The organism is Solibacillus merdavium (assembly GCF_014836935.1).
In the GTDB taxonomy this organism is placed as follows: domain Bacteria; phylum Bacillota; class Bacilli; order Bacillales_A; family Planococcaceae; genus Solibacillus; species Solibacillus ferritrahens.
Genome location: NZ_JACSPW010000009.1, coordinates 57,672 through 115,342 on the forward strand (window position 1 = coordinate 57,672; position 57,671 = coordinate 115,342).

Annotated in this window: 58 protein-coding genes, 1 pseudogene, 1 riboswitch and 1 other annotated feature (2 of these 61 cut by a window edge); of the genes and pseudogenes, 11 read left to right on the plus strand and 48 right to left on the minus strand. The window is 37.2% G+C overall.

What is annotated here, in order from left to right:
- From H9632_RS10835 to H9632_RS10870, 8 genes are all read right to left on the minus strand, one after another.
- A protein-coding gene (locus tag H9632_RS10835) for an NYN domain-containing protein (RefSeq protein ID WP_191701134.1) crosses the window boundary here: on the minus strand, window positions 1-240 show its beginning. The gene continues 273 nt to the left of window position 1, outside the view; only the first 240 of its 513 coding nucleotides appear in the window; the start codon lies at window positions 238-240; the stop codon falls past the left edge of the window.
- 4 nt (window positions 241-244) lie between these two features.
- On the minus strand, window positions 245-973 hold the full coding sequence (rlmB, locus tag H9632_RS10840; protein WP_191704195.1) for a 23S rRNA (guanosine(2251)-2'-O)-methyltransferase RlmB: 729 nt from the start codon (window positions 971-973) through the stop codon (window positions 245-247).
- A gap of 137 nt (window positions 974-1,110) precedes the next feature.
- Window positions 1,111-1,524, minus strand: coding sequence for a Mini-ribonuclease 3 (locus tag H9632_RS10845; RefSeq protein ID WP_191704103.1), 414 nt, complete (start codon window positions 1,522-1,524; stop codon window positions 1,111-1,113).
- Complete coding sequence (cysS, locus tag H9632_RS10850) at window positions 1,525-2,928, minus strand: cysteine--tRNA ligase (RefSeq protein ID WP_191704104.1); 1,404 nt, start codon at window positions 2,926-2,928, stop codon at window positions 1,525-1,527. It abuts the gene before it with no gap.
- A gap of 92 nt (window positions 2,929-3,020) precedes the next feature.
- Window positions 3,021-3,248, minus strand: a binding site (T-box leader).
- 72 nt (window positions 3,249-3,320) lie between these two features.
- Window positions 3,321-4,781 (minus strand): glutamate--tRNA ligase, encoded by a 1,461-nt coding sequence (gltX, locus tag H9632_RS10855; RefSeq protein WP_191704105.1) that lies wholly within the window; start codon window positions 4,779-4,781, stop codon window positions 3,321-3,323.
- 198 nt (window positions 4,782-4,979) lie between these two features.
- Window positions 4,980-5,456, minus strand: a complete 477-nt coding sequence (gene ispF, locus H9632_RS10860) for a 2-C-methyl-D-erythritol 2,4-cyclodiphosphate synthase (protein WP_191704106.1) — start codon at window positions 5,454-5,456, stop codon at window positions 4,980-4,982.
- A gap of 101 nt (window positions 5,457-5,557) precedes the next feature.
- Window positions 5,558-6,259, minus strand: a complete 702-nt coding sequence (gene ispD / locus H9632_RS10865) for a 2-C-methyl-D-erythritol 4-phosphate cytidylyltransferase (RefSeq protein WP_191704107.1) — start codon at window positions 6,257-6,259, stop codon at window positions 5,558-5,560.
- A gap of 13 nt (window positions 6,260-6,272) precedes the next feature.
- Window positions 6,273-7,352 (minus strand): PIN/TRAM domain-containing protein, encoded by a 1,080-nt coding sequence (locus tag H9632_RS10870; protein WP_191704108.1) that lies wholly within the window; start codon window positions 7,350-7,352, stop codon window positions 6,273-6,275.
- A 276-nt stretch (window positions 7,353-7,628) separates the two neighbouring features.
- Between H9632_RS10870 and H9632_RS10875 the strand changes: the two genes are divergently transcribed.
- Window positions 7,629-8,276: an acetate uptake transporter gene (locus H9632_RS10875; protein WP_191704109.1), complete on the plus strand. Its 648-nt coding sequence runs from the start codon at window positions 7,629-7,631 to the stop codon at window positions 8,274-8,276.
- A gap of 140 nt (window positions 8,277-8,416) precedes the next feature.
- Here H9632_RS10875 and radA read toward each other — a convergent pair whose 3' ends face one another.
- From radA to H9632_RS10910, 7 genes are all read right to left on the minus strand, one after another.
- Complete coding sequence (gene radA, locus H9632_RS10880) at window positions 8,417-9,790, minus strand: DNA repair protein RadA (protein ID WP_191704110.1); 1,374 nt, start codon at window positions 9,788-9,790, stop codon at window positions 8,417-8,419.
- A gap of 213 nt (window positions 9,791-10,003) precedes the next feature.
- Entirely contained in the window at window positions 10,004-12,448 is a 2,445-nt protein-coding gene (locus H9632_RS10885; RefSeq protein WP_191704111.1) for an ATP-dependent Clp protease ATP-binding subunit, read from the minus strand.
- The gene (locus H9632_RS10890) at window positions 12,445-13,542 is read right to left on the minus strand and encodes a protein arginine kinase (RefSeq protein WP_191704112.1); all 1,098 of its coding nucleotides are present in this window, start codon (window positions 13,540-13,542) and stop codon (window positions 12,445-12,447) included. Before H9632_RS10890 ends, H9632_RS10885 begins: the two co-directional genes overlap by 4 nt.
- The gene (locus tag H9632_RS10895) at window positions 13,539-14,081 is read right to left on the minus strand and encodes a UvrB/UvrC motif-containing protein (protein WP_191704113.1); all 543 of its coding nucleotides are present in this window, start codon (window positions 14,079-14,081) and stop codon (window positions 13,539-13,541) included. Before H9632_RS10895 ends, H9632_RS10890 begins: the two co-directional genes overlap by 4 nt.
- Before the next feature lie 12 nt (window positions 14,082-14,093).
- Window positions 14,094-14,558, minus strand: coding sequence for a CtsR family transcriptional regulator (locus tag H9632_RS10900; protein WP_191704114.1), 465 nt, complete (start codon window positions 14,556-14,558; stop codon window positions 14,094-14,096).
- Between the two features lie 177 nt (window positions 14,559-14,735).
- Window positions 14,736-15,041 (minus strand): DUF4870 domain-containing protein, encoded by a 306-nt coding sequence (locus H9632_RS10905; RefSeq protein WP_191704115.1) that lies wholly within the window; start codon window positions 15,039-15,041, stop codon window positions 14,736-14,738.
- A gap of 122 nt (window positions 15,042-15,163) precedes the next feature.
- The gene (locus H9632_RS10910; RefSeq protein WP_191704116.1) at window positions 15,164-15,376 is read right to left on the minus strand and encodes an acyltransferase; all 213 of its coding nucleotides are present in this window, start codon (window positions 15,374-15,376) and stop codon (window positions 15,164-15,166) included.
- 291 nt (window positions 15,377-15,667) lie between these two features.
- On the opposite strand from H9632_RS10910, the pseudogene H9632_RS19000 reads away from it, so the two are divergent.
- Together H9632_RS19000 and H9632_RS19005 are read left to right on the plus strand one after the other, a co-directional pair.
- Window positions 15,668-16,093, plus strand: a pseudogene (locus tag H9632_RS19000) (protoglobin domain-containing protein); the annotation flags it as partial.
- A 240-nt stretch (window positions 16,094-16,333) separates the two neighbouring features.
- Window positions 16,334-16,858, plus strand: coding sequence for a methyl-accepting chemotaxis protein (locus H9632_RS19005; RefSeq protein ID WP_263618328.1), 525 nt, complete (start codon window positions 16,334-16,336; stop codon window positions 16,856-16,858).
- Between the two features lie 90 nt (window positions 16,859-16,948).
- On the opposite strand, the gene H9632_RS10920 is transcribed toward H9632_RS19005, so the two are convergent.
- The 5 genes from H9632_RS10920 to adh form a co-directional block, all read right to left on the minus strand.
- Window positions 16,949-17,437 carry an acyl-CoA thioesterase gene (locus H9632_RS10920; RefSeq protein ID WP_191704117.1) on the minus strand — a complete coding sequence of 163 codons (489 nt, stop codon included), beginning with the start codon at window positions 17,435-17,437 and terminating at the stop codon, window positions 16,949-16,951.
- 66 nt (window positions 17,438-17,503) lie between these two features.
- On the minus strand, window positions 17,504-18,931 hold the full coding sequence (locus H9632_RS10925) for an aldehyde dehydrogenase family protein (protein ID WP_191704118.1): 1,428 nt from the start codon (window positions 18,929-18,931) through the stop codon (window positions 17,504-17,506).
- 32 nt (window positions 18,932-18,963) lie between these two features.
- On the minus strand, window positions 18,964-19,938 hold the full coding sequence (locus H9632_RS10930) for a DUF4003 family protein (RefSeq protein WP_191704119.1): 975 nt from the start codon (window positions 19,936-19,938) through the stop codon (window positions 18,964-18,966).
- A 125-nt stretch (window positions 19,939-20,063) separates the two neighbouring features.
- The gene (locus tag H9632_RS10935; RefSeq protein ID WP_191704120.1) at window positions 20,064-20,420 is read right to left on the minus strand and encodes a DUF779 domain-containing protein; all 357 of its coding nucleotides are present in this window, start codon (window positions 20,418-20,420) and stop codon (window positions 20,064-20,066) included.
- A 16-nt stretch (window positions 20,421-20,436) separates the two neighbouring features.
- Window positions 20,437-21,963, minus strand: a complete 1,527-nt coding sequence (gene adh / locus H9632_RS10940; protein ID WP_191704121.1) for an aldehyde dehydrogenase — start codon at window positions 21,961-21,963, stop codon at window positions 20,437-20,439.
- Window positions 21,964-22,188: 225 nt separating this feature from the next.
- On the opposite strand from adh, the gene H9632_RS10945 reads away from it, so the two are divergent.
- The 3 genes from H9632_RS10945 to H9632_RS19010 all read left to right on the plus strand — a co-directional run bounded on the left by H9632_RS10945 (window position 22,189) and on the right by H9632_RS19010 (window position 24,360).
- Window positions 22,189-23,394, plus strand: coding sequence for a polysaccharide deacetylase family protein (locus H9632_RS10945; RefSeq protein ID WP_191704122.1), 1,206 nt, complete (start codon window positions 22,189-22,191; stop codon window positions 23,392-23,394).
- 84 nt (window positions 23,395-23,478) lie between these two features.
- Entirely contained in the window at window positions 23,479-24,180 is a 702-nt protein-coding gene (gene rluF / locus H9632_RS10950; RefSeq protein WP_191704123.1) for a 23S rRNA pseudouridine(2604) synthase RluF, read from the plus strand.
- Between the two features lie 57 nt (window positions 24,181-24,237).
- A complete protein-coding gene (locus tag H9632_RS19010; protein ID WP_263618327.1) occupies window positions 24,238-24,360 on the plus strand; it encodes a DUF6904 family protein in 123 nt (40 codons plus the stop codon).
- Window positions 24,361-24,424: 64 nt separating this feature from the next.
- Here the strand turns inward: H9632_RS19010 and H9632_RS10955 are convergent, their stop codons facing one another.
- From H9632_RS10955 to H9632_RS10990, 8 genes are all read right to left on the minus strand, one after another.
- Window positions 24,425-25,132 carry an ABC transporter ATP-binding protein gene (locus H9632_RS10955; protein ID WP_191704124.1) on the minus strand — a complete coding sequence of 236 codons (708 nt, stop codon included), beginning with the start codon at window positions 25,130-25,132 and terminating at the stop codon, window positions 24,425-24,427.
- Window position 25,133: 1 nt separating this feature from the next.
- On the minus strand, window positions 25,134-25,910 hold the full coding sequence (locus tag H9632_RS10960) for an ABC transporter ATP-binding protein (protein WP_191704125.1): 777 nt from the start codon (window positions 25,908-25,910) through the stop codon (window positions 25,134-25,136).
- The gene (locus H9632_RS10965; RefSeq protein ID WP_191704126.1) at window positions 25,907-26,845 is read right to left on the minus strand and encodes a branched-chain amino acid ABC transporter permease; all 939 of its coding nucleotides are present in this window, start codon (window positions 26,843-26,845) and stop codon (window positions 25,907-25,909) included. The genes H9632_RS10960 and H9632_RS10965 overlap by 4 nt, the downstream gene beginning before the upstream one ends.
- A gap of 9 nt (window positions 26,846-26,854) precedes the next feature.
- Entirely contained in the window at window positions 26,855-27,730 is an 876-nt protein-coding gene (locus tag H9632_RS10970) for a branched-chain amino acid ABC transporter permease (RefSeq protein ID WP_191704127.1), read from the minus strand.
- An 81-nt stretch (window positions 27,731-27,811) separates the two neighbouring features.
- Window positions 27,812-29,032: an ABC transporter substrate-binding protein gene (locus H9632_RS10975; RefSeq protein ID WP_191704128.1), complete on the minus strand. Its 1,221-nt coding sequence runs from the start codon at window positions 29,030-29,032 to the stop codon at window positions 27,812-27,814.
- A 240-nt stretch (window positions 29,033-29,272) separates the two neighbouring features.
- Window positions 29,273-29,875, minus strand: a complete 603-nt coding sequence (locus H9632_RS10980) for a class I SAM-dependent methyltransferase (protein WP_191704129.1) — start codon at window positions 29,873-29,875, stop codon at window positions 29,273-29,275.
- A 63-nt stretch (window positions 29,876-29,938) separates the two neighbouring features.
- Window positions 29,939-30,418: a methylated-DNA--[protein]-cysteine S-methyltransferase gene (locus H9632_RS10985; protein ID WP_191704130.1), complete on the minus strand. Its 480-nt coding sequence runs from the start codon at window positions 30,416-30,418 to the stop codon at window positions 29,939-29,941.
- A gap of 101 nt (window positions 30,419-30,519) precedes the next feature.
- Window positions 30,520-32,025, minus strand: coding sequence for a malate:quinone oxidoreductase (locus tag H9632_RS10990; protein ID WP_318247695.1), 1,506 nt, complete (start codon window positions 32,023-32,025; stop codon window positions 30,520-30,522).
- 484 nt (window positions 32,026-32,509) lie between these two features.
- Between H9632_RS10990 and H9632_RS10995 the strand changes: the two genes are divergently transcribed.
- A complete protein-coding gene (locus H9632_RS10995; protein WP_191704132.1) occupies window positions 32,510-33,358 on the plus strand; it encodes a DegV family protein in 849 nt (282 codons plus the stop codon).
- Window positions 33,359-33,407: 49 nt separating this feature from the next.
- On the opposite strand, the gene H9632_RS11000 is transcribed toward H9632_RS10995, so the two are convergent.
- Window positions 33,408-33,653 carry a hypothetical protein gene (locus H9632_RS11000; RefSeq protein WP_191704133.1) on the minus strand — a complete coding sequence of 82 codons (246 nt, stop codon included), beginning with the start codon at window positions 33,651-33,653 and terminating at the stop codon, window positions 33,408-33,410.
- A gap of 101 nt (window positions 33,654-33,754) precedes the next feature.
- On the opposite strand from H9632_RS11000, the gene H9632_RS11005 reads away from it, so the two are divergent.
- A complete protein-coding gene (locus tag H9632_RS11005; RefSeq protein ID WP_191704134.1) occupies window positions 33,755-34,498 on the plus strand; it encodes a DUF2268 domain-containing protein in 744 nt (247 codons plus the stop codon).
- A gap of 29 nt (window positions 34,499-34,527) precedes the next feature.
- On the opposite strand, the gene H9632_RS11010 is transcribed toward H9632_RS11005, so the two are convergent.
- The 8 genes from H9632_RS11010 to H9632_RS11045 all read right to left on the minus strand — a co-directional run bounded on the left by H9632_RS11010 (window position 34,528) and on the right by H9632_RS11045 (window position 41,739).
- On the minus strand, window positions 34,528-35,169 hold the full coding sequence (locus tag H9632_RS11010) for a peptidylprolyl isomerase (RefSeq protein ID WP_191704135.1): 642 nt from the start codon (window positions 35,167-35,169) through the stop codon (window positions 34,528-34,530).
- Window positions 35,170-35,315: 146 nt separating this feature from the next.
- Window positions 35,316-36,455 (minus strand): zinc-dependent alcohol dehydrogenase, encoded by a 1,140-nt coding sequence (locus H9632_RS11015; RefSeq protein WP_191704136.1) that lies wholly within the window; start codon window positions 36,453-36,455, stop codon window positions 35,316-35,318.
- 158 nt (window positions 36,456-36,613) lie between these two features.
- Window positions 36,614-37,129 (minus strand): isoprenylcysteine carboxyl methyltransferase family protein, encoded by a 516-nt coding sequence (locus H9632_RS11020; protein ID WP_404829022.1) that lies wholly within the window; start codon window positions 37,127-37,129, stop codon window positions 36,614-36,616.
- Window position 37,130: 1 nt separating this feature from the next.
- Complete coding sequence (locus H9632_RS11025; protein WP_191704196.1) at window positions 37,131-38,213, minus strand: type III polyketide synthase; 1,083 nt, start codon at window positions 38,211-38,213, stop codon at window positions 37,131-37,133.
- 188 nt (window positions 38,214-38,401) lie between these two features.
- Complete coding sequence (locus tag H9632_RS11030) at window positions 38,402-38,737, minus strand: CotD family spore coat protein (protein ID WP_225223793.1); 336 nt, start codon at window positions 38,735-38,737, stop codon at window positions 38,402-38,404.
- Window positions 38,738-38,901: 164 nt separating this feature from the next.
- Window positions 38,902-39,645 (minus strand): HAD family hydrolase, encoded by a 744-nt coding sequence (locus H9632_RS11035; RefSeq protein ID WP_191704138.1) that lies wholly within the window; start codon window positions 39,643-39,645, stop codon window positions 38,902-38,904.
- A complete protein-coding gene (locus tag H9632_RS11040; RefSeq protein WP_191704139.1) occupies window positions 39,611-40,822 on the minus strand; it encodes a glycosyltransferase in 1,212 nt (403 codons plus the stop codon). The genes H9632_RS11035 and H9632_RS11040 overlap by 35 nt, the downstream gene beginning before the upstream one ends.
- A 494-nt stretch (window positions 40,823-41,316) precedes the next feature.
- A complete protein-coding gene (locus H9632_RS11045) occupies window positions 41,317-41,739 on the minus strand; it encodes an organic hydroperoxide resistance protein (RefSeq protein ID WP_191704140.1) in 423 nt (140 codons plus the stop codon).
- 234 nt (window positions 41,740-41,973) lie between these two features.
- Here H9632_RS11045 and H9632_RS11050 point away from each other — a divergent pair, with 234 nt between their 5' ends.
- A complete protein-coding gene (locus H9632_RS11050; protein WP_191704141.1) occupies window positions 41,974-42,558 on the plus strand; it encodes a hypothetical protein in 585 nt (194 codons plus the stop codon).
- 131 nt (window positions 42,559-42,689) lie between these two features.
- Here H9632_RS11050 and queE read toward each other — a convergent pair whose 3' ends face one another.
- A complete protein-coding gene (queE, locus tag H9632_RS11055) occupies window positions 42,690-43,418 on the minus strand; it encodes a 7-carboxy-7-deazaguanine synthase QueE (RefSeq protein ID WP_191704142.1) in 729 nt (242 codons plus the stop codon).
- Window positions 43,411-43,884 carry a 6-carboxytetrahydropterin synthase QueD gene (queD, locus tag H9632_RS11060; protein WP_191704143.1) on the minus strand — a complete coding sequence of 158 codons (474 nt, stop codon included), beginning with the start codon at window positions 43,882-43,884 and terminating at the stop codon, window positions 43,411-43,413. The genes queE and queD overlap by 8 nt, the downstream gene beginning before the upstream one ends.
- Before the next feature lie 125 nt (window positions 43,885-44,009).
- Window positions 44,010-44,056, minus strand: a riboswitch (PreQ1 riboswitch).
- Between the two features lie 570 nt (window positions 44,057-44,626).
- Between queD and H9632_RS11065 the strand changes: the two genes are divergently transcribed.
- A complete protein-coding gene (locus H9632_RS11065; RefSeq protein WP_191704144.1) occupies window positions 44,627-48,409 on the plus strand; it encodes a S8 family serine peptidase in 3,783 nt (1,260 codons plus the stop codon).
- Between the two features lie 73 nt (window positions 48,410-48,482).
- Here the strand turns inward: H9632_RS11065 and H9632_RS11070 are convergent, their stop codons facing one another.
- From H9632_RS11070 to H9632_RS11085, 4 genes are all read right to left on the minus strand, one after another.
- Complete coding sequence (locus H9632_RS11070; protein WP_191704145.1) at window positions 48,483-49,751, minus strand: OFA family MFS transporter; 1,269 nt, start codon at window positions 49,749-49,751, stop codon at window positions 48,483-48,485.
- A 328-nt stretch (window positions 49,752-50,079) separates the two neighbouring features.
- Entirely contained in the window at window positions 50,080-50,823 is a 744-nt protein-coding gene (locus tag H9632_RS11075; protein ID WP_191704146.1) for a DUF4230 domain-containing protein, read from the minus strand.
- 730 nt (window positions 50,824-51,553) lie between these two features.
- Entirely contained in the window at window positions 51,554-53,224 is a 1,671-nt protein-coding gene (locus H9632_RS11080; protein WP_191704147.1) for a sodium:solute symporter family protein, read from the minus strand.
- Between the two features lie 17 nt (window positions 53,225-53,241).
- A complete protein-coding gene (locus tag H9632_RS11085) occupies window positions 53,242-53,544 on the minus strand; it encodes a DUF4212 domain-containing protein (RefSeq protein ID WP_191704148.1) in 303 nt (100 codons plus the stop codon).
- 686 nt (window positions 53,545-54,230) lie between these two features.
- Here H9632_RS11085 and H9632_RS11090 point away from each other — a divergent pair.
- Window positions 54,231-54,374: a hypothetical protein gene (locus tag H9632_RS11090; protein ID WP_191704149.1), complete on the plus strand. Its 144-nt coding sequence runs from the start codon at window positions 54,231-54,233 to the stop codon at window positions 54,372-54,374.
- Window positions 54,375-54,672: 298 nt separating this feature from the next.
- On the opposite strand, the gene H9632_RS11095 is transcribed toward H9632_RS11090, so the two are convergent.
- From H9632_RS11095 to H9632_RS11115, 5 genes are all read right to left on the minus strand, one after another.
- The gene (locus H9632_RS11095; protein WP_191704150.1) at window positions 54,673-55,404 is read right to left on the minus strand and encodes an ABC transporter permease; all 732 of its coding nucleotides are present in this window, start codon (window positions 55,402-55,404) and stop codon (window positions 54,673-54,675) included.
- The gene (locus tag H9632_RS11100; protein ID WP_191704151.1) at window positions 55,404-56,135 is read right to left on the minus strand and encodes an ABC transporter ATP-binding protein; all 732 of its coding nucleotides are present in this window, start codon (window positions 56,133-56,135) and stop codon (window positions 55,404-55,406) included. Before H9632_RS11100 ends, H9632_RS11095 begins: the two co-directional genes overlap by 1 nt.
- 4 nt (window positions 56,136-56,139) lie before the next feature.
- Window positions 56,140-56,568, minus strand: coding sequence for a helix-turn-helix transcriptional regulator (locus H9632_RS11105; RefSeq protein ID WP_191704152.1), 429 nt, complete (start codon window positions 56,566-56,568; stop codon window positions 56,140-56,142).
- 470 nt (window positions 56,569-57,038) lie between these two features.
- Entirely contained in the window at window positions 57,039-57,518 is a 480-nt protein-coding gene (rlmH, locus tag H9632_RS11110; protein ID WP_191704153.1) for a 23S rRNA (pseudouridine(1915)-N(3))-methyltransferase RlmH, read from the minus strand.
- 90 nt (window positions 57,519-57,608) lie between these two features.
- Window positions 57,609-57,671, minus strand: the end of a protein-coding gene (locus tag H9632_RS11115) for a CxxH/CxxC protein (RefSeq protein WP_191704154.1). The gene runs 102 nt beyond the window's last position; the window shows 63 of its 165 coding nt (coding positions 103-165); its start codon lies off the right edge, out of view; it ends in the stop codon at window positions 57,609-57,611.

Here is a 57,671-nt window from a genome sequence, read left to right on the forward strand (position 1 = left end):
TGTTTCGTTTTTACGCGTGTAGATTACTTCCACAGCATGCTGAATATAAAGCTGCTCTGTGCCTGGTACAAGATGTGCGTCAAACACAACAATCACACGCCAACCTGTATGTGCTTTATATTCAGCCATTCTTTCAATTAAGCGATCGCGCGCATCTTCAAAATGAGGTTCACGCAATGGACGCAACTCACTCCATGCGCCTATCATGTTATAGCCGTCTACTAGCAAGATGTTTTGCATAACCTCATCCGTTAGCTTCTTGTCGTTTACGGTACACTTCATACATAAGCAGTGCTGCTGCTACGGAAGCGTTCAATGATGTAACATGACCAACCATTGGTAAGTGATATAAGAAATCACATTTATCTTTTAAAAGACGGCTCATCCCTTTACCTTCACTACCAATAATTAATGCAAGCGGTAATGTTGCATCCATTTTACGATAATCGGCCGAACCTTTAGCATCTGTTCCCGCAATCCAAACGCCACGCTCTTTTAACTCGTCCACAGTCTGAGCCAAATTTGTTACACGCACAACAGGCACATGCTCGATAGCGCCTGTTGAAGCTTTTGCAACAACCGCTGTTAAACCGACGGCACGACGCTTCGGTATAATGATACCATGTGCACCGATTGCATCTGCTGTTCTCATAATCGACCCTAAGTTATGAGGATCCTCTAGCTCATCTAAAATAAGGAAAAATGGATCTTCATTTTTAACTTTCGCTACTTCAAATAAATCATCGAGTTCTGCATAGTCATATGCTGCAACAGATGCAACAATCCCCTGATGATTTTCTGCCAGTTTATCTACTTTTTGCTTTGGTACAAATTGAACCAACACACCCTGCTCTTTCGCTAAGTCCATTAATTCCTGTACCCCGGTTTTCTTAACACCTTCAGCAATCCATAATTTATTGATTTCACGACCCGCACGAAGCGCTTCCAATACTGGGTTTTTCCCGGCAATCATTTCTCCGATTACTTCCTCTTGAGCAGTCTGCGGGTTTTCCTGTTGTTTTTTATCGTGAGCTTTAAAGGTATCCGCTTTTTTGTCGCGACTTTTTCCATCTCGCGGCTTACGACCTTGTTGTCTTTTTTCTGCCATAGTTACTCTCCTTTTGATTGTTCTACAATTTCTATTGCGTAATCTATAATTTCATTTGCTCGGGCATGCTCTTTGCTTAAAAACAAATAGCCTAAAACGGCTTCAAAGCCTGAACTATTTCGATATGTGCGCACATCTGTATTTTTGGGAACAGAACCTGATTTTGCATTGCGTCCTCTACGGAAAACTGCTTGTTCTTCTTCGGTCAAATAATTTTCATCAATCATACGATGTACGATGTTTGACTGAGACTTGGCAGAAACATATTTTGTCGCTTCTTTATGCAATGTATTTGGCTTTGCGCGACCAGATAAAATTAAATATTCACGAATTCTTTGTTCAAGCACGGCGTCCCCCATATAGGCGAGCGCCAGTGCATTTAGCTGTATGACATCATGTGGTGTTAAGTTTTGCATCTATTGTCCTCGTTTCCAGCGTGTTCCTTGACGAGTATCTTCCAGCACAATATCCATACTTAACAATTGGTCACGAATTTCATCTGATCGTGCAAAATCTCTGTTTTTACGAGCTTGGTTACGTTCTTCAATTAATGCTTCTATCTCTTCGTCCAATAAACCAGCTTCAATTTTTACTTTAATTCCCAATACTTCCCCAATTGCATCAAACATACTTAATATCGCTTGCAACACTTCTTTATCTGTATTGGTTTCTTTTAAATAAACATTGGCAATATGCGATAGTTCAAACAATGCCGAAATCGCATTTGCTGTGTTGAAGTCATCATTCATCGCATTTTCAAAATCAAGTTTCACTTGATTAATTTTCTCAAGCCATTGTTCGCTGTCGTCGCCTAAGCTTGCCGATAATGCCAAACGGTGCTCAACATTTGCATAAGAGGTACGAATACGATCCAATCCGTTTTTCGCCGCTTCCACTAAATCTTGCGCAAAGTTGATTGGGTGACGATAATGCACCGACAACATAAAGAAACGTAGTACTTGCGGATCGATTTGCTGACGGATATCATGCACCAATATAAAGTTGCCGAGGGATTTTGACATCTTTTCATTATCAATATTAATATAGCCGTTATGCATCCAATAACGTGCAAATGTTTTATCGTTATGTGCTTCTGACTGCGCAATTTCATTTTCATGGTGAGGGAATGTTAAATCCTGACCACCTGCGTGAATATCGATTGTATCACCTAAATGCTCACGCGCCATAACAGAACATTCAATATGCCAACCTGGGCGCCCTTCTCCCCACGGTGAATTCCACTTTATTTCCCCTATTTTTGCTGCTTTCCATAAAGCAAAATCTAGCGGGTCTTCTTTCTTTTCGCCTGCTTCAATACGAGCCCCTACCTTTAAATCATCGATTGATTGATGGCTTAACTTTCCATAGCCATCGAATTTACGCGTACGATAATAAACATCGCCTTGAGATTCATATGCATAACCCTTCTCGATTAGCACTTTAATAAATTCAATAATATCGTCCATATGCTCTGTTACACGTGGATGGGCATCCGCTTTTTGGCAACCCAATGCAGTAATGTCTTCAAAATAAGCAGCAATGAAACGGTCTGTTAAAGCCGACGTCTCTTCTCCTAGCTCGTTGGCAGCTTTAATAATTTTGTCATCAACATCGGTAAAATTCGATACGAATTTTACTTCATAGCCTGCATACTGGAAATAGCGTCGTACCGTATCATATACGATGACTGGACGTGAATTTCCAATATGAATGTAATTGTATACAGTAGGGCCGCATACATACATTTTCACTTTGCCATCCTCTAATGGAATAAAAGGCTCTTTTTGTCTCGTTAATGTATTGAAGATTTGAATACTCATTTTGCCGCTCCTTTTTATATATGTTCTTTTTTTAATTAACTGCTCACTTTTTATTTCTACAAAAAAAGCGTCTCCATCACCTAGTTGAAGGTGACAGAGACGCTATACGCGCGGTTCCACTCTGGTTGAAAAAATATAAATACAATACTTTTTCCGCTTGAAAGTCCTATAACGGGGACAAATCGATTTAACCTACTACAATTTCAGTTAAATACTCAAAGGTGCATTTCAGCTTTGCCTTGACCTAGATCACTTTCAGCCGGTGATGATCCTCTCTAATAAGGTATGCGCCGCGTACTTCTCCTTCTCAACGCGCTAACAATATATACAATTTAAATTCATTTTACATTTATTTTCTGAAAAATCAATCATTAAAACTATTCTTAGAATAATTACTCAGCAAACTTCTCGACACGAGCAATTGTTTTTTCTTTGCCGATTAAAGCAATAGAATTTGGCAATTCTGGACCATGTGTTTGACCAGTCGTCACAACACGGATTGGCATAAACAGATTTTTGCCTTTTACACCTGTTTCTTTTTGCACAGCTTTAATCGCCGCTTTAATCGAATCTGCATCAAAGGATTCTAAAGCTTCTAATTGAGTTTTAAATGAAGCCATAACAGCTGGCACTGTCTCACCTGCTAATACCTCATTTGCTTCTTCATCATATGCAATTTCTTCTGTGAAAAATAGGCTCGATAATTCTACAATTTCTGCCCCGAAGCTCATTTGCTCATGGTAAAGCGCGATTAAATCAGAAGCCCATACAAATTGCTCTTCTGATAGCTCTTCTGGAAGTAAGCCTGCTTTTTGTAAGTGTGGTAATGCTAGAGCAACCACCTCTTCACCAGACATTTTTTTAATATATTGATTGTTCATCCAAGTAAGCTTTGTTTTATCAAACATAGATGGTGATTTTGATAAACGTTTTTCATCAAAAAGCTTAACAAGTTCATCGTGAGAGAAGATTTCCTCTTCTCCTTCTGGAGACCAGCCTAGTAATGCAAAGAAGTTAAACATTGCTTCCGGTAAAAAACCAAGTTCTTTATATTGAGTAACAAATTGAATAATCGATTCATCGCGTTTTGATAATTTTTTGCGTTCCTCATTTACAATTAATGTCATATGGCCATATTGTGGGTATTCCCAACCGAAGGCATCAAAGATCATCATTTGTTTTGGCGTATTCGATAAATGCTCTTCCCCTCGGAATACATGCGAAATTTCCATAAAATGATCATCTAATACGACAGCATAGTTGTATGTTGGAATTCCATTTGCCTTCACAAGAACCCAGTCACCGATATCCTTTGATTCAAATGATACTTCACCGCGCACTAAATCAACGAAGTTATATGTTACATCTGCTGGTACACGCATACGAATTGTATATTGTTCGCCCGCTGCTTCTTTTGCTGCAACTTCATCTGATGTTAAGTGACGGCATTTTCCGCCATACATTGGAGCAGCAATACCCTTCGCTTTTTGAGCGTCACGCTCTGCTTCCAGCTCTTCTGATGTACAGAAACATTTATATGCTTGACCAGATTCTAACATCTTTTCTGCATGTTCTTTATAAATATCCAGGCGCTCCATTTGGCGATATGGCGCATAAGGACCACCAATATCTACTGACTCATCTGGTGTAATACCCAACCAACGCAGGTTATCAAGTTGAGAAGCTTCTCCACCTTCTACATTACGCTCGATATCTGTATCTTCAATACGTACTACAAAAGTTCCGTTATGATGTTTTGCATATAAATAGTTAAATAAAGCTGTACGTGCGCCACCGATATGTAAAAATCCTGTTGGCGATGGTGCATAACGAACTCGTACTGTTTTCGTCATAATATTGCCTCCTAATTTTAGCGTTAAAACGCTCGACCATTTTCAATATAAAAAGTATACATTTTTTTATATGTGTAAGAAAGGACATTATATTGCACTATACTTTCACAATAAGTGTCTTTTTAAACCTTGTCCATTCTACCACTGTCAGATAGTAAGTTAAAGTAGCATGTGTCAATTTTGACACCCGTTGCTGCCTTAAGCTTTCACTAAAAGAATTGTTGCCATTGCCGCAATACCTTCTTCACGACCAACAAACCCCAATTTCTCAGTTGTTGTTGCTTTTACATTTACTTGTGAAGGCTCTGCGTTTAATAATTGTGCGATACGGTTTTGCATTTGCGAAATATATGGAGCCATTTTTGGACGTTGGGCCATAATCGTGCAATCTACATTGCCTAATTTATAGCCATGTTTTTCAACTATTTCCCAGATGTATTCAAGTAACTTCGCTGAATCTGCATCTTTCCACTCAGGATCTGTATCAGGGAAGTGACGACCAATATCCCCTTCACCAATTGCCCCCAATGCTGCATCAGTCACCGTATGCAAAAGTACATCAGCATCTGAATGGCCTACCAAACCACGCTCATGCGGAATTGTAATCCCACCTAAAATTAATGGACGTCCCTCTGCAAATTCATGAACGTCAAATCCTTGTCCAATTCGAAACATAACAATGCTAGCTTACAAAGTAAACTAGCTTTCACCTTCTTTCTGCTAATCTCATTACACATAGTATAATCAACTTCTACAAAAAAAGCCTTGAAAACCTTTTACTTTTCAAGGCTCTTTCTCAAGTTTCGTTTTTCTAAAATAGCTTCCCCGAAAATCAAATCTTCCTGGGTTGTCATTTTAACATTTTCGTAGCTACATTCTACGATGTGAATATCATGGCCTAGCCGTTCTACCAGCATCGCCTCATCCGTACCTAAGAAACCGACCTTTTCAGCTACATCTTCCGCTTCAACCAACAAATCATAACGAAATGCTTGCGGTGTTTGCACCATCCATAGAGACTCACGGTCAACGGTTTCTTTAATGAGTCCATTCTGCACGATTTTCATCGTATCTTTTGCACGAACGCCTGCAATGGCTGCCCCTTTTTCGTAAGCAACCTCCGCAAGTTCTGTAATCTTCGGAATCGTAATAAAAGGTCTTGCTGCATCATGAACAAGAACAACCTCAACTGCCTTCATTTCTTTAATACATGAGTGTACGGAATGCTGTCGTTCTTCCCCTCCTGTAGGCAGCCCTTTTACTTTTGTAATATTATAATTTTCGATGAGCGTCTGTATAAATGATCGTTCCTCATCCTTTACTGCTAGCCAAATACCTGTACAGTTTGCATCCTGTTCAAAAACAAGTAAGGTATGCACTAAAATGGGCTTATCTGCTAAGTTCAAAAATAATTTATTTTGCCCAGCACCCATACGTTTTCCACTACCTGCTGCTGGCAAAACGACTTCATACCGCAAAATACTTCACTTCCTAATCCTCTTTTGGCTTTGCGAAAATCATGCGCCCGGCTGATGTTTGTAGTACGCTTGTTACCGTTACTCTAATCGCTTGACCGATATAACTTCGCCCGCCTTCTACAACAATCATCGTTCCATCATCTAAATATGCTACCCCTTGATTGTGTTCTTTTCCATCTTTAATCACAACAACTTGCATATCTTCACCAGGAATGACGACGGGCTTTACCGCATTTGCCAAATCATTAATATTCAACACTTGTACGCGATGCAATTCGCAAACTTTATTTAAGTTAAAATCATTCGTTAAAATTTGTGCGCTCATGTTTTTGGCTAAACGGACCAATTTTAAATCCACTTCTGCCACATCTTCGAAATCGACTTCAGTAATAAGGACTTTGGATGCCCGTTCATCTTGAAGGCGCTTTAGAATATCCAAACCTCTGCGACCACGCGTCCGTTTTAATGTATCAGAAGAATCTGCAATATGTTGAAGCTCTGTTAGCACAAACTGAGGCACTACTAAAATTCCTTCAACAAACCCCGTCTCGGATATGTCTGCAATACGTCCATCAATAATAACGCTCGTATCAAGCAATTTATATTGCTCCTGTTCTTGCGCTTCCTTTTCTGATGCCTCATTAATTCGTTTCTTTGTAGATTTCCCTGTAAAAATCTGCATGAGCTCGTCACGCTTACTAAATCCTAATCTGAAGCCTAAATATCCTAGGACAATCGATAAAATTGCAGGTACTACCGCGGTAATTACAGGTATATTCATTTGATTAATGGCTACACCAACTAACGTTGCAACACATAGCCCTACAATTAAGCCAAGCGTCCCAAACAATAAATCTGCTGCAGGTAATTTAAATAATACTTCTTCTAACCAAGTAATCAATTTTACAAAGTAATCGGATAACGCAAACGATAGGACAAATAATAAAGCAGCACCTATCGCAACACTAAAGTACGGATTATTAAGCCACGGATTGGATGATAAATTCATAAATTCATATAATGGCGGTAAGAAAATGAGACCTAATGCTCCACCGATAAATAAAAATGCTACTTGAATAATTCTTTTCAACATTACTTTCACCTCCAACAATAATTATACATATAATGCCCTGTTCATGCGAAGGACAACCATCAATATTGAAACAAAATAGAAATATTAGTCAAGGTCTATATTTAAGTAAGGACAATGTCCCCACTTCCACGTAAAATTCCACCCTTTATATTTGTTGAATTTACATCATATCTTTTCGATTATTACAGAGTTCATTCAAAATTATACTCATACATAGAATTTAGATATTATTTTAATATAATAGAAAAATGACAACATAGAATAGGAGAATACGTTTTGGATACAACAAAAGAAGTGAAAATTTCAACCGCTGACCCATCTGCAATCGGGTTATTCGGTTTAGCAATTGTAACATTTGTCGCTTCAACTCAAAAGTTGGGATGGACAGAAGGTTTAGGATTAGTCATTCCCTGGGCAATTTTCTTAGGTGGAATTGCACAATTTTATGCGTCAGTATTAGATTCAAAGCATAATAATACATTTGGTACGACAGCATTTGGAGCATACGGTCTATTTTGGATGGGTGTAGGTATGAGCTGGTTCGTTCAAGCCGGTGTGTTTGGTGAAGTATTGCAAGCATCTGTAGATACACGTCAGCTTGGCGTTGTGTATCTAGGGTATTTAATCTTTACCCTATTTATGACGATTGGTGCAGCTGAAACAAATAAAGTTTTATTTTCTATCTTCGTAATGATTGATTTCCTATTTATCGGCTTAGCATTAAGCTCATTTGGGATAATGGAACATGGGATGCACTTATTAGCCGCTTACTCTGAATTAATTATTGCGCTTTTATCATTCTACGGTGCAGGTGCAAATGTTCTAAACAAACATTTCGGTTTCAACTTCCTGCCTATTGGAAAACCATTTGGCATTTTCAAAAAAGAAGCATTTGAAAAGAAAGATAAAACTGTAAAAGCATAAGTTAAAGAATTGAACAAAATAAAGCGTCGCAATTTGGTTCCTACCATTTGCGACGCTTTTTTATCTACATTGTTCCCCGCTTTACAGTGAGGATAACTTATACTCTTTGACGGATGCTCATCAAGGCACAAGAGGTGTACCTATAAATTTTGAAAAGATTCTCGTAGTGCATCACTAATTGTTTCAACACCGACTACTTGAATATCTGCAGGGAACTCCCATCCTCCGATATTTGAAGCCGGTATGAATGCGCGTTTAAACCCTAGCTTTGCCGCTTCCTGCACACGCTGCTCAATTCTAGAAACACGACGAACTTCACCCGTTAACCCCACTTCACCAATAAAGCAATCAGTCGGACGTACCGTTTGATCTTTAAAACTCGAAACAATACTCGTTAATACAGCTAAATCAATTGCTGGCTCATCGAGTTTTACACCACCGGCAACTTTAATATAGGCATCCTGTGCCTGAAGCATCATACCCATACGTTTTTCCAAAACTGCCATTAAAAGCTGCACACGGTTTTGATCAACCCCCGTAGCCATCCGCTTTGGATAATTAAAACTTGTTGGGGTAATAAGAGACTGTATTTCCACCAAAATTGGTCGTGTCCCCTCCATTGAAGCCACTATCGTTGAGCCTGGTGCACCTTGTGAACGCTCCTGTAAAAACAGCTCTGACGGATTTAATACTTCTTTCAATCCTCCATGGAGCATTTCAAAAATCGCAATTTCATTTGTAGATCCAAAACGGTTTTTCTGACTACGTAAAATCCGGTGGTTATGATGACGTTCCCCTTCAAAATAAAGTACCGTATCAACCATATGTTCTAAAATACGCGGACCGGCAATTTGCCCTTCCTTTGTAACGTGGCCAACTAAAAAGATTGCGATATTTTTTGTTTTCGCAATACGCATTAATTCTGCTGTACATTCACGTACTTGAGAAACACTTCCCGGTGCACTCGTTACTTCTGGATGATGTACTGTTTGAATCGAATCGACAATGACAAATTTAGGTTGGACTTCATCAATTGTTTGATTTAGAAATTCGAGATTCGTTTCCGAGTAAATATAAAGCTCCGGCGTATGTACACCTAAACGTTCAGCTCTTAGTTTCGTTTGACGGACAGATTCCTCGCCCGAAATATATAACACACGTTTCCCTTGATTGGAAAGAAGCGCAGATACTTGTAGTAATAATGTAGATTTCCCGATACCTGGATCACCGCCTATCAGCACAAGTGAACCTGGGACAATACCGCCTCCAAGAACGCGGTTGAACTCACTCATTTCTGTAGCGATACGCGTTTCTTCCTGTACTTCCACATGAATAATAGGTGTTGCTTTTGTAGCGGTTGTAGAATGTTGGAACGCACCACGTGGCCCTTTTGTGATGACTTCAACTTCTTCATTCATCGTATTCCATTCACCACAGCCAGGACAGCGCCCCATCCATTTTGCCGCTTCATACCCACAGCTGCTGCACATAAATTTAGACTTCTTTTTTGCCATTTCACTAGCTCCTTCGAATGTTTGTTCCTATAATTGTACACGAAACAAAATCGAATACCCAATAAACAGCTGAAAAATTCTTTTTTAGCTGTTTATTCATATAAGAAATTGTAATGCCCGTTTTAGCATGAGCCCATATAGAAAGTTTTTTAATAAAAGTTTTTGATATTAAAAAAGACGAAGCAGTAATGATTCCTGCTTCGTCAACTTTAGTTAATTCGTTGATACTTTTTCTTGCGTACGGACGATGAACTCATCACTTACATAATCAAGCACAACTGTTTGCGACTTATCTAATGTACCTTTTAACAGTTCTTCAGATAAACGGTCTTCCACATGTTTTTGCAATGCACGACGTAATGGGCGTGCACCGTATTGTGGGTCATAACCTTCTTCAGCGATCTTTTCGAGTGCAGCATCTGTAAGATGTAACTCAATTTCTTGCTCCTGAAGACGTTTTGTTAAAGAGTTTGCCATTAATGATACGATTTCTTTTAAATGATCCTTCTCTAATGAGTGGAACACAATCATTTCGTCAATACGGTTTAAGAATTCTGGACGGAATGCTTTTTTCAGTTCTTCCAACATTGTACCCTTCATGTCTTTATCTTTTGATTCATTTAGTGCTGCGCCAAATCCAACATGCTTACGGTATTTCAATGCATCTGCACCAACGTTCGATGTCATAATAACTACCGTATTACGGAAATCTACAACACGACCTTTTGAATCAGTTAAACGACCATCTTCCAACACTTGCAATAAGATGTTGAATACATCTGGGTGCGCCTTTTCAATTTCGTCGAGCAAGACTACCGAATATGGCTTACGACGAACTTTTTCTGTTAATTGTCCACCATCATCAAATCCTACGTATCCTGGAGGAGAACCGACTAAACGAGAAGTCGAATGTTTTTCCATGTACTCGGACATATCAACACGGATCATTGCATCTTCATCACCGAACATTACTTCGGCTAATGCTCGCGCAAGTTCCGTTTTACCAACCCCTGTAGGACCAAGGAAAATGAATGAACCAATTGGACGCTTTGGATCTTTTAAGCCTGCACGAGCACGACGGATAGCTCGTGAAATTGCCTCAACCGCTTCACCTTGACCAACGACACGCTTGTGTAATTCTTCTTCAAGATTCAACAGCTTCGCTGATTCTGCTTGTGCGATTTTAGAAACAGGAATTCCAGTCCACATCGCAACTACTTGGGCAATATCATCTACATATACTGTAGACTCTTCTTTACCTTGCTTTTCTTTCCATTCCTTTTTCATTTGCTCAAGCTCTTGTTTTAGCTTTTGCTCCGAATCACGTAACGCTGCTGCCTTTTCAAATTCCTGACCTGAAACAGCCGCATTCTTTTCGGATTTTATACCCTCTAGCTTATCTTCTAATTCTTTTAAATTCGGTGGAACTGTATATGAACGTAAACGAACTTTCGAACCGGCCTCATCAATTAAGTCAATTGCTTTATCCGGTAAGAATCGGTCTGAAATGTAACGATCCGATAATTTTGCTGCCGCTTCTACTGCTTCGTCTGAAATTTTCACACGGTGATGTGCTTCATAACGGTCACGTAAGCCTTTAATAATTTGGATTGTTTCATCAACAGATGGCTCATCGACTTGGATAGGTTGGAAACGACGCTCCAATGCTGCATCTTTTTCAATATATTTACGATATTCATCAAGTGTTGTTGCACCGATACATTGTAATTCTCCGCGGGCTAAAGATGGTTTTAAAATGTTGGATGCATCAATTGCACCTTCTGCACCACCTGCACCGATTAATGTGTGAAGCTCGTCGATGAACAGAATGATATTGCCGGCTTGGCGAATCTCATCCATTACTTTTTTCAGACGGTCCTCGAATTCACCGCGGTATTTTGTACCTGCTACAACAGTACCCATATCAAGTGTCATAACACGTTTGTCACGAAGCGTTTCAGGTACTTCATTATTAATGATTTGCTGAGCCAAGCCTTCAGCAATGGCTGTTTTACCGACACCTGGCTCCCCGATTAGTACTGGGTTGTTTTTTGTACGGCGTGACAATACTTCCACGACACGTGTAATTTCTTTAGAGCGTCCGATTACAGGGTCAAGTGAACCTTCTCGTGCCACTGCTGTTAAATCACGCGCTAAACTATCCAATGTTGGTGTATTCACAGTTTGCGCCATATTTGACGTTCCACTAGTGTTGGCATCATTGTTTCCTAATAGTAATAAAACTTGTTGGCGTGCTTTATTAATACTTACACCCGTGTTAGCCAGTACGCGTGCTGCAACGCCTTCACCTTCACGAATTAATGCCAATAATATATGTTCTGTTCCTACATATGCATGACCTAGTTTGCGTGACTCATCCAACGACAGTTCGATTACTTTTTTAGCACGCGGTGTGTAATGAACGATAGGGCCAACTTCCTCCGTACCCTTTCCTACCAATTCCTCTATGCCTGTTTCGATCATCTGAGGGCTAATATTAATTGCTTCCAATGCTTTTGCAGCAATCCCGCCACCTTCACGAATTAAGCCAAGTAAAATATGTTCTGTTCCAATTTCTTTATGCTTAAGGCGAATTGCTTCTTCTTGAGCAAGTTGTAATACTTTTTGAGCACGTTGTGTGAATCGATTGAACATCATAAAAAATCCTCTCCTTTTTCCCCATTGTTTATAGCTTCATCTTGCTCATTTAACTTATCTTGTAAAAGCTTCGCACGATACATATCGCGCTCTGCTGGTTGCAACGTAGTACCAATATATTGCTGAATGAGTCCAGGTTGCATTAAAAGCATGCACTCATTTAATTTACGCTGTGAAATAGGTTCTAATAATCCTAAACTTACCCCAAGACGGACATTGGATAAACAGCTTGCGGCTTCCTCACTCGGTAAAATTTTTGCAAACTTCAATGTGCCAAGTGCACGACTTAAGCGGTCTTCTAAAATTGAAGGAGCACGCATCAATAAATTTTTCCGGGCAAGCTGTTCTTTTTGAATGACTTGCTCTACTACTTCTTGAAGCTCATGCAAAATTGTTTCTTCGGATTTCCCTAAAGTGATCTGATTAGAGATTTGATAAATATTACCTAAGTTTTCACTTCCTTCTCCATATATACCCCTCACTACCATTCCTAACCTTGTCATCATCTGAATCAGGGCATTCATTTGTTTAGTCATAGTAAGTGCTGGTAAATGAAGCATGACAGAGGCTCTAAGTCCCGTTCCAACATTGGTCGGACAACTTGTTAAGTAGCCATATCGGTCTTCATATGCATAGTTGATTGACTTACTCAAGTAGCGGTCAATCGTTCTAGCCTCCTTAAAGGCTTCTTTTAAGTTCATGCCTTGTGTCAGGCTCTGAATCCGAATATGGTCCTCTTCATTTACTAATATGCTAATGGATTCATCTTTTGTTAAAAAAAATGATCCTATTTTTTTTCTCCGTGCCAAGTTAGGGCTTATAAGATGCTTCTCTACTAGGATTTGACGCTGTAATACAGGCATATCTTTTATTTGGAAGTAGGAAAATTGATAAGGGTTTACATCTGTAGATAGTAGAACCTTCATCATTTTTTCTTCGACTACCTGTGCCTCTTCTTCTGTAAAACTTATTGGAAATCGAGTATTGGCAATATTACGAGCAAGTCGAATGCGTGTACTAATGACGATATCCGATTCGCTTTCATGTTGCATCCAGCTTGGACTAGCATTCGTTAGAAAATGCTCGATGTTCATGCGTTCCCCTCTCCTTCCTGTTTGATTTTATTTTCTAATTCACGTACTTCATCACGAATTGAAGCTGCATCCTCAAAGCGTTCCTCAGCAATCGCCTGATGTAATAATGTACGGAGTTCGTTAATTTGTTGTTCAACTTTTTCTTTTGATGGGGCATTTTTTTCGTACCCTACATGCTGTGTACCTGCTTGAATGCGTTCGAGCAGCTGTGGTAATTGTTCACTAAATGTTTCATAACACTGACCACATCCAAATTTTCCTTGCTTTAAAAATTGCCGGTACGTAAACCCACAAGAAGGACATGCTTTTGGATTGGTTGTCTGTTTCGTTGTGCTTTCTTTTTTAGCGTTCACTGGTACAAAATTGAACCAATTCGATATAAGCTGCTGAAGAGATGTTGGCTCTTCACTCACATCAAATTGAAATGGATGAAATTGTGTAGCACATACTTCACAATAATGACGTTCCACTTTTTGACCATTGTGAACTTGTGTTACCGTTACATTTGCATGACGCTGCTTACAATGCTCACATATCATATATTTACACCTCTACTTTTCAAAAGAAATCGTTTGTAGCATTGCATGCATAATACGTGCCCTTAACTGATCACGGAGTGGTAAACCTACCTGTAATGTGACACGATCTAGGGCCACTTTCATAATGCTTGCTTCACGCTCAGTAATAATATCCTCTTCCAACAATCGATAAATAATATGCTCTGCATTCGTCTGTGCAATGGCATTCCCTATTTGTGTTTCCATTTCATCTAATAAATTTTTCTTTGAGTGGATTGTTACTCGCAAAATCCGAATATAACCGCCACCTCCACGCTTACTCTCTACATAGTAGCCATGTTCGGTCGTGAAACGCGTATTGATGACGTAATTGATTTGGGAAGGAGCACAGGAAAATTGCTTCGCTAATTCATTGCGCTTTATCTCAATATGTCCCTGCCCATCTAATTCAATAACTTCCTTCAAATACCCTTCAATTATGTCAGATATATTCCTCATGCTGTTTTCACCTCTCATCAACTGACTTTGACTATCTTTGACTTAAATATACAATATTTATTTTTTGCAATGCAACTATTTGCTCTTACTTAGGTTTCCCCTAAATCGCAATAAAAAATCCCTATTTATGTAAAAAAACGGCCGAGTTTGTTTTATACAAACTCGACCGCTTTTATGTTAGACCCAACGACCAACAATCGGATAATTCCAGTCTTGGTCTGATAATGCTTTTATAATTCCGATTACCGGAGCAATCCAGAATATTAATACAAAGACAAATAAGAATGGTAAACCGATTAGCAGAATTGAAAAGATTCCTGCAATTGCAATTAAAATACCAAATACTACTTGGAATAGTAATGCTTGAATTGAAGTCCGTTTTACTTCAGATTCAGTACTTATTAAGAAAAATAGAATCGGTACTAGGAAAGGAGCAAAAAAGGCACTAGCATGAATAATAATTTTTGACCATTTTGATTCCATTTGTTATCAACCTCACTTTATATTGTTAGCTTATTTACGGATAATATTCACAAAAGTTTCATAGAGGGAATAAAAAAATCCCGATTTTTTTTATCGAGATTTCTACGAGAAGCGATTTCCCATTAATATGGTCCTCTATCATTCGGGTTATCCCCTTCTTGAGGAAATAAAAAATACGAAATTATTGCTGTTAAAATGGCAGCTCCTATGACAATCAATATTCGATCACGGTCGCCTACTTCTGCATAATTATTAACTAGCATAATATAAGAAGCAATTGCAACCCCTAATGATATTGGTATAACAAATTTTAAACGACCTTTATGAAATTTCATTTTTTCTACGCCCTTTAAATCTATTTTTGTTAATTTCTATCATACCTTGTTTAATTTTAAATTACAAATTCTTCAATAATAAGAATTTATACCGAAATAATACTGATAATCCCTGCAAAAAAATAGTAAGATTGTAGTAGTAAAAAAATTAATGAGATGAGGAATAGTATGGGCATTCTATTTACAAAAGCAACTAAAGTTTCAAAAAAACCTTACTTTGACATAGCTAAATATTCTCAAGAAGTTTCTTTAGATGTTTCAAAGTATCCTGATTAAAGTAAACAGCTTCAATTATTAAAATTAACTAATGAAGATTTAGCCATTATAAAACAGCTGGAGCCCTTTGCTCAGGAAATTATTCCTAATATGGTAGAGCAATTCTATGAAGCAATTAGTTTAAGCACAGAACTTACTGATATTATAAATAATACAAGTAAAATAGACCGTTTAAAAGTCACTCTATCCAATCATTTAGAAAGTATTTTTAAAGGTTCGATTGATTCACATTACATAGAAGAGCGCCAGACAATTGCGCATGTGCATGTAAGAATTGGGTTAAAATCAAAATGGTATATCGCCTCGTTCCAATCATTAATCACGACATTTATTGAATTTATCGAAAAAGTCGATATGTCGAATTCCGAGATGGGCAAAGCCGTTAATGCTTTCTCGAAAATTATTAGCCTCGAACAGCAGCTTGTTATCGAAGCATACGAAAAAGAAGAACAGCGCATTCGTATGGAAAATATAGAATTGAAAATAAAACTAATTGACCGAATTCAAAATACCGCGCAGGAATTGTATAGCATTAGTGATGAAACAAATGATTCCTTACAGAAAATAGCCAGCCAATCTGAAGAAATCGCTTCTAATACAGAGCAAGGTTTGAATTTAGTAGCGGAGACAGAAGACAAATCAACAACTGGTACAACATATTTAGTGAGTCAAACTGCGATTATGTCGACGATTTTAGACCGAGTGGACACATTGGAAACTTCAATGGTCACACTTCGTCAATCCTCTCAAAAAATTGCTGACATTGTAGGGTTAGTAACAGGTATTGCTGACCAAACAAACTTACTAGCCTTAAATGCTTCTATTGAAGCAGCCCGTGCCGGGGAACATGGTAAAGGTTTTGCTGTCGTAGCTGATGAAGTAAGAAAACTTGCAGAAGAAACGAAAAAGGCTGTTCAAAATGTATCGCAATTAATTAAAGAAACCGAGCTCAATATTACACAAATGTCCCACTCTGTATCAAGTGTAGATGAGCAGGTGAAAATGAGTGTAGATACGCAAAAGAATTTAGCGGATTCCTTTACATCGATTACAGAAGCTGTATCAGGTATTAAAAAGAAATATGAAAATACAAATGAAGACATTCATACAATTTCTTCCGTTATTACAGGGTTAACACATACAACAAATCTTGTCTCAACTTCTTCTGATTCGTTGTTGCGTATAGTTCATGAACTAAATAATTAACATCCCGTTAGCTCCGGGAGAATAAGAAGAGGCAGTGTGCAAAATAAAATTTTACTGTGCACACTGCCTTTTTGCTTATTACTTAAGAATTTAAGCTCGGCGATTTTTTGATAAGACTCGCTTTTGCTTTCGATGTTCTTGGCGAATAGGACCTGTTTCAAATAAATGACGTTCAAAATCTGTTTCTGGCTCTACGCCTGGTACTTCTTTCGGATTGCCGTTTTCATCAATTGCAACCATTGTCACGAAAGATTCTGTCGTTAATTTTTTGGCTCCGGTTTTAACATTTCTCGAAACAACACGCACATACACTTCCATTGAAGTTCGCCCTGTCCCAGAAACAACTGCCTCTAGCTCTATCATATCACCTGCATAAGCTGGTGAGACAAAATCTACGGAGTCAAAAGATGCTGTGACGACCTCTCCCTGAGAATGTTTCATTGCTGCAATTGCCGCTATTTCATCAATATATGCTAATACTTTTCCCCCGAATATAGATTGATGATGATTCGTATCAGGAGGTAGTACTAATCGAGTTTGGATAGATTTTGAATAACTCATTGGTAAAGTTGTTTTCATAAATATCCTCCTTTCTAACTACACTCCATGTTACTATTCGATAGGGCAAAGTGCTAGTTTGAATTTTTAATATGTCAGCTTCATTGTTATAAATTTCAGCTCCGTCATTTCTTCCACAGCATACTTAATACCTTCTTTGCCATAGCCGCTCATTTTAACACCACCATATGGCATATTATCTACACGGAATGTAGGAACATCATTAATAACTACCGTTCCTGCTTCAATCTCCTCTGCAGCTTTCATGGCATCTGTGAAAACGTTTGTATAAATACCCGCATTTAAGGATAAATCTGATTCGTTTACGAGCGCTATCGCCTCGTCCAATGTTTCATATGGAACAATCGATACAATAGGCGCAAAGGTTTCTTCACATACAATTTTCATATCCGGCTTCACATTTGTCATGACAGTTGGCGAGCATGTACGATCCGTAAATTCCGCCCCTGTTGCAACAACCGCACCTTGTTGTTTCGCGGCTTCAATCCAATCCTTAATACGTTTTACCTCATCAGGGTGAATCATGGCACTCACATCTGTCTGTTCATCATGTGGATCTCCAACCACTAACTTTTCTGTCTCTTCAACAAACAACTTCGTGAATTGCTCGTAAATAGAACTGTGAACATATACACGCTGTAGAGAAATGCAGACTTGTCCCGCAAAGCCAAATGCCCCGCCTACACAGCGCGCTATAACTTTTTCAATTGGTGTTGAAGGCTCTACAATTAATGCAGCATTTGAACCTAGCTCTAATGTAATTTTACGTAAGCCGACCTTTTCTTTAATTTTCAGTCCAACCGCTCCACTACCAGTAAATGTAACTTTTTTCACAAGCGGATGTGTCACAAGGGTATCGCTTAAATCGCCACCACCGCCAGTCACAATTTGCAGAGCCCCGTCCGGTAATCCAGCTTCTTTAAAAATTTCTGCCATTGCAAGTGCGCTTAATGGTGTTTGTGATGCCGGTTTTAAAACGACTGTATTCCCTACAGCAAACGCCGGCCCTAACTTATGCGCCACTAAGTTAAACGGAAAGTTAAACGGTGTTATTGCAGAGACTACTCCTAATGGTACTCGTTTTGTATAGCCCATTCGATCTTTAACACCAGGTGTAGCATCCATTGGAACGGTTTCACCTGTAATTTGTTTTGCCGCTTCTGCTGCGAATTGATACGTAGTAATTGTACGATCTAATTCAGTAAGTCCTGCTGATAACGGTTTTGCCGCTTCATCTGCTAAAATTTTTGCAAGCTCAAATTTACGGTCACGCATAATTGCCGCAACTTTATATAAAATCTCTGCACGTTCATATGCCGTTGTCTTCTTAAATGACAGAAACGCTTTATGAGCCCCTTCAATCGCTCTTTCCACATCAGTAACAGAGGCCTTTGCAACTTTCGCAATTATTTTCCCCGTATAGGGTGCTGTTAGTTCGCTTAACTCCGCTGTACTTTCCCATTTGCCATTAATCCATAATTTTGTTTCTTTCATAATTAATCCCTCCTCTATATTATCTACCCGATTTAAATAAATATATCGAGAATATCAAATGCTAAAAAAAATGTCATATCATTTATAAAATCACTCATATTAATGGCTTGCATAAAAAGTAGGCTATCGTTAAAATCAGCTAATTGATTATTTTCAATTAAGTGGTGCAGCACATAGTGAGTTGCAGTCATTAATGCATATTCCTTTTCTCTTGCATACATAGATAAGCTCATTAATTCCTGAGATAGCTCAATAATTTCATTCACTACTTCAGAAGTTGCAGCTACTAAAGCGAGCAAGGCCAAATATGGATAAAATTTCTTACCTACCTTTACCTTTTTGTTAGTAAATGATTGTTTAATCGCAACAGTATATTCGATTAAAGTTGGCTGAAACTCCTCTTGATATAATGTCAAAAGCTGTGTCATCGCCTGTAATGAATCACCAATTTTAAAACCTTCTTTCTGCAATCCATCATAATATTGCCGCATCGTTTCAGCCATCGTTCCATAGTTACTGGATTGATTTGTTAATAATACTGCGTAAGGAATGTCATCTTTGCCAGTTAAAAAATAGTGATATTTTTTCATTTCGTTATGTAATTTCTTTGCTCGAAATGCATGTTCTTCATCTGTTAAAAATAATGCAGCAATATTTTGATAGGCACTATTTTTAAATCCCGCCTTTATAAGCAACTTTTCATTTGAGATTAAGCGTTTCAGCTCTTGCTCGGGTTCTGGATGTAATACAAGATGCACTAAAATTCTATAAGTTAATGCAGATATATTATTGGATGATGATAAAATATCCAGCAACTTTTTCTTTGGTTTTTGTTTATGTATTTTTTTAACACTATCCTCAAATTTTGGTCCATTAAATGTTTCACGTGAAAATGTAAACTGACTAGCTAAAGGTATTCGAATATTACTGGTTTCATTTGTTCCGAAAAAGAGCTCCATCCGCTCATAATTTTGGCTAAGCAATTGAATAAAAGATGACTTTTCCATATCTTCACACTCCTAGCCATTATTATACGCCTAATTTATTTGAGGTGAAAAACAATGTATTTTATCGGCCCAAAAAAAGTAAACGCCAATGGTATTGGTATTCCCATCAGCGTTTACTCTTCAATTTATCCTTGAAGCTGTTCAAGCTCCGCTTTTGTAAATGCACGTGACCTTGATAAAAAGCGTTTACCCTCGACACCTTCCAATGAAAACATACCGCCCCGACCATCAACAACATCAATTATAATTTGTGTATGCTTCCAATAATCATATTGATTTTTATGCATATAAAAAGGACTGTCTCCAATATGACCTAGCAACACATCCTGATTGCCAATTATTAAATCTCCATCTGGATAGCACATAGGCGATGAGCCATCACAGCACCCTCCTGATTGGTGAAACATAACCGGCCCATGGCGGTCTTTTAACTTCTCGATTAATTGTAGTGCTGCATCGGTTGCGGTTACACGTTCAACCAAAATCGTACCCCCTCTCTTAGAAGAAGCCTAAACGGTTTTCATCATAGCTTACTAAAAGGTTTTTCGTTTGTTGATAATGGCTTAACATCATTTTATGATTTTCGCGTCCAATACCACTCATCTTGTACCCACCAAACGCTGCATGTGCCGGGTATGCATGATAACAATTTGTCCATACACGACCTGCTTCAATGCCACGTCCAAAGCGGTAGGCTGTATTCATATCTCGCGTCCACACACCCGCTCCTAAACCATAAAGTGTATCATTTGCGATTTCTAAAGCATCTTCTTTCGTCTTAAATGTTGTTACTGCAACGACTGGACCAAAAATTTCTTCTTGGAAAATACGCATTTTATTATGACCTTTAAATACAGTTGGTTTAATATAGTAACCGTTTGCATAATCGCCGCCAAGATCATTTTTCTCGCCACCGATTAAGCATTCAGCACCTTCTTCTTTTCCAATTTGTAAATACGATTGGATTTTTTCCATTTGCTCAGAGGAAGCCTGAGCACCCATCATTGTATCTGTATCTAAAGGATTTCCTGTTTTAATCGCTTCAACACGCTTCAATACACGATCCATGAATTTCTCATAAATCGACTCTTGAATAAGCGCACGGGATGGACAAGTACATACTTCCCCTTGGTTTAAAGCGAACAATACGAAACCTTCCACGGCTTTGTCCAAAAATGCATCGTCTGCATCCATAATATCTTCAAAGAATATATTTGGTGATTTACCACCTAACTCTAATGTAACGGGGATTAAGTTTTGTGAAGCATACTGCATAATTAAGCGCCCTGTCGTCGTTTCCCCTGTAAAGGCGATTTTTCCGATGCGTGGACTAGATGCCAGTGGCTTACCTGCTTCTAAACCAAAACCATTCACAACATTCACTACACCAGGTGGCAGTAAATCTTCAATTAACTCAACTAACACTAAAATCGACGTTGGCGTTTGCTCAGCCGGCTTTAATACAACACAGTTTCCTGCAGCAAGTGCTGGCGCCAACTTCCATATTGCCATAAGTAAAGGGAAGTTCCACGGTATAATTTGTCCTACAACTCCGATTGGCTCATGGAAATGATAAGCAACTGTATTATCATCAATCTGACTAATCGATCCTTCTTGTGCACGTAATACCCCCGCAAAATATCGGAAATGATCAATACCAAGTGGTAAATCTGCATTCAATGTTTCCCGTACAGCTTTACCATTGTCCCATGTTTCTGCAACCGCTAACATTTCTAGGTTTTGTTCCATACGATCAGCAATCTTCAGTAAAATGTTTGATCGCTCTGCGGCAGATGTCTTACCCCAAGCATCCTTTGCTGCATGCGCTGCATCTAATGCAAGTTCGATATCCTCCTCAGTTGAACGAGCAACTTGCGTAAAAATGTTTCCAGTAACCGGTGTTATATTATCAAAATACTCCCCTTTTACTGGAGGTGTCCATTTACCACCAATAAAGTTGTCATAGCGCTCCTTAAAATTCACTAATGCGCCATCTGTGTTAGGATTGTGATACACTGCTGCCATTGAATTCTCTCCCCTTTGCAAAAATTGTTGTGACCATACCCTCATATGCAGGCACTTGGCAATTTCCATTTCATAACTCACCTGGTTGCGAGAGGTATCTCTAACTATTATATTGTCAGAAGAATCCAATAATTTCAAATATTAAACTACAATTTTAAGAATATTTTATTTTAAATATTCTGCTATACTGGTAATTATTACTATCAATCAAAAGGAAGTATACAAATGAAACATTTTAGTACTCTTTTTATTTCATTATTTTTCTCATTTTTTTTTATAAATGCCTCATACGCTTCATCACAAGAAACAGTAAAAATTAAAAAAGATACAACAGCTAATTTTTATTTGCATAATAACCAAGAAGTAAAGTACATTACTTTAAAAAAAGGGGAAACATACCTCGCTACTTCAGAAGATCTAAATTGGATGATCGAGATTGGCAATGCAAAGGTTCATATCGATAAACAAGATGCGAAAAGCACAAACGAAAAAATTACTCCTGCGCAAAACAATAATAAGATACAGATTTTAACCAATGAATCCACGCCGGTTTATAATTCCCATCGTAATAGTAGTAAACAAATTGCTACATTAAGCGCTAATACGCGTATTAGCTCTAATGGTGTGAAAGGATATTTTTATGAGGTTGTCATCGGTGGGAAACTTGGATATGTGCCCATTAAAAAAATGCAGATTGATGCTGGGGTTCCCACTTTAATTTATCACCACTTTGTAGAGAACATTGATAAATCCTATTTCCGTAATAATATCTCGGTCGTTGATATTGGAGATTTTGAACAGCAAATGACATTTTTGAAGAATGAAGGCTATACAACTATTTCATTAAAGGATCTAGACTTATGGATGCAAAAAAGGCAGGCACTTCCTGCAAAAGCAGTCGCCTTAACTTTCGATGATGCCAATTTATCACTGGAGAAAATGGTCTATCCCATTTTAAAAGAAAAAAATATGCATGGTACTACCTTTGTCATTGGGAATCGGGTAAAAGAAGAAACACCCCCATTTAATAGCGAAGCAGAAATAGTACAATTTGCAGGATTTAATGAACTTCACCGTATAATGGATCTTATTGAAATTGAGCATCATACTTATGCGTTGCATGTATACAATGATACATTACAGAGAAGTCAGCTCCAGCTTACATCGTCTAGGGATCTGCATTACGATATCCAGCAAATGAATGAAGTGCTAAAGCAAATCGACCCTAATATACAAGCACAGTACTATTCTTATCCATATGGGAAGTTTAATAAAAATCACGAAGCTACATTTATAGAAAATAATATTTCATTAGCATTTTTGAATAAAGGTGGCAAAACCAAAATAACTAGTCCACGGTTATATGTACCTAGGATTCCTGTTCAAAATTCTATGCCGCTCGAACAATTTAAATCATTAGTTCAGAATTAACGACAATTATTTAAAACTACGTGAGACGAATTTATAGGTCATTTCATGTATACTGGAGATATTCTATTAGTAGGTGAAAAAATTATGCGTATAAATAAATATTTAGCAGAAACTGGCATCGTATCTCGTCGCGGTGCAGATAAATGGGTAGAAGATGGACGGGTAATGATTAATGGCGTCATTGCAACAAATGGCAGCCAAGTAGAACCAGGTGACGAAGTATTTGTAGATGGCAAACTTGTAAAAAGAGAAGAGCAGTTAGTGTATATCGTTCTAAACAAGCCTGTTGGAATTACAAGTACTACGGAAAAACATATTCAAGGCAATGTCGTGGATTTTGTAAACCATCCATTGCGTATTTTCCATATTGGCCGTTTAGACAAAGACTCTGAAGGATTGCTCCTTCTTACAAACGATGGTGACATTGTAAACGAAATTTTACGAGCAGAAAATCACCATGAAAAGGAGTATGTCGTACAAGTCGATAAACCGATTACCGACAAATTCATCCACGACATGAGTGCAGGTGTGGAAATTTTGGATACCACGACATTACCTTGCCGTGTTGAAAAGGTTTCTTCGCAAGTGTTCAAAATCATTTTGGAGCAAGGTTTAAACCGCCAAATCCGTCGTATGTGCTCGGCACTTGGCTATTCTGTCCAAAGACTTCAGCGCATTCGCATCATGAATATTCATATCGGTAATTTGAAGGTTGGACAATGGCGAGATCTCTCAGAAAAAGAAAAAAATGAACTATTTAAGTTACTAGATTATACACCAAAATAATAAGTAATCCTCTCCCTTAACCGGGAGAGTTGCTTACTTGGCATGGGGAGCATCGTTATGCTAACAATACAGCCAACTGAGAATTTAACAGGATTAACGGTAAGTGGTGACTATTGGGATTTGGATGATTTAATCCATGCAATTTATGAAGTCGTCGGGTTTGGTAACAATAGTTTATAGATCTATACATAAAGAAGGCTATGTTAAAAGTATTTTTGACTTTTAACATAGCCTTCTTCAATTTTTATAATCCACCTAAATAAGCGGCTCTTACTTCATCACTTTCCTGCAGTTCCTTTGCTGATCCTGCCAGTACGATTTTACCTGTTTCCAAAACATAGGCGCGATGTGCAACGGATAATGCCATATTCGCATTTTGCTCCACTAGTAAAACAGTAACCCCTTCTTTATTAACCATCTCGATAATATTAAATATGTTTTTTACCATTAGTGGTGCCAAGCCCATTGAAGGTTCATCCATAATGATTAGCTTTGGCTTAGCCATTAAAGCGCGCCCCATCGCAAGCATTTGCTGCTCTCCACCTGAAAGTGTTCCTGAAAGCTGTTTGCGTCGTTCTAAAAGGCGAGGAAACAACTCAAAGACATGGGCCATATCCTTTTTAATCCCGTCACGATCCGATCTTAAATAAGCCCCTAGCTCTAGATTCTCCTCCACTGACATATTGGAAAATACACGTCTTCCTTCAGGTACATGGGAAATTCCTGATTTCACAATAGATTGCGCCGGCTTTCCGTCAATTGCAGATCCTAAATATTCGATTGATCCACGCTTTGGCTTTAGTAATCCAGAAATCGTTTTAAGTAATGTGCTTTTCCCTGCCCCATTCGCACCAATTAATGTAACAATTTCACCTTTATTTACTTCGATGGAGATTCCTTTCAATGCCTGAATATTACCATAAAACACATCAATATCATTAATTTTTAGCATATTATTCTGTAACCTCCTCACCTAAGTAAGCTTCAATTACTTTCGGGTTTGAACGAATTTCTGCAGGTGTCCCGCTTGCAATTAATTGACCGTGATCAAGCACGTAAATACGTTCACAAATACCCATAACCAAGTTCATATCATGCTCGATTAATAAAATTGTTAAATCAAATTCCTTGCGGATGAACGCAATAAGCTCCATTAAATCATGTGTTTCCTTTGCATTCATCCCGGCTGCTGGCTCATCCAACAATAGTAGCTTTGGAGCTGCTGCCAATGCACGAGCAATTTCCAAACGACGTTGCATCCCGTACGGCAAGTTTTTTGCAAGCTCATCACGGTAAACATCCAGTCCGAATATTTTTAAAAAGGCTAAAGATTCCTTTTCCATTTTTTCTTCGCCATTAAAATGACTTGGTAAGCGAAAAATGCTTGAAATTAAGTTGTGCTTCGCTAAACCGTGGTTTGCCACCTTTACGTTATCCAGGACGGTTAACTCTTTGAATAGACGAATGTTTTGGAATGTACGGCTAATTCCTTGACGCGTTACTTTATAAGGATCAAGACCGCCAATGGATTTGCCATCAAACATAATTTTTCCTTCTGTAGGCGTATAAACACCGGTTAGCATATTAAATGTTGTTGTCTTACCTGCTCCATTTGGACCTATAAGGCCTATTAATTCGCCTTGATTCATATACAGTTCGACGTTTTGTACAGCCTTTAATCCTCCAAATTGAATACCCAAATTTTCAACCATTAGAAGTGCACTGCTCATACGCGTGTACCTCCTTTTTTACCAAACTTAAAGTATGCTGTGATTTCTTTTGAACCTAGTAATCCAGTCGGACGATATAGCATAACTAAAATGAGAATTAATGAATAAATTATCATTCGTGTTTCCGGGAATTCCTGTAAATATGTTGAAACGATTGTCAATAAAATTGCTGCAATCACGGATCCGGATAAACTTCCTAATCCCCCTAAAACAACGAATATTAAAATATCAAAGGATTTTAAAAATCCAAATGCAGTTGGCTGAATTATATAGTAGTTATGGGCATAAATTGCACCCGCAACTCCGGCAAAGAATGAGCCAATTGCAAATGCAACTACTTTGTAATAGGTCGTGTTAATGCCCATTGCATCAGCAGCAATTTCATCTTCACGTATGGATATACATGCGCGGCCATGTCGGGAATTCGTAAAGTTGGAAATAACTAATATAGTGATGAATACTCCAAAGAATGCATATGTCCATGTTGATTGGTGGGTCACTTGCAAACCTGCAGCTCCCCCTACATAGTCTGTATTAACAAATACAATTCGAATAATTTCTGCAAACCCAAGTGTTGCAATTGCTAAGTAGTCCCCTTTTAAACGAAGAGAAGGAATACCTACCAATAGTCCAGCAAGGGCGGCAACAATTGCACCAATTAAAATCGCTGTAATAAATGGCATGCCAAACTTCATCGTGCAAATTGCCGATATGTAAGCTCCAACTGCTAAAAAACCTGCATGCCCTATCGAAAACTGACCTGTAACTCCGATTATGACATGTAAACTGACTGCTAAAATAATATTAATACACATTGCAATAAACATATTTTGATAGTAATTCTGAATAACACCATTTGAGATTAATAATTGAACAACTGCATAAATAACAAGTGCTAGGACGGCATAACCCCAAAAGATTTTTGATTTTTTCATGCTGTTCACCTACACTTTCTCGCGTGTATTTTTACCGAAAATACCCGCTGGACGTAATATTAGAATTAAAATAAGGATGACGAATGCTGCTGCATCTCGCCATAAAGAATAGCCTAGTGCAGAAACAACGGTTTCTACCACTCCAAGAACGAGACCGCCTACCATCGCGCCCGGAATAATTCCTATACCACCTAAAACGGCTGCTATAAATGCCTTGATACCCGGCATAATTCCCATTAATGGGTCGATACGAGTATAGTAAATACCAAAAATTACACCGGCTGCTCCTGCTAAAGCAGAGCCAATTGCGAATGTTGCAGAAATTGTATTGTCAACGTTAATACCCATTAAGCGGGCTGCATCAGCGTCATGTGATACTGCGCGCATCGCTTTTCCGATTTTTGTTTTGTGAACAATGAATTGTAGAAGAAGCATTAAAAAGATCGATACAGATAAAATGAAAATGGCTAGTGTACTAATTTGAACACCGAAAATTTCTATGTTCTTTGTTGTAAACACTGTTGGATATGCCTCAGGAGATGAACCACGGAAGAAAATCACTGTATATTCGATTAACAGCGATACCCCAATGGCTGTTATAAGTGCTGCTATACGTGTTGCATTTCGCAGTCGCTTATAGGCGACACGCTCAATAATTACTCCGATAACTGCACATAAAATCATTGCTAAAATAAGAGCTAAAAATACATTCATTTCCCAACGTGCAATAGCATAAAAACCGATAAATGCACCTAGCATGAAAACGTCACCATGGGCAAAGTTGATTAATTTAATAATCCCATAAACCATTGTATAGCCTAGAGCGATGAGCGCATAAATACTACCTAGCGAAATCCCGTTCACTAATTGTTGAATCCACTCCATAAAGTTCACTTCCTTTTCAACTATTAACTATGAAAATACGAAAAGGGGAGGCAAGTTCCGCCCCCCCTTACTTGAAAAAAATTAAGGATTAACTTTAGAGTTGAACTGTTGTTTGCCGTCTACGAATTCTAGAACTGTTGCTGATTTTACAGGGTTGTGGTTTTCGTCAACTGTGAAAGTACCTGTTACTAAGCTTAAATCCTTTGTTGATGCTAGCTGTTTTTGAATTGCTTCACTCGTAACATCTCCGTCTACACGTTTAATAGCATCTACGATAAAGTAAATTGAATCATATCCTAAAGCGTGGAATGCGTTAGGCGCCTGACTATATTTATCATTGAAGGCTTTAACGAAATCCTGGATTTTCGCATCTGGATCTTCAGATGAGTAGTGATTTGTAATGAAAGTATTATTTAAAGCATCTGCTCCGGCTAATTCAATTAATTTCGGAGAATCCCAACCGTCAGCGCCCATTAACGGTACTGTAATACCTGCTTCACGCGCTTGCTTAACGATTATTCCAACCTCTTCGTAATATCCTGGAATGAAGATGAAATCAGGATTTTTCCCTTTAATATTCGTTAATTGCGATTTGAAATCGACATCTTTTGCAACATATGCTTCTTCAGTAACAACTGTACCGCCGTTAGCTGTAATTGTTTCTTTAAATGATGCAGCCAAACCTTTCGCATAATCAGATGCATTATCTGCGAAAATCGCTACATTTTTAGCACCTAATTCATTTGTCGCAAAGTTTGCTGCTACTGTACCTTGGAATGGGTCGATGAAACATGTACGGAATGCATATTCATTTACTGTTCCGTCATCATTCACTGTTACATTCGGAGCTGTACCAGACCCCGTAACCATCGGAACTTTATGGTTATTTGCAATTTGAACTGTTGCAACAGAGTTACCTGAAGTTGCAGGCGCTAACATTGCCACTACTTTTTCCTGTTCTGCTAGCTTTATCGCCGCAGAAGTTGCCTCGGCTGTTTCCGACTTATTGTCGATTGGAATATATTCAATTTGCTTGCCATCAATACCACCTGCTGCATTGATTTCATCAATCGCTAATTTCGCTCCATCATTAATTGATGACCCATAAGAACCAACCGCACCGGATAATTCTAAGTTTGCACCAATTTTTATAGTGTCCCCTGCTGTATTGCCACTTCCTTTTGACCCAGAACCAGAACCTGATCCAGAATCATCAGTCCCACATCCAGCTAAAATCCCAGTTAATAGTGCTGTTGCCATGAATAATGACCCGTATTTTTTTGTTTTGTTGTGTTTTGCCATTATTATTTCCCCCTTAGTAAACTTGAAATATTTGATATTTCTGATAATTATACTCAATCTTCCAAGTTCCTACAATCTTATTTTTAAATATTCAGAATAGAATAAGTTGCAATAAAAAATACATTTATTCCAACTTCTGTATTGTATACGATACTAAATTATTAGTCTAGTATGATTTTTCTGTATATTTTGTATATTTAGAGTACATAGAAAACTATGCGTTATAGAAAAAAACCGTCATTATTCGTTTATTCGAAAAACGACGATTCGTTCATTTTCATTTTTTTCATAACGGAGTTTTATATTTAAATAACATTCCAGCATTTTTTCTTCTACTAAAAAATGCATATAGTCGGGGGAAGGATAGTATAAGATTATGTCAATAGTTCGTGGGTATAGTTCAAATGACTCAAAAAGAAGATTTATAAACTCGCGAAAAACATGAATGGAAAATGGATTGAAAAAGAAAAATACATTATCATGCTTTTTAATTTCATAGGTTTCTGCAATGATGTTCAAAAATTGAATAGGCGCTTTCTTCTTTTTGATTTTCCTCAAGTATTGTTCGGCATTGTGTTCTGCTTCAGCAAAAAATTTCTGATCCATTTCAATCCCTATAACAGGAATACGAAAACGATCATATATATAAATCGGAACGCGGCCTTTCCCACATCCGATATCAAGAAATCGTGTACTCGGTGGCATTTCATACTTTTCAAATAATTGTTCAAGTCCACTATACGGGGTAGGTTCATAGCGATGATATTTCGCTAGCTTTGGAAAACCATATTGAAAGCCTACTGTTTGAATATTTAGTAACTTATCATATTGTTGCTCGTTCATTCATTCACCTCGTATCTTCATACAATCTTTACGTATTTACGTTAATTATATCGATATATTTTATTACGATAAAATCAGTTGATGTTTCAATTCATGATTCAGCAACCATTCTTTACGCCATAAACCGCCTGCATACCCTGTCAGTTTGCCATTTGCTCCTATAATTCTATGGCAAGGAACGATAATGCATATTCTATTTCTACTATTGGTCATACCGACAGCACGTACCGCTTTTTCATTTTCTATTAGCTGAGCGATTTCTTTATACGAAGCAGTTTGACCGTATTGTACATTTTTTAATGCTTCCCATACGGAAACTTGAAAAGCTGTACCTTCAAGTTTATAAAGTACAGAAAACTCTAGACGATGCCCATTAAAATATTCATCTAGCTCTTTATAGCAATTGAGTAACAGTGCAGGTGTTACATTCGTTTGTAAAAATTGAATTTCTTCGCGATCTGCAAATAATACCGATGAAATAAAGTATTCTGTTCCGACAATCTCAATAACCCCTATTGGTGAAGCAAAATCCAACTTATACATAGTATTCCTCCTCTTCCCCTATATATTTACTATAGCGCAATTGCTCCATTGAAAAAAGAACCTTTAATCCGACAATGATTAAAGGTTCTTTCTATTAAAAACTATGCTTTTTGTAAACCTAGTGCCTTAGTTGTTGTTTCGTGTACTTCTTTAAGAAGTGCTGTATTTTCAACAAGGTTTTCGCCATAAGAAGGAATCATTTCCTTGATCTTAGGCTCCCAAGATTTTAATTCTTGTGGGAAACATTGTTTGATTACTTTTAACATTACAGATACTGCTGTAGAAGCACCTGGAGATGCACCAAGTAATGCTGCAATTGATCCGTCGTGTGCAGTTACAACCTCAGTACCGAATTGTAAAGTACCTTTACCAGCGTCTGTGTCTTTAATAACTTGTACACGTTGACCTGCTACACTGATCTCCCAGTCTTCTGATTTTGCAGTAGGTATGAATTGACGTAATTCATTCATACGAGCTTCTTTTGAAAGAACTAATTGAGAAACTAAATATTTGCTTAACGCCATCTCTTTTGCACCACAAGCAAGTAATGTCAATAAGTTATGCGGTTTAATAGAAGCAAATAAGTCCATATTTGAACCTGTTTTCAAGAATTTCGGAGAGAAGCCTGCAAACGGTCCAAATAACAATGACTTTTGACCATCGATATAGCGAGTATCTAAGTGAGGTACTGACATCGGTGGTGCACCAACTGCTGCTTTACCGTATACTTTTGCATGGTGTTGGTTAATAATTTCTTCATTTTTACAAACTAGGAATAAACCTGAAATTGGGAATCCACCGATGTGTTTTGATTCAGGAATGCCAGACTTTTGCAGTAACTCTAGGCTACCACCACCAGCTCCTAAGAACACAAATTTTGCCGTATGGTATTCTACTTTACCACTTTCCTTGTCATGAACCTTTACTTCCCAAGAACCATCTTTTAAACGTTTTACGTCAGTAACATTATGATTGTAGTTTACATCTACATCTTGTTTTTGTAAGTTTGCGATTAAAGTACGAGTTAATGCACCAAAGTTTACGTCAGTTCCAGAGTCAATTTTAGTTGCAGCGATTGGCTCATTTGATTTACGCTCATTCATAATTAATGGAATCCATTGTTTCAGTGTTTCAGGATCATCAGAGAACTCCATACCTTCGAATAATGGATTAGCAGTCATTGCTGCATGACGCTTTTTAAGATACTCTACATTGCTAGCACCTTGTACCATACTCATATGTGGTAATGGCATAATGAAGTTTTCTGGTTTTTCGATTTGCTTTGTGTTAACTAGATGAGACCAGAATTGTAGTGAATCCTGGAATTGTGTGTTAACGTTAATAGCTTTTGTAATATCGATTGTTCCGTCTTTTTTCTCGCTTGTATAGTTAAGCTCACATAAAGCTGCATGCCCAGTTCCGGCATTGTTTAATTCGTGAGAGCTCTCCTCACCCGCTTTTGCTAAATTTTCAAAAACTTTGATTTTCCAATCCGGAGCCAATTCTTTAAGCATTGTACCTAAAGTTGCACTCATAATTCCGGCACCAATTAAGATAACGTCTGATTTTATATGCTGGTTACTCATTTTTACCTTCCCTTTATATATATTAAGATTTTTAGAATAATGTAAGCGCTCTAATTTACTATCGACAATCTAAAAAAGGAAGCGTGTCCATTCATTCTAGATCTGTTATTACCTTATTGTAGTGTAACACAATTGCGAAAAGATTAAAATATATACAGATTGCTGTAAGTACGCATGTGAAAAGGTTGACATTTGCGAGAAAAGTTTAAGCATTTTTAAGCAATTTCCGTATTATAGGAAGATAAATTATTTTTATTTTCTAACAATTACAGCGTGTTTTTTCAATATTTTTAAGTTATATTTATTAAGAATGTTCTTTTCCTTCTATTGTATACTCATAAATCCATTATAAATAATAAGAATATTTTGTGAGAATGTTAATCATCATTCTTTGCATATAATAGGGAAATAGGATAAATATTATAAGCAAGACATGACAAATATAAATAGTTCATTACAGAAATTCAAGTTAAAATTAGATTTGAATGAGATTAGGGGGATGTTTATGAAAATTTTTGCAGATAGTGGATCAGACTTATCAAAATCTTTTTTTGATAATGAAGATGTTCATCTTTTCCCACTACGCGTATTAGTAAGAGGCGTTGAGTATGATGATATTATTGGCATTTCGACAGACCAAGTATACGCTGCCATTGGTGAAGGTGAACAACCAAAAACATCACAAGTTTCATTGGAAGTTTTTTTAAACACATTTGAACAATTAGCAAAATCAGGAGAAGAAGGTATCTATTTAGCCTTTTCATCTGAGTTGTCTGGTACATGCCAAACAGCCATACTCGCAAAAAACCAGGTAATGGAAAATTATCCTGATTTGAAATTAGCTATTATTGATACAAAGTGTGCTTCCTTCGGCTTAGGTTTAGTTGTAAAAGAGGCAGTTCGATTAAATAAATTGGGCATGGAATTTGAAGAAGCTGTAGATCAACTAACAGCAATGGCGAATTCAATGGAGCATTTGTTTACTGTTGGGGATTTAAATTATTTGGCAAAAGGTGGACGTGTTTCGAAATCAAGTGCTTTTATGGGTGGGTTACTAAATATTAAACCGATTCTAAATATGGAAGATGGCAAACTTATTCCTCTTGAGAAAACACGTGGCTTTAAAAAAGCTACTCAACGAATGATTGCACTGATGAAAGAACGCGGTGGCGACTTTACAAATAAAGTAGTGGGTATTTCCCATAGTAATGATGAAGAATTAATGCTTGAAGTAAAAGCTGCCATTCAAGATGCACTACAACCAAAGGCAATTGAAACGACAACAATCGGTGCTGTAATTGGTGCACATGTTGGTCGTGGCACTATCGCCATTTTCTTTACAGATAACAAATAAAATACAGTAAGAAAGCTGTCTGGAAATTAATCCAAGACAGCTTTTTCCCTTATATGAAGAATAGTCCCGCTAGCGCAATACCAGTAATTGCTCCTAATGCAATACCATAGCCAAAGCCGGCGCCACCAAAGCCCCAAAAACCTATACCATACCCATTATTGTCCGGCATAAGCCAAACTTGCCGATTATCAACCTTTGTAATCCGGCCAACATGTGTATTTCCGCAATTATCGTTTATTCTTACCCGTTTCCCCTGATATTGACAGCATAAATTATATGCATCTCGTGGATTCATCGTTGTACCTCCCTTCCATACTTTTTTCTACTATATGTTTAAGCTTTAAGCACATACGAGCCTATCGTCTAAGTCATATACTAAAGAAAAGGGAGGAAATCATGCCAATTCTCGATACAAAACTGTTATTTGAAAAAAATGATCAGCGTGAACAACTTGCCTATCACTCTGTACAGTCCATCTTTCCTCAGCAGTCACCCGAGGCTGTTCAATATGAGCTGTTACAACAAGGATTGCTTCAAAATGGTGAATTGCCCTTAACATTAGATGTTTGGCAAATCACTGAGAGGTTGCTTGAACAACTTATGCAGGCATGGGATGGACCGGATGTGCCCATCGCTATTTTGCCTATTAAAAATGGCTTTGTAAAAAATGGCGTCGCCTATCCATTCGGTATTTGTTTATTTATTTCATCACGGGTCACGATAAAGGAACTGCATGCCCTATTTGCCCATGAGTATCATCATATTTGTAGGCGACGCTTCATTACGGAACCTCCCACATTGCTTGATTCGGTAATTCTGGAAGGTTTAGCGGAGCATGCAGTTGAAAGTTTATTTGGAGAGTACGCTATAAGTTCATGGACGAAGCGGTACTCTATGGCAGAAGCAATTAGCTACTGGAACTCCTACTTTACCCCTGCACTGCATATACGGGGATTACATGAACATAGAGCTTATTTGTTTGGAGATATGACTTTAAATTTACCGCCTTGGGTTGGCTATTGTATAGGTTATAGAATTGTGGAAGCCTTTCAAAAAAACAAGGGATTTCACGATATAAATCAACTACTAACATTACCCTCTGAATACCTAATAGCTGGGGCTGAATTTAAAAAGAAGTAACCGACTAAAATTAATCGGTTACTTCATTGCTATTTTTGTACAACTGGCTCTGGATAATCAAAACCTTTTGTATCTACTTCTACAGTTTTCATTTTTTGATCTTCTATAGGTTTATCGCTACCATCCCGCTCGACTGCAACGATTTTATCGATAACTTCCATTCCTTCAATAACCTCACCGAATGAAGCATAATCGCCATCTAAATGGGATGCTGGCTCTACCATGATAAAAAACTGGGAACCTGCTGAATCCGGCTGGTTTGTTCGCGCCATTGATAAAACACCACGGTCATGAGTCAGTGTATTTTCAAAGCCATTTGATGAAAATTCCCCTTTAATTGAATAGTCGGGACCTCCCATACCTGTTCCGTCTGGGTCTCCACCTTGTACCATAAATCCTGGAATAACACGGTGAAAAATTAACCCATCATAAAAGCCGTTCTCTACTAGAGAAATAAAGTTGGCCACTGTATTTGGGGCAACTTTCGGCTCTAATTCAATGACGATTTTTTCGTCATTTTCCATCGTAATCGTCACGATCGGATTTTCTGTTATAGCAGCTGTGTAGTCTTCCGCGCTTCCTTGCTCGGTATTATCTGTTGTTTCAGTACCACAAGCAGTTAAAACCAACATTATACTAGCCATAAAAAGCATCCAATAAAACTTCTTCATTAAAAACTCACTCCTCTTCCAATATAATTCCATCATACTATGGAAGCGTGATAAAGAGCACTGAATCTTATAGAGTTTTTATATAAAAATCACCTAATCATTGCTATAGCAATGATTAGGTGATTCATAAATTATAAAGCTATTTATTACGGTTTTAATATAAACTTAATGCTTTGATCTTCATGATCGTGGAACTTTTTATAGGCATCACTTGCTTCAGATAATGGCACTTTATGCGTGATAATCTCTGTTGGATCAATCTTTCCTTCAGCAACCATTTCATACAGCATTGGACTATAGTGTATTGCTGGTGCTTGACCCATTTTCACTGTTACATTGCGTTCAAATATATTGCCTAATGGGAACATGTTGTACTTTGAACCATATACACCTGTCAGCTGAATTGTACCAAACTTTCGAACAGCTTTTATACCCACATCAATCGCACTTAGTGTCCCACCTTGCAATTTCAGTTTTTGCTGTGCCTTCTCTACCAACGACATTTTACCGTCCATTCCTACACAGTCTATTACCACATCTGCTCCTCCATGTGTTATTTCATGAAGGTGATTACCAACATCATCAAAATCATCAAAGTTAAATATTTCAACATTATTTGTTCGTTTTGCATGGTCTAGACGATATGAAAGAGGATCTACTACTAACACTCGTTTAGCACCTTTCATCCAGGCAAACTTTTGCACCATTAAACCAATTGGTCCTGAACCTAATACAATGACTGTATCGCCCTTTTTCACTCCTGAATGCTCTACACTCCAATAGGCAGTAGGCAATACATCCGATATAAATAGGAGTGCCTCATCCTCTAACTCACAGTTATCTGGTACTTTAAATGGTATGAAGTTCCCGTATGGTACACGCAGGTATTCCGCCTGTCCACCTGGGAAATTGCCGTAACGCTCTGTATATCCAAAATAGGCACCGGAGTCAATAGCCGGATTTTCATTGGCATTGTCACATTGGCTTTCCAACTGATTTTGGCAGTAGAAGCATTCGCCGCAAGCAACATTAAAAGGAATAACGACTCGATCTCCTTTTTTAACTTTCGTCACATCAGGTCCGACTTCTTCCACGATTCCCATAGGTTCATGTCCAATAACAAAATCCTCTCGTGCCGGAACAGCGCCGCGATAAATATGGAGATCTGACCCGCAAATTGCCGTTGAGGTAATACGTACAATAATGTCATCTGGCTTTTCAATTTTTGCATCCGGAACTTCTTTTACTTCTACTTTTTTGGCACCTTGATATGTTACTGCTTTCAAAAAGATCCCTCCTGCTGGATAAAGTATTAGAATTAAACTTCAACAAAGTCATTCTGTAAGTTATTTACCCTGATGTAAAAAAATTATACATAAAAATAAAAATACACTAATTCAAAAGAGAATTAGTGCTTGATTGTTAGCGCTTTTTAAATTTAGGTTTAACGACTACCATAGTCTGTTACTTCTTTTAAAGCTTTTTCCTCTAATGGAATACGAATGGAGAGAATGATTAAATTTAAAATAGTAAAACAGATTGCTGTAAAATACGCTTGAAACATGAGTGGTATTACAGCAATTTCTAGGCAGACAACTAGGTAATTGGGATGTCGAATATAGGAATAGGGTCCTTTAACAACAACGTTTGCTCCTGGTAATATTATAATTTTTGTATTCCAAAATGGTCCTAGAGAAGCTAAACACCATACTCTTAGTAGTTGTAATAACAAAAAGATGAACAATAAAATATAATGTGGTGTAAGTTGTCCATTAAAGTATATTACCTCTACAATAAGGCTTATGAAGAAACTCACATGGAGTAAAATCATGAATGGATAATGGGAAGCACCAACCTCATATGCCCCCTTCGCCAGCATCGACTTTTCATTTCTTTTGGCTATAAGCAGTTCTACTAATCTTTGTATAATAATAAAAGCTAGTACTAAATAAAAAAACAGTTTACTCCCTCCATTCTAATAAAACTACTTCTCCACTAAAGCCAGGACCTAAAGCTACTAAGAGACCAAGTGTGTTTTGCTTATTTTTCTTTAGCATATATTCCTCTAACACATAAAGTACCGTTGGTGATGACATGTTTCCATTTGCCTGTAATATTTCACGTGAAACATTTGTATGCTCTGATGTGAGCTGAAGTGCTTCTTCATATGCTTGTAACACTTTTTTCCCACCAGGATGTGCAACAAAATTAACTATTTGCTCGGGTAAAACATCATGATTATTTAAAAACTCATGAATAAACGGACCAAGCCATTTTGAAATAATAACGGGTATGTTTTTGGAAAATACTACATGCAATCCACTATTTTTTACATCCCACCCCATTACATCTTCAGAATCCGGCATCCATTTGGAGCCTCGTCCAATAATATGAGGGACTGCTATATCCTGTCCAAACTCCACATTGTCCCCACATACGAGAGCACATGCAGCACCATCTGCAAATAACGATGCTCCTACTAAATTACTTTTTGAATAGTCTTCTTTTTGGAATGTGAGACTGCATAGTTCCACACATACGACGAGCACTTTGGCATTTGGATAAGCTTTGCAATAATCAAATGCTCTACTAATACCCGATGCCCCACCAGCACAACCTAAACCCCATATCGGAATTCGAACAAGTTGATTGGAAAATGGGAGGATATTCATTACCCGCGCCTCTATGCTAGGCGTAGAAATGCCTGTACTACTAATAAAGAATATGGCATCGATATCTTCAGTAGAGATATCCTCTTTTAAAAACGCCCGATTTGTTAAACATTTCTTAATTACTTCCACACTATATTCTGTAGCTAATTGAATATAAAGCTCATTACGTTCTTCAAAAGTATGTTCTTCTCGATACCAATCAGGTGGAACACAGAAATTACGCGTCTTTATTTCACCATTTTCAAAAACCTTCAATAATCGATCTAGTCTTGAAATCTTATGTTGAAAAAGCTCTTTCGTTAGTTGCTCAATATTAGATTGAGCTAAAGTGAATGGCGGTTTATATGAACTAACTGAAGCGATTTTTGGAATAATAATTTCTCCTTATATGAGTTATTTTCTTTCAATGTATTTATAAAGTGAAAAAAATATACAAAATATGGTGGAATTTATAAAACTGAAAAATAATAGCACTATCCTTAATTTGGACGGTGCTATTATATATTTTTTTCAATAAGCATTAAATGTCTATACGACATTTACTCTTGAAGCAGGTTTTATTACCAACCTCTGCGTTTTGAACAACCACAGCCACCCGGTCTAAATGGCGTTCCACACATAGTATGAGTTTCATAGCATTCATTTCTTACGGATTCCGTATGTGGGAAATAATGCTGATTATGAATATGCTGTTGGTTAACCGTTGTTAAATGGGACGGATGAACATGTGGTACCACCATATTCGATACATTTCTTTGAACATATTGTCTTGTAGGTGACATTTGTGGTGACCCAAATTGAGTTGGAGCTGTTTGAACCGGTAATTGCTGCCCATAATTTTGGAACCCTTGAACTCTTTCTTCATCAAATGATTCAAACCAGTTTCTATTAACCAATTATATCCTCCTTCCATATTGTTGATGTTTCTTTACTAACGTATGAAAGGATTCCACTCGTACCTATTTAATTGCCTATAGTTCAAAATAATTTTTTAATATAGAAGAACTACAAAACAATCCTAAATGGGTTTTTATAATAAAATAATTGTTTACTAACAAACTTATTTAATCTTCTGAGTTACTGGGTCGTAAATTTTAGTCCATACTTCCTTAACACCCGCCGCTGCATGTTCAGTAGCAAAATGGATGTGCTGTGATTCTGGCAGCTTTAAAATGGCGTCACAGGCATTTCCAACTGCAATGGCTGGATAGCCAAGTTTGAATAAACTGAGGTCATTTTCGGAGTCACCAGCTACAACAACTTTTCCTTTATATTGACACTTATTAAGTATATATGTGAGGGCAGCCCCTTTATTAATATCAGCAGGAAGGACATCAACATCTTTGTCACTACTAAACACAATGTCCACTGCCAAATTAAGCTGTTGGACAGATTTTTTAAGTATTTGAACTTGCTTACTTTCTGCGAAATAAGCAAGGCGCCAAGGTGTAACTATAGGCTGTTGGGCAATTCCAATGGAAGCGGCTATTGTTTTAACCTGTTCAAAATCATTTTGCTTAATATTGCTTGCCCAATCCTCGTCAAGCTCATATGTTGGACCAATATAAATAGAAGCCCCGACATCACATATTAAAATATCTGGCTTTGGCAGTTGTTCACGTTCAATTAAATCCAACGCGGACTGCTTATATCTTCCTGTAATATATATAAGAGATGTATTTTCCAGTGCTAACGTTTCCCACAGCTCTTTGTGGGATACTTTTTCACTAACAATTGTATTATCTAAATCTGTAGCTAAAATATGAGGTTTAAGGTAAGGATACGTAGGCATTTTTGCGTTCATACAGCTCCTTTACTTTGCGGGTAATAAGCGTCCAGTTAAATTCTCGTTTTGCATACTCCTTAGCATCTCGACGCATTTTTAATATCTGTTGAGAATTCTTTAAGAAATAGACCATGCTTTCACTTAACTTTTGCATATTGGCTTTTGGTATATGGAAGCCTGTTACTCCTGATTTAACAACGTCTTTCAGTCCACCCACATGTGTCGCAATTACAGGACAGCCACATGCCTGAGCTTCTGCTGCTACCATACCAAAAGATTCATAGTGTGACGGCATAATCGTAACTAATGCACCTCCATAAAGGCTTTTTAACTGTTTCTCGGTTTTTGGTCCAAGGAATAACACACGATCTTCCATTCCCTTTATTGCTTCTTTTAACTTTTCGTCTTTTGGACTGAAATTCTTCAAATCAACCGATTCTGGACTGCCACCTGCAATAAGCAGCTTCACATTATCTGGTATATCGTTTTTCTTTAACATATGTCTGTATGCATTTAAAAGATCAAAAATTCCTTTTGATGTTTCAAGACGCCCTGCATAAAAATAATATGGAAATGTAAATTGTTGCGTATCTTCTGATGCCGCTAAATAAACCGGTGATACTCCAACCGGCACGACAGATACTTCGCTTACATGTTTTGTGAAAACTTCAATTTGTTTTTTCTCGTTCGGAGTTGTGGCGAGGACAACATCGGCTTTTTGCATAATTATCTTTTCAAAATGCTTGCGCTTTTGATCATTAAAACCTGTACCTTGCTCTTTTGCAATTGCAAGTGAGTGATTTGTGTGGCACCAGTAGAAAGAATATTCTTTTTGAAGATAATATGCGAGCACACCGGACAACCAGTAATGAGTATGAACAACGTCATAGCTACTTATATCTAATGTCTCTGTCATTTCTTCATAAATGCTAGGGAGTAAGGCAAACATCTGTTGCTTATCCACGAAGCCCTTTTGGCCTCCAGCAAATCTGTACACTTTACTACGCTCACCTAACTGCTCAACAGCCGGCTTTTGTTCATTGCTCCAATGAGTAACAATATCTACACTGTACCCAAGCTCGTCAAGCTGCAATGCTAAATGTTTCACATAATTATTCTGTCCGCCTGCCTGTTTACTTCCAAGCGGAATTAAAGGATCGCCATGATCAGAAATAAATAGTATTTTTTGCTTCAAATGAATCGCATCCTTTCGTTCTTAAGCAGCAAATCAGAGCTGTAATACTTACTGCTGTCTTGCTGTTATTCAATGAAATGACGGTTATTTTTCATAAGAATACTGTTTTTAGCTAAGCTAGTTTGTAATTTCTTTAAGCTTCGCTTGATTCCTACTTTTGTACAAAAGTTTCCTAACTCTATCTAGCAAGTACACTAATAGATTATGGTTTTTACCTTTTAAACATCTTTTCCATAACTAAAAAAGCGCTCCTCTACTAATTAGGAACATTTGTAAGAAATTTAGAGTCGCTTATTCTATTCCCTAAATGACATATCATTAAACTAAATATTCAAACAAAAATGTTAAAAACCTAAATATTAACTTAAAATTCTTTTCTCAATAGGTTAAAAAGAACTAATTATTATAGTGACTATTATTTTTGGGTGGAGAATAAAGTTTTTGAATTCAAAAAAGCTATTCTGAGCATTTCGCCTACAGAATAGCCAATTAATTCAAATAATCTCAAGTGTTACCTCTATATTCTTTCTTGTTGCTTTTGAATAAGGACATACTTCATGTGCTTTATGCACAAGCTCTTCTAATTTTTCGCGCTCAATGCCAGTCCCCTTTACCTGTAAAACAACACCAAGCTTAAAACCTTGATCCTGCTCGTCCTTTAACAGACTGACATTAGCTGTCACTTCAGAGGTAAATTTAATACGGGCTTTACTTGCAGTTGATTGGAGAGCACTATCAAAACAAGCGGCATATCCAGCAGCAAATAATTGTTCAGGGTTTGTTGCATTTTCAATCTTCTTCGCACGGGGTGTGCCTGGCATTGCAGTATCGAATTGAACCACCCCATCATCTGATTGTACTTTACCTTCACGACCTCCTGAAGCAGTAGCAATAGCAGTAAATAATTTTTCAGACATTAACACTTCAACACCTCTCAATATTGGTTACAACCTATCTCTACCCTCTTTTTCCTTTTTAATGCATTTATTATTTTTTTATTTAAGTATTATTGAATATGCTGCAAATATTAAAAAATAGAGTGAAATACATAAGGAGCTACAGGGCGAGATAATTAAAAAGAGTAATGACTTAGTTTTGAATACATAAGGAGGGGTATCAACATAGTATTTAGTGGGGAGGGATAGTAAATTATGTTTGGAATATCTGACCTCATTTCACTGATTATTTCTGCGTTTATTATATTACCTGCTGTTGTATTTCTTCGGGAAATGGGCTATATAATTATAAGTTGGCTATTTGGTGTACGCGAGCCAAGAATAACAATCGGGTCTGGACCAAGAATTATTAAACTTGGGATGGTCGATATTCGTAAATACTATCATGTGTATAGCTGGTTTTCGTATGATGAGTTAAAATATGAAAATAAGTTTGCCTATATTTGTATGTATTCAGGGCCTATTTTAATCAATCTCTTCTTTGGTCTTACAATCAATTTTTTAATCGCCAATGGATGGGCTGAAGAATACAAAACATTTTGGGATCGGTTTGTTTTTTATGCTTTTTATTATGTACTATTCGATGCAGTCCCAATGATTACGTTCAACGGAAAGCCCAATAATGGAATGATTATTTATCAAATGATTCGGTATGGGAAACGTATTGATTCAGCTAAAGAGCCCTTCCTCCCAGCGACTTCAGATGTGGAGAAAGAATATCAAGAGTACATGAAGGAATCTGAGGAAATTAAAAAACAACATAAAGAAGAAAAACCATAACTAAACTAATAATAGATGTTATATAAACTAGGTCCATGCAGGCCGTTTGTTATAAATTTTAAATAATCTATAGGAAAAATAGCTTGGTGGGTGCAGCACCGCATTAACCAAGCTCTTTTTTTCTTTTAATTCTATACGCCTCTTTTATTTCCCCAGATTAGGGTATGCAGTTGCGGTAATACCTTCACATTTTTTAATTCTGTATCCATCATAACTTTATGGATTAACCTTTGATAATTTTCCAATAAACGCTTAACCAATTCAGAATTATCCTTTGAATTAATATCATCATTTCCAACCTGAAGATAAAAATTGATACTCGGAAATTGAAGATGTACTTGTTTTGCATAAGCATAATCCTCTTGATTAAAGACCACAATTTTGAGAGAAATATGCTGATTGTTGTTTCTCTCTCTAAGTTTCTCAAAAATATATGAGAGCATAGAAAAGTCGGTCGTCATGCCAGAACTTGGGGGCTTAGGTGAAATGGTTAATTCATCAATTTGATACAACCAGTCTTGCCACTTGCTTCCCTGGGTCTCCACGCCAATCTTTATATGATTCTCTTTTAAAACTCTAACAAGCGATTCCAGATTACGAAGAAGGGCTGGATTTCCCCCTGAAATTGTGACGAATGAAAAGCTGTTGCCTCCAAGGCGTTTTAACTCTGACCAAATCTCTTCTGCTGTCATTTGTACGATAAGATGTTTGCCACTACCATCCCATGTAAATGATGAGTCACACCAGGAACAAGAATAATCACACCCAGCTGTGCGTACAAACATTGTCTTCTGACCTACTACCATTCCTTCCCCTTGAATCGTCGGACCAAAAATCTCTATAACAGGAACTTTATTCAAATTCCATCCACTCCCTTCTCGCTTCAGCATAGCTTGTAGGAGTTTCATATAACTTAATAAATTCTACTCGTGCCCCATTAAATGTTTGTTCATCAAGCAAGGCTTCATTCAATTTTTCAAAGATCCAGACAACAATATTTTCTGCCGTCGTGTTCATCGGTGGTAGAGTCTCGTTTAAATAGTGATGATCTAAATATATCTCTATTTTTTGTTTCCAAATCTCCTTGATGTCACCAAAATCAAGCACGAGACCACGTTCATCTGGATAACCACTTAACCCTAAGACTGCACGATATGTATGACCATGTAGGTTTTTACATTTGCCCTCATAGTTATGTAAATGATGAGCCGCATCAAAGGTAAATTCTTTACTGATGAGAACACGTTTTGAATGATACTTTAATTGATTTCTTTGAATATCTTCATCGACTTTTTGTAGTTTCTCAACAATTCTAAAGTTAGACATTTAATAAGATTCCTCCCTGAAAATTTTCCCGACAACTTTCAAGAGAGGCCTTGTCATTCATCCTATTAAAACATATGTATAAATAAAAAAAAGCCACGTCCTTTATGGACATGGCAAGTTGTCATGTATCCATAGTTTTTTATAGAGGGTATAAGCTATGAACCTCTCCCGTTCAATTCCGGGTATTCTTTTATAAGAATATAATATACAAAGTATTAGAAAATTTCAAATTTATTATTTCACTAAAAATACCCAATGTCATTTTTACTCCATACTTTCTAATAATTTATCGTACTTAAGGTATTAGCTTATCTTTCTGTTATTCCCTTCAAAAGAAACCTATGGGAAAACAAAGCAATTTTTTTGTTGATACTTATTGTAAAACCCAGATGAAAAGTTAATATATTAAAAAAGATAGCCGAGACTATATGGTAAAAGCTATACTTTTTCAATCTTAATATTACTATTTTAAAAAAATATTTTAATAATATCATATGACTTTAATACAATTACTCCTCACTTTACTCGGGTGAAGATATTCTAATTTTAATGCATAAAGTTCTACTTTTTTATTAAATTCCTAGGCAGATAGATTTAACATATTTTTGAAGAAATGATACTAATTATCAATATTTTAAAATATTTAAAATTTTCGATATTCGAATTGATTCCCTTGTGATAAATTGGAAATATCATACTAGACTGAAAAGTATGACAATTAAGAGTGAAGGGGAAATGAGATTTGAATAATTTTAAATTTACGAAGTTCTTTAGTAGTATTCTAGCTATCGTTATGGTGCTGTCTTTATTGATGCCATTCTCGAGTGCAAATGCTGAAGAACTGAAATCATTCAAGCAGAATAGTCAAAGTGAAAGTATGATTCAACTAAAGGCGGCTATTGCTGAACAGCTAAGCTTGTCTAAGGATGGTCCAACTCTTCACGAAAGCTTACAAAGTGTATCTGGCAATCAGGATATTGCAGTCATTGTTCATTTATCTGAAAAGCCTGTTGCACTAGAGCAAGGGATGAGCCAAGTTAAAGGCAAAAAATTCTCCAATGCTAGAGCAAATGAAGTTCGTTCAAATGTAAAAGCTCAGCAAGCAAAAGTAAAAAAAGAGTTAGCTATTAAAAAAGTACAGATGACTCAAGGGTATACGTTTGATACAGTTTTAAACGGTTTTGCAGCAACTATTAAAGCAAATGATCTTCCGAAACTGCTTTCAGTAGACGGAATCACACTAATTGAGCCTGATGCAACGGTTTATGCATCAGAAGATCAAAATATGAAATCATCGGAGCTTATTAAAGAAGAAACATTAGAAGCTTATATGAATACAAGTAATTCCTTCCTTGGCATCGAACAGCTATGGAACGAAGGTATTGAAGGACAAGGAGTTAAAGTAGCAGTACTAGATACGGGTATTGATGCAGATCACCCGGAATTTGCCGGAATTTATAAAGGTGGTAAAAACTTTATTCCCCACTCATCAACTTACAATAAGCCTCGTGCAGATGACGATGCATCGGAAACATTACCTTCAGAGCGCCCAGCTGGGACACCTGAATTTAATGCAAACGGTAGCTCGTTCTATACTTCTCACGGTACACATGTTGCTGGGACAATTGCAGCAATCGGAGCTAACGAATTTGGCATCAAAGGAATTGCTCCAAAAATAGACCTTTATGCTTATCGAGTTCTTGGAGCATATGGTAGTGGCGCTACATCAGGTATTGTTAAAGCTATCGAAACTGCCGTTTTAGAAGAAATGGATATTATCAATCTTTCACTTGGCGGCGGAGCTAACTCTGAAACGGATGCTGGTTCATTTGCAATTAACAACGCAATGATAGCGGGAACAATCGGAGTCATTGCAACAGGTAACTCTGGTCCAAATCGTGGAACAATGGGAACACCAGCAACTGCTCGTCTAGGGATTGCTGTTGGTAACACAACAAATCCAGAAACAATGTATAACGGAGAAGTTAATATTACAGTTGGTGATTACAACTTAACAAAACAGCTTCCATTAATGGGAACAACTTTTGGTAAAGATTTAGCAACACAGCTTCAAGGTGAATTCGACCTAGTTGCGATTCCTGGAAACGGAGAAGTAAAAGATTTTGAAGGAATTGATGTAGCTGGTAAAGTAGCATTAATATCTCGTGGCAATATTGCATTCGTTGATAAAATTGCAAATGCAAAGGCCAATGGTGCAATTGCAACAATTATTCATAACTTTGCCGGTGGATCGAATGCACCGGACATCTCAGGAACTTTCCTTGGTGATTCATTCGAATTCCTACCAACTTTTGATATGTCAGTAACAGATGGTAATGCAATCCGTGCTGCATTAGCAGGCGGAACTGGAAAAGTAAGTTTTGGTAATTTTGCTTCCACAACAACATCTGGAGATGATGTAAACTCTTCAAGTTCACGCGGGCCATCTACACCGAACTTTGACATTAAACCAGATGTAACGGCGCCTGGAACAAATATTATGTCAACAATTCCGATGTACAAAGCAGATTTCCCTGATGCAGATTACGCGGAAGCATATGCTCGTAAAACAGGAACTTCTATGGCAACACCACATATTGCAGGTATTGCTGCATTAATAAAGCAAGCAAATCCTAATTGGAGCGCCTTCGATGTAAAAGTAGCGCTTTCCAATACAGCAAAAGTTTTAGATAAAACAAAATATGATGTGTTTTCTCAAGGTGCGGGACGCGTAAATGCTTATGCAGCGGCTCATCCAGAAATTCTTGCATATGCACTTGATAACGCTATTTTAGATGGCACAGGTGCTGTTGTAGAAAATCTGAAAGGTACTGTTACTTTCGGTCCTCAATCACTGAAAGACGGTAATATTTCTGTAACGAAACAAGTTTTAGTAAAAGATATTAAAGGTAATGGCGGTAATTATAATGTTTCCGTTGATGTAACGAAAACTTTCGGTGATGCAACGATTACAGTAGATCAGCCAACATTTAATTTAGCTGGTGAGCAGCTTTTAAATATTACATTAACCGCTTCACAAGCTGTGGCACCAAATGGCTCTGAAATCTTAGGTTTTATCCACATTAACGGTGGCGCTACAGAAGCTTCATTGCCATTCGCGGCTGACTTCGGCAGTGCAGCAACAACGGAAATTAAAGATTTTAAAATTACGGAAACAGACTTATCGTTTAACGGTGATGGTGTGAAAGACTCAGCAGTACTTTCATTCACATTAACTGGAGATGTAACAACGAACTATATTGAGCTTTGGGATATTATGAATCCTGAAGGCGGAGAATATGGAGACGGGTATATTGGTTATCTTCATTCAGGTACTTCACTTGGAAAAGGTTCATATACACTGAATGTTGGCGGTCAGTATAAACCATGGGGCAGTGCACCTGCAACAACGATTCCAGATGGTCTATATACAATTGATTTCACAGGTCTTGCAGCTACTGGAGTAGTTTCGGATTACGTTGGACCAATTGTCGTGAAAACAACTAAACCGGAAATTACAGGTACAGCAGCTGAAGGTATCGTTACTGGACAAGTAACAGATAAGTATATTGACTATAATGAAGAGTTATATTTATACGGATTAGATTACAACTTAAATGATAAATTAAAAGCTTCATATGTTGCGACTGTAAATGGTGAAGTACAAGCTCCGGTTTCTTTCGACTTAAATCAGGACGGTAGCTTCACATTCCCGGTAACAGCAGAAACGAACGCTGTAACAGTGGTAATTAATGATGCTGCAGGAAATGTTGGCGAAGCGATTATCTTTGAAAATGAAATCGTTGAACCGGTAAAAACACTTTCTGTTAACCCTACTCAACTAAGCTTAACAGCTGGCGAAACGGCACAGCTTACAGTAACAGAAACATCAACACCTGCTGCAGGTGATGCAACAGAAGAAGATGTAACCTCAAAAGCTACTTATGTTGTTGCAGATGAAAATGTAGCAACAGTAGTTAATGGAGTAGTAACTGCAGTAGGAGAAGGTACGACAACAATTACTGCTTCATACGGTGAAAATGAAGTAACTGTAAATGTTACAGTTACAGCACCAGTTGTGGAGGTACCAGTCGTAACACTGGAAATTGACCAAACTCACGTTGAAACGAGCATCGGTAAAGAAGTGAACGTTACGATTACTGAAGTAACTACTTTAAACGGTGAAACGACAGAAAAAGATGTTACAAAGCTAGCGAATTACAAAGTTCAAAATGACAAGATTGCTACTGTAAAAGCCGGTACTGTAAAAGGTAAAGGCCAAGGTACTACATCTGTTACAGTAACTTATGGTGAACATACACTGACGTTCGATGTGACTGTTGTTAAGCCTGGCAATGGTAACGGCAACGGCAATGGCAATGGCAACGGCAACGGCAATGGCAACGGCAATGGCAACGGCAATGGCAACGGCAATGGCAATGGCAATGGCAACGGCAATGGCAACGGCAACGGCAATGGCAATGGTCCTAAGCACAATAATGAATTTACCGAGTCTGAGCTATAATTAATTTTAGTTAAACAAAAAGAGAAATTGCACAGTGCAATTTCTCTTTTTTACTTATATATTTATCTTAGACCTACCTTATTACCATTTCTTCTTTCTTATTAAACTCTTCATTTTCCAAGTTTACTTTTTCAGGCTTTACAACGAATATACTAATTAAAGTTGCAAGCGTGAACAAAGCCATAATTACGTATAATACCATGTCATAGGATTGTGTCTTTTCCAGAATAAATGCACTTAGCTGGTTCCCTGACAATCCTGCAAATGCCCAAGCTGATAAGGCTAATCCATGCACAGTTGAAATACTGTCTAAACCAAAACGGTCAGATAACAGTGGCGGTAAAGATGAGAACCCACCACCATAACCTGCATTTACGATACACAGTAAGGCAATAATAAGAATTGCCATAGAATTATTAATCCCATTAAACACAACCGTACATAAAATAATCCCAATGGAAGAAATGAATATAATTTTATAGATGGAGTTACGATCTTTTAAACGGTCACCCCATGAAGAGAAAGCAATTCTTCCACCTGCATTGAAAATAGCTGTTAATGAACTAACTAAACCAATTGCTCCAAATCCAATGAATGCTAAGATACCTTTTTCTTGTGAAATTAATGCTAAGCCGCATGTAATATTGATATAGAACATCAACCAAATACCGATAAACGTTTTATTCGTTAATACTTTTCTATAACTAAAGCTTTGCATTTGTATACTTTCTTCTTCATATCCTGCTGGTTTCTTTAAAATTAAGTGTCCAATAATCATCATTACTAAATAGATTCCTGCCAAAACGTAAAACATTGTATAGATATTTGTTGGATTTACTAAAATCCCCTCATTGTTTCTTTCACCAAGTAACCTTTCCATTAACGGACTAGCAATGACCTTTGCTAAACCAAAACCGGCAACAGCAAGACCAGTCGCCAATCCTTTTTGCTCTTTAAACCAAAGCATCAGGGTTTTTACTGGTGTTAAATAGCCTATTCCAAGTCCAATCCCCATAACAAATCCATAAGAAATATAAATACCAATTAATGACTTTTGATAAATAAAAAAACCTGTTGCAGCCATCCCAACGACAAAAAATGTGGCCGCAAGCAATGACGACTTATGAATATCTCTTTCAACAAATTTTCCTCCAAAGGCCGCAGACATTCCCAAAACAAAAATGGCTATGCTGAATGCCCATTCCACTTCACCAACAGAATTTCCAATGTAAGAGGCAATATCTGCCTTGAACAATGACCAGCAGTATACCGTACCAATACTACAGTGAATCAATAAAGCTGGAATTACAGCACGCATCCACTTATTTTCAAACTTCTCCACAATAAAAACTCCTTCATTATCCCAACAACCTAAAAACACGAACATTAAAAACTAAATTATATTATACATTCGTGTTTCGTTTAAAAATATCGTTATAATAATTAGTTTTTAGGATAAATGTTATTTAATTACGAAAATTAATAAAATGATTATATAACATCTTTACACATAAATGAATAGTAATTGTTATATTAAAAACATTTTTTCTAAGAAAATTTAGAAAAGTCACTTTAAATACTCTTTTTTATTCGCAATAAAAAACAGCCTAATTATATTAATTAGACTGTTAAGAAGTGTTTTAAGAAGTTCCATTATTTGAAGTACCACTTTAATTAAACGTTATTTTCACAGTATAGCCTAGGTTGCTAAAGAAACCCTTGAGAACTTTCTCCGCACTTTTTTCTGCTGATTCTAATAAGCCTATTTCAATAGCCTTATCTTTAATCTCCTTCTGCGCTATTGCTGCAAGGTCAAATCCTTCATTCCATTTTACTTCTCCACGAAATAGTCCTTCGTCAGAGAAAGTTTTAACTTGATCCATCTGGATTGCTGGATCATGTATAAGCGTTGCCCGTGGCAGAACGATTTCTAACTCTTTTTTATCATCATTCACCTTTATATCGTCTGAAGTTATACCTTTAAGATCCACTCCTGCAATGACTGTAGCAGGAACAATTAATAACAGCTCTCTCTTTGTACCTGGCAAATTGATAGCAATGTTATTTCCGAAGAGCTTATTATCCTCTTCCTCAATAGTTACTGTTACATGAGCTTCAGCAGTTGCAAGCGTTGCTAATTCCTGGACTTGTTCTATAAACACTGTACTTTCATTTTTAAATGTACTTCCAAAAAACAACCAAGTACTTCCAAACGTGAGGGCTATGAGTAGCAATGCAATCAAGAACAACTTTAATCCCCAAAATTTAAATAGGATCTTAAATAATGTTCCTGAAATATTGGTGTTTCCTCTATTTTGCCCTACAACGGCAGTAGCTGCACTTTCTTCATCGCCCTTTTTTAGTTCCTCTAATACTCGCTCAATTTGTATTAATGCTTCATCTTTTTTACTCATAGCATTTCCCCCTACTCTTTTACCCTAATGATGTATGTATAGTAATCTCATATTTTTAAGGTAGGTGAATTTTATGAGTTTAGCAAGTTATATCCATAAAATCCATTCAAATCCTATAAAGGCTGAAAAACATAGGCTTATACACAGAATACATAATTATTTAAGATTTCACAGATTACTATGCTATATTAAATAAGTAGAAAAATTACTAATAATTGTTGACACTGAAAATGTTAATTTATGATAGCCAAATAAGCATTATTGGGTGCCAAACCCATTAGAGTTCTTCAGGAACAAAGAATTCTACCGCAGCATCTCCTTGTGAGATGCTGCATTTTTTTTTCGCAAGAATTTCTTATAGCTATCAATAAAGTAGGTTAATGACATACATATTCCCGGGTGCTAATCTCCAAGTTAATCAGTCTATAAAAACGAGGTTAGGAAAAACCAAAAAACACCATTTTTCTCAAAGAGAAAAATGGTGTTTTTTTACTGTCATAAAATTGATTTCCATTCCAGAGACGCTTTTCACGGGTGTGGCCTAAGCCTGTAATCTCAGGCCTCACGGTATTCCCGTAGGAGTCCCCCTTCATTCCAATCAATTTCATAAGATATCAGTTTCTTATTAAGAGATTTCGACTATTCTAATGGAATTTCCACTTCTGTCCTAGCCTCATTTTGAAATTCTAGCAATTCTGTACAAAAGGTGATGAACTGCCCCCCTCTGATTTTATTGATCTTTCGATGAGCCATCGTTTAAATAAACTTCACCATCTTTATAAGTCATTTGTTCAGGATAACGTAGGTTTATAACTGCATCCTGAAGTTCTTGTGAAGGTGGACGGGTTGAAAGTGACACAATGATATTAGTAGCGAAAGCAGCTATTGCCCCGAAAATACCAGCACCTGTATCGATAATTCCTAATATCGTAAATCCACCATACTTCGCACTAAAAATGTAAACAAGTGTCACAGTTAAACCGACAAGCATACCAGCCATAGTTCCTTTTGCATTCGCTCGTTTCCACCAGACGCCCAATACAAGTGCAGGGAAGAAAGTACCTGTAGCAAGCGCAAATGCCCATGCGACAATTTGTGTAATGGCACCAGGTGGGTTCAATGCAATAATTCCAGCTAGTAATGTTGCAACGACAATTGAAATACGACCTACAAGTAGACGTTTTTGTTCAGAGGCTTGAGGATTGATGATCCGATAATAAATATCATGTGCAAACGACGAGGAAATTGAGATCATCAAGCCACCAGCAGTAGATAACGCAGCCGCCATTGCACCTGCAGCCACTAATCCAATAACAAATACACCTAGATTTGCGATTTCAGGAGTAGCCATTACGACAATATCATTAGCGATTTTAAGTTCAAGCCACTGAAGAATGCCATCACCATTCGTATCGACTATCCCTAATTTTCCTGTATCAATCCATGATTGAGTCCAGGCCGGTAACTCCGCAATCTTTTTACCAGCGATTTCCGTCATTAAAATGAAACGGGCAAAGGCTGCATAAGCTGGTGCACTAAAATATAAAAGTCCGATAAACACTAGTGCCCATGCACCTGACCAACGCGCTGCCTTCATAGTCCCTACCGTATAAAAACGGACAATAACATGGGGAAGTCCGGCTGTACCACACATTAATGTAAACATGAGCGCTAAAAATTGCCACTTGGTTCCATTTGTAAATGGCGCAAAGTATTCTGAGATTCCGAGCTCTCGGTCAAGTTCGCCCATTTTTGTTACAATTTCACCATAGGAAATCCACGGTAAAGGATTACTCGTTAATTGTAATGACATAAAAATAACTGGTACTAAGTAAGCAATAATTAAAATAATGTATTGTGCTACTTGTGTCCAAGTAATACCTTTCATCCCACCAAATGCTGCATAAAACGCAATTAACACAACGCCAATCATTGTTCCTATTTTTGCATCAATTTCAAAAAGGCGTCCGATTACTACACCAGAACCTGATAGCTGTCCAATGGAATACGTGAAGCTTATTATTATTGTACATATAGCCGCTATTATTAGTGCTGCCTTACTATTAAATCGGTCTCCAATAAATTCAGGTACAGTAAAGCGCCCGAATTTACGAAGCTGTGGTGCAAGTAATATCGTTAAAAATAAATACCCACCAGTCCATCCCATAATATAAGCTAATCCATCATAGCCAAGTAGCATGATCGTACCGGCCATTCCGATAAAGGACGCGGCACTCATCCAGTCTGCTCCGATTGCCATCCCATTAAAAATAGGAGGAACTCCACGGCCAGCAACATAGAAATCAGATGTTTGCTTTGCAGTATTAAATACTGCTATCCAAATATATAAAGCGAATGTACTTAATATAATCACCAGTGACACTAAAAATTGACTATCCATTATTCAGCCCCCTTCCATTAGTGATCTATCATATTTTTTGCGCCTATTTCTTTATTGCGTTCATCATCAATCCCATACTTTTTATCAATTTTGTCACCGACAATCGCATTTACAAACAGTAAAACAATGAAGGTAAACAATGCTCCAATTGCTCCCATAAAATAGTGGAATGGGAATCCTAAAAATTGAATTTCAGTCAATGAGTCTGCAAACGCTACCACGACATAAGACACAAGAAACCAAATAGCAAAATAAACTAGCATGTACCTATTTTTCTCACGGAAATAAGCATCAGCAACTTTTTGATCAACCTTTTTCATTCGGACCACCTTTCTTCATAAATTTATTTCAGATCAAAAATGAATTGAAGCGTTTCCATTAAAGGAAGCGGGACCAACAGTACTTTGACTATCATTAAAATAACTAGTGCAGCTACAGGAAAGCTAAGTGCAATAAAACGTTTTTTTATTAGTGCATAGGTAAGGCAGCAAATAGTAAATAAAATAAAAAACAGCAGCAACTAAACACCTCCTATAATCTCAACGTTTTCTAATATATGTTGGAAATGATCCGGATAAAACGAATATGAAGTAAAAAACTCCTAGACAATTGGCTCAAAAAAAAATAAAAAGATTACTTAAGACAAGTAACTAAGTAACTATTGACAATATGAAAACCACCTGAAACGATGACAAATCAACGTCTTAGATGGTTCTTTTAAAAACTACACTTATTTATGATACGGTTCACCTTTCCTAGTTTAAGTGCAATTATTATTTATCCTTAATCCCTCTTATATGCACTAGAAAAAAGAATTAATGCTACCTGGTAAGCTGCCAAGCCAGCCATTCAAGTAGCGTTCTTTGTTGTGTGCATAATTAGTAACTTACAGTTATTTTTTAAATCTAATAACCTTTAAAAATAAAGAATAAAATTAACCGTTCTGAACAAATTAAATTTGACTCTGTCGCTTAGTTTTGACTTATAAAATGGAGGTGAATGATTGATGGCTAAGAAGAGTAAAACAAGTTTTACAAAAAGAAAAAAGCCGAAAAAAGATATTAATCATCGTGAAGAGTATTCCAAAGAGTTTAACCAAGTGATTCATAATAATCCTCCACAAGAAGTGACAAAGCACAGAGGCATATAAGAGAAGCTTTAGTCCGATTCGACTTAGAACTTGGACTAAAGCTTTTCTCACATCGAAAAAAAGGTTTGGGATTCTAATGGACCTGAACTTTCTTAGTTCTCTAGAGGAAACAGGCTGTTTGCATTTTAATGGTCCTACAACAATTTGCTATTTAGGTCACGACTAAGGCAACACCGATATTTTTTTTCAAATAATAAAATGCTTGTCATTTCCTCTCTTATTTCAATAATTTAAATTAACAGAGCTGTTAATTTAAATAAAAAAACCTACGTTTAAGTAACGTAAGTTTGATTAACTATTAATTTTGCTGAATTTTATATTTGAAAATAAAAATCGAAAGACTAAAAAGGACAGCTCCATAAACTACCACAACATATAAATGGGGAAACATTGCGCTAAAGTCTTCTGCTACAATTGATCGAACTAAATCAACAGCGTGGACGAATGGTAGAGCATAAGCGACTTTTTCAAAGGCCCCCCCAATTAACGATACATCGAACCATGCGCCAGATAATAGTGCTGTCAAGTTCGTTAACAAAGCTCCACATAAGCCTACTGCTGCCTTTTCGCTAAATAAGGTGCCGCATAATAGTCCGATTGCTATGAAAATAGTAGATGTAATTAGTAAGGCTATAAATGCAAATACATGGTTGAAAGATAGTTCCAAACCTAAAAAGTAAGCTGTTATAAAACAAGTAATACTTTGAAGCACAACAATTATCCCTAAAGGAAGCGTATAACCAATAATAAAATCACTTGCTCTCATAGGAGTAGTTAGCAATCTTATTAAATAGGAAGTAGAACGGTCTTTCGCTAACGTTTGTGCTGCAAATAAAGCAATAAAAGAAAGGCTAAATACTGCGATGCCAGGTGTTAAATGTTCAATATTAAAAAGTGCTTCTGGAACATTGCGATTAATCGCAGTTAAAAGCAACAGTAAAATGATTGGAAAGGCTATACCAAAAAATAATGAAATCGGGTCGCGTACAATTTCTTTCGTACAACGTCCAGCAAAGACAAGAGCCCTCATTATAATTCGCCTCCTGTTACGAAATGCACAAATGCATCCTCAAAGTTTTCTTTACTTGCTGTTATAATGAGCTCGTCTACTGTACCAAGTGCCTTTATTTCGCCATCCTTCATAATACAAATGCGATCGCACAAGCTTTCTGCTTCTTCTAAATAGTGCGTAGTGAGTACAATTGTAGTCGTCTCTCTCAGTTTATTAATCATTGCCCAAAGTTCACGGCGGCTAATGATATCTAACCCTAAAGTTGGTTCATCTAAAAATAAAATTCGAGGATCTGCAATTAGAGCCATTGCAATGCTTAACTTTCGTTGCCAACCACCGGATAAATTCTTACCACGTTGATGTTCGTAAGGCTGTAGTGAAAACTGGCTAATTAAAGCCTCCGTTTTTTCAATGGACTTCTCCTTTGAAAAACCGTGAATGCGTGCCATTAATAGTAAATTTTCACGTACAGATAAATTTGGTGCAATGGACGTTTCCTGAGGGGAAACAGCGAGTAATTTTCGAATACTTGGTAACTCTTTACTAAGCGAATGCCCAAGGACAAGCGCATCTCCTGTAGACGGTTTTGCTAGGCCACTTAGCATATTTAGAAGTGTCGTTTTACCAGCGCCATTTACACCAAGGAGTCCGAATAGTTCACCTTGGTTAATCGTAAGTGTCATAGGAGAAACGGCAACTTTTTCTTTAAAGCGTTTTGATAAACCTTGAAGTTCAATTGCAGCATTCATTAATTTATTCCTCCTCTTTTTGCTGAGCTTTCACCATATCTAAAAACTGTTGAATCATTTTTTCAGGTGCTAACGCCAACCCACGATCCTCATCTCCTATAATAACGACTGAATCACCTGGGTTAATTTGAAAAATTTCACGGGCTTTTTTCGGAATTACAATTTGGCCGCGTTCCCCTACTGTTGCTGTCCCAAAAAAATGCTGGCCTTTCGGTGGAATATCTACACCCGTTTCTTCTGAGTTATGGTTTACTAATGCATCTAAGGTTACTCCGAAGAAATTGGCAATATTCATACTATGGTGTAAATCTGGTGTCGATTCGCCTTTTTCCCATTTTGCAATTACTTGACGTGAAACATTTATTTCTTGGGCTAATTGCTCTTGAGTTAGATTACGACGTTTTCTCAACGAGCATAAATTCAAATTAATCATACTTTTCATCCTCTCATAATTAATTATAAACACTACTTTAATAGTAAATCTACCAACGGAGCATAACATTAATGTTATCATTCGTAGCGTAATGTGATATGAAAGTAGATGTGATGGATAAATAACATATTCTAACAAATCGCAAAATTTTTAGACATTAGCTCTGTTAAAACTGAATGTTGAAATAAAAAGCGCTAGCCTCCGTTACGGCTAGCTACAACTATTTAATAAGATGAGTAATACTACTACACCTGAAATACTGAATAAACATCATCTCAGATGGCCATTTTATAGATCCATACTTACTTAAAGCACAACCTTTGTTTCGTTAATCGCCAATGTATTACCTTTGAAATTTTTACTTTGCGAAGGTGGATTTTTCTAATTTTTAGAGGTGGAAATTTTTGATGAAAAAAAGCCATCAAAACATTCATTTTTCAATGCTTTGATGACTTTCTTAAAAACTGCACTTATTTATGGTACGGTTCACCCTTAATAATTCTGAAACTTCGATAAATCTGTTCTACTAATACTAGCTTCATCAATTGATGAGGTAACGTCATCTTTCCAAAGCACAACTTTTCATCCGCCCGTTTCAGTACATCGGAGTGAAGTCCTAACGATCCTCCAATGACAAAAGCCACTTTACTTTTTCCATATGTCATGAGGGATTCTAAATCCGCGGCCATTTCTTCACTAGTTTTCATTTTGCCATCTAAAGCGAGCGCAATAACATATGTCCCCTCATTAATTTTCGCAAGGATGCGCTCACCTTCTTTACGTTTGACGATTTCCATATCAGCTTCGCTCAACTGTTCTGGTGCCTTTTCATCTGGTACCTCTACTAAGTCCACCTTTGCATATCCGCCTAAGCGCTTTACATATTCTTCGATACCCATCTTCAAATACTTTTCTTTTAATTTACCAACTGAAATGATTGTTATATTCACAGCTTATCCACCTTTACACTCCATTTACAAACAAGTTATCCACAAAAGTTATGCACATATCCACAACAAAAACCTATATATTGTGTAAAGTTATTTACTTGATACTATATATGTTGCTTGCTCTTCACAATAAGAACAAGTTGTTGATAACTT

Coding starts and splice junctions, on each gene's coding strand:
- H9632_RS19005 (WP_263618328.1), top strand. CDS start 16,334: ATGTCGACGATTTTAGACCGAGTGGACACATTGGAAACTTCAATGGTC.
- H9632_RS11085 (WP_191704148.1), bottom strand. CDS start 53,544: ATGAAAAAGGTTGATCAAAAAGTTGCTGATGCTTATTTCCGTGAGAAA.
- H9632_RS10845 (WP_191704103.1), bottom strand. CDS start 1,524: ATGCAAAACTTAACACCACATGATGTCATACAGCTAAATGCACTGGCG.
- H9632_RS10970 (WP_191704127.1), bottom strand. CDS start 27,730: ATGGAGTGGATTCAACAATTAGTGAACGGGATTTCGCTAGGTAGTATT.
- H9632_RS11050 (WP_191704141.1), top strand. CDS start 41,974: ATGTTTGGAATATCTGACCTCATTTCACTGATTATTTCTGCGTTTATT.
- H9632_RS10995 (WP_191704132.1), top strand. CDS start 32,510: ATGAAAATTTTTGCAGATAGTGGATCAGACTTATCAAAATCTTTTTTT.
- H9632_RS10965 (WP_191704126.1), bottom strand. CDS start 26,845: ATGAAAAAATCAAAAATCTTTTGGGGTTATGCCGTCCTAGCACTTGTT.
- H9632_RS10890 (WP_191704112.1), bottom strand. CDS start 13,542: ATGAACATCGAGCATTTTCTAACGAATGCTAGTCCAAGCTGGATGCAA.
- queD (WP_191704143.1), bottom strand. CDS start 43,884: ATGTCTAACTTTAGAATTGTTGAGAAACTACAAAAAGTCGATGAAGAT.
- H9632_RS10885 (WP_191704111.1), bottom strand. CDS start 12,448: ATGATGTTCAATCGATTCACACAACGTGCTCAAAAAGTATTACAACTT.
- rlmB (WP_191704195.1), bottom strand. CDS start 973: ATGATTGCCGGGAAAAACCCAGTATTGGAAGCGCTTCGTGCGGGTCGT.
- H9632_RS19010 (WP_263618327.1), top strand. CDS start 24,238: ATGCTAACAATACAGCCAACTGAGAATTTAACAGGATTAACGGTAAGT.
- H9632_RS10985 (WP_191704130.1), bottom strand. CDS start 30,418: ATGTATAAGTTGGATTTTGCTTCACCAATAGGGGTTATTGAGATTGTC.
- H9632_RS11105 (WP_191704152.1), bottom strand. CDS start 56,568: ATGATTAATTTGAATTTATGCTCGTTGAGAAAACGTCGTAATCTAACT.
- H9632_RS10910 (WP_191704116.1), bottom strand. CDS start 15,376: ATGAAATTTCATAAAGGTCGTTTAAAATTTGTTATACCAATATCATTA.
- rluF (WP_191704123.1), top strand. CDS start 23,479: ATGCGTATAAATAAATATTTAGCAGAAACTGGCATCGTATCTCGTCGC.
- H9632_RS11045 (WP_191704140.1), bottom strand. CDS start 41,739: ATGTCTGAAAAATTATTTACTGCTATTGCTACTGCTTCAGGAGGTCGT.
- H9632_RS10895 (WP_191704113.1), bottom strand. CDS start 14,081: ATGATATGTGAGCATTGTAAGCAGCGTCATGCAAATGTAACGGTAACA.
- H9632_RS10920 (WP_191704117.1), bottom strand. CDS start 17,437: ATGAAAACAACTTTACCAATGAGTTATTCAAAATCTATCCAAACTCGA.
- H9632_RS11075 (WP_191704146.1), bottom strand. CDS start 50,823: ATGAGTAAAAAAGATGAAGCATTAATACAAATTGAGCGAGTATTAGAG.
- H9632_RS11080 (WP_191704147.1), bottom strand. CDS start 53,224: ATGGATAGTCAATTTTTAGTGTCACTGGTGATTATATTAAGTACATTC.
- H9632_RS10870 (WP_191704108.1), bottom strand. CDS start 7,352: ATGTTGAAAAGAATTATTCAAGTAGCATTTTTATTTATCGGTGGAGCA.
- adh (WP_191704121.1), bottom strand. CDS start 21,963: ATGGCAGCAGTGTATCACAATCCTAACACAGATGGCGCATTAGTGAAT.
- H9632_RS11100 (WP_191704151.1), bottom strand. CDS start 56,135: ATGAATGCTGCAATTGAACTTCAAGGTTTATCAAAACGCTTTAAAGAA.
- gltX (WP_191704105.1), bottom strand. CDS start 4,781: ATGACGAAAACAGTACGAGTTCGTTATGCACCATCGCCAACAGGATTT.
- H9632_RS10960 (WP_191704125.1), bottom strand. CDS start 25,910: ATGAGCAGTGCACTTCTAATGGTTGAAAATTTGGGTATTCAATTTGGA.
- H9632_RS11035 (WP_191704138.1), bottom strand. CDS start 39,645: ATGAACGCAAAAATGCCTACGTATCCTTACCTTAAACCTCATATTTTA.
- H9632_RS10900 (WP_191704114.1), bottom strand. CDS start 14,558: ATGAGGAATATATCTGACATAATTGAAGGGTATTTGAAGGAAGTTATT.
- ispF (WP_191704106.1), bottom strand. CDS start 5,456: ATGTTTCGAATTGGACAAGGATTTGACGTTCATGAATTTGCAGAGGGA.
- H9632_RS10975 (WP_191704128.1), bottom strand. CDS start 29,032: ATGGCAAAACACAACAAAACAAAAAAATACGGGTCATTATTCATGGCA.
- cysS (WP_191704104.1), bottom strand. CDS start 2,928: ATGAGTATTCAAATCTTCAATACATTAACGAGACAAAAAGAGCCTTTT.
- H9632_RS10945 (WP_191704122.1), top strand. CDS start 22,189: ATGAAACATTTTAGTACTCTTTTTATTTCATTATTTTTCTCATTTTTT.
- H9632_RS10955 (WP_191704124.1), bottom strand. CDS start 25,132: ATGCTAAAAATTAATGATATTGATGTGTTTTATGGTAATATTCAGGCA.
- H9632_RS11005 (WP_191704134.1), top strand. CDS start 33,755: ATGCCAATTCTCGATACAAAACTGTTATTTGAAAAAAATGATCAGCGT.
- H9632_RS11095 (WP_191704150.1), bottom strand. CDS start 55,404: ATGAGGGCTCTTGTCTTTGCTGGACGTTGTACGAAAGAAATTGTACGC.
- H9632_RS10925 (WP_191704118.1), bottom strand. CDS start 18,931: ATGAAAGAAACAAAATTATGGATTAATGGCAAATGGGAAAGTACAGCG.
- H9632_RS10930 (WP_191704119.1), bottom strand. CDS start 19,938: ATGGAAAAGTCATCTTTTATTCAATTGCTTAGCCAAAATTATGAGCGG.
- H9632_RS11010 (WP_191704135.1), bottom strand. CDS start 35,169: ATGAAGAAGTTTTATTGGATGCTTTTTATGGCTAGTATAATGTTGGTT.
- radA (WP_191704110.1), bottom strand. CDS start 9,790: ATGGCAAAAAAGAAGTCTAAATTTATGTGCAGCAGCTGTGGGTATGAA.
- H9632_RS11090 (WP_191704149.1), top strand. CDS start 54,231: ATGGCTAAGAAGAGTAAAACAAGTTTTACAAAAAGAAAAAAGCCGAAA.
- H9632_RS10905 (WP_191704115.1), bottom strand. CDS start 15,041: ATGGAATCAAAATGGTCAAAAATTATTATTCATGCTAGTGCCTTTTTT.
- H9632_RS11000 (WP_191704133.1), bottom strand. CDS start 33,653: ATGAATCCACGAGATGCATATAATTTATGCTGTCAATATCAGGGGAAA.
- H9632_RS10980 (WP_191704129.1), bottom strand. CDS start 29,875: ATGAACGAGCAACAATATGATAAGTTACTAAATATTCAAACAGTAGGC.